Below are 57,671 nucleotides of genomic sequence, written 5' to 3' on the forward strand. Positions count from 1 at the left end.
TCAGCCCACAGGGAGAGGGAACAAACCCTAAAAACGGCAACGAAGTTGCCGTTTTGCTTTTATTTTGCCATCGCCTTCTCGTTCTTCGCGCGCAGCTTCTTCGCCCGACTCTCCAGCACCAGATAACAGATCGTTGCCAGCGCCAGCGGCAGGAAGTAGTAGATCATGCGGTACGCGAGCAGGGCAGCGATAATCGTCCCGTGAGACACATGCTCCCCCGCAAGCAGCGCGATAAACACCGCTTCCAGCACGCCGATCCCCGCCGGAATATGCACAATTACCCCGGCAATACTGCTTACCAGCAGCACGCCCAGCACGAAGAAGTAATTCACATCTTCGCCAATCAACAGCCAGATAATGGCTCCCATCGCCATCCAGTTGGCGCTGGAAACCACCATTTGCAGGACGGCAAACTTCCATGACGGCAGCACCAGCTTCTGTCCTTTAATGGTCATATGACGACGTTTGGCAAAGGCGCAGGCCCAAAGGTAGGCGGCGATGATCAGCAGCAGTACGATGCCCAGAATGCGCAGGGTGGCCTCATCGATGTACCAGTGCGCAGGCAGCTGCACCACGCCAATGGTGAAAATCACCCCGCCGAGCAGGATATACCCCAGCCAGTTGGTGGTGATACTCAGCGAGAAAATACGCGTGATGGTGCCGCCCGGTAAGCCAAGGCGGGAGTACAGGCGATAGCGCATACCAATCCCGCCCACCCAGGTGCTCAGCGTCAGGTTAAAGGCGTAGCAGATGAATGACACCAGCATAACCTGCCGTTTGGCAAGCTTATGCCCGCAGTAGGCGCGTCCCAACAGGTCATAGCAGCCGTACATCAGGTAGCTCACAATCACCAGGCCAACCGCCCCCAGCAGGACTGTCCGGTTGTAGTTGCGAATAACCTTCCACACCTCTTCCCAGTCGACCTTTTGGGCATACACCACCAGCAGGACCGCGACGGCAATGAAGAACAGCCAGGTCAGGATTTTTTTCGCCAGCCGCCAGCGAGGATGAGATTTCGACATCAGGTTTTCCCTCCATCTTCCGCCTCTACGCGGTCCTGGGTTTCCATTTCGGGTTGCACTGGCGGATCCACCAGCGCCAGTTTCGGCGTATGCGCGGGCAGCCAGCCCACCATGGCCGGGAAGTGGCGCAGGAAGTGGAACACCACCACACCGATGCCAACGTTCCACCAGCTGCGTTTCGGCACCATGGACTCATCCACACGCACGCAGTCTTTATTGATCAGACCCTGAAGGTTATCGCGCAGGGTCTGATTAAACTGGCGATCGTGGATGATCAGGTTCGCTTCCAGATTGAGCGATAAGCTCAGCGGATCGAGGTTGCTTGAGCCAACGGTCGCCCAGTGGTCATCCATCACGGCCACTTTGCCGTGCAGCGGGCGGCGGCGATATTCATAGATCTGCACGCCGCTTTTGACCAGATAGCGATAGAGCAGACGCGCGCCCACCTTCACAATCGGCATATCGGGCTCACCCTGGACGATGAGCTTCACGCTCACGCCGCGTCGGGCCGCGTTGCGCATGGCGTGCAAAATCCGGTAACCGGGGAAGAAATAGGCGTTGGCGATAATCACCTCGCGCTTCGCGTTCGCCAGCATCTTCAGGTAGTGACGTTCGATATCGTCCCGGTGCTCCTCGTTATCCCGCCAGACGAACAGCGCCTGCGCCTCGCCGGGCTTGCGGTTCTCTTCCGGGCGATGGCGGCGTCGCCACCAGCGGCGAGCGGCCTCTTTGCCGGGTAAGTTTTCCAGCACGAACAGCTGGATGTCCTGAACCACCGGCCCTTCGATACGGATCGCGTAGTCCTGTTTCGCTTCGGGACCATAATCCGACATATGCTCGGCGGAGTAGTTAATGCCGCCCACGAAGGCCACCGTTTCGTCCACCACCACAATTTTGCGGTGCATTCGGCGGAACAGGTTGGTGCGCATCCCGAACAGACGCGGGCCGGGATCGTAATAGCGGAATACCACCCCTGCGGCGGTGAGCTCGTTAACAAATTCGTCGCTGAGATCCGGCGAACCATATCCGTCGAGCAGGACCTCGATTTTTATACCGCGACGAGCGGCTTGCAGCAGCGCGCTGTGCAACTGCCTGCCCACGTCGTCTTCAAACCAGATAAACGTTTCCAGAAAGACTTTCTGCTGTGCGTGGCTAATCGCCTCAAAGACTGCCGGATAAAAGTTATCGCCATTTTCCAGCAGCGTAATACGGTTACCTTCCTGCCATGTGCATTTCATAAGTGGATCTCCGCGCTGAGTGGGGCATGGTCGGAGAGATGTCGCCAGTTGAGTAAAGCCAGCGCCGTCGGGCTGCTGGCGTGGGCATTTTTTACGTAGATGCGGTCAAGGCGCAGCAGGGGGAAGCGCACCGGAAACGTCCGCGCGGGACGACCGCGTGAGCGGGTAAAAATCTCCTCCAGCCCCGCATTCACCTTCAGAGGATGGTTGGCCCGCTGTCGCCAGTCGTTAAAATCACCGGCCACCACCACGGGCTCGCCCTCCGGCAGCGCATTGGTCCAGTCTGCCAGCATCTGTAGCTGAGCCTGACGGTGGGCCTCACGCAGGCCAAGATGAACGCAGCCCACATGAATGGGAAAATCGAGCGCCGGTGGCGTGATGCGGCAGTATAACAACCCGCGTTTTTCGCTCTCGCCAACGGAGACGTCCCGGTTCTCATAATGCTCGATAGGAAAACGCGACAGCACTGCGTTACCGTGATGCCCCTCCGGGTAGACCGCATTGCGCCCGTAGGCGTAATCGCTCCACATGGTATCCGCCAGAAACTCGTAATGGGGCGTGTCGGGCCAGTTTTCGAAATGCATCGGGTGCACTTCGTGCGCGCCCATGACCTCCTGGAGGCAGACAATATCGGCGCTGACGGTGCGTACCGCGTCGCGCAGCTCCGGTAAAATGAAGCGGCGGTTAAATGCTGTGAAGCCCTTATGAATATTTATCGTCAGCACCTTAAGCGAGAAATGCTGCGTTCTTTTGCTCATAAACACCTTCCTGGGTGACTATCCCGATGAAAATAAAGTGTAGTAGGCGTCACAAAAAGATGCGGCGTTACGGAATTTTCCGTAAAGTGCGGTAGTCTGAATTAGCAGAGAAAAATCCTTCAGGAGAGAAGCCATGAAGTGGCAACAACGCGTTCGTGTCGCAACCGGTTTGAGTTGCTGGCAGATAATGTTGCATTTACTGGTCGTGGCCGTACTGGTGATGGGCTGGATGAGCGGCACGCTGGTGCGTGTCGGCTTAGGGTTATGTGTGGTTTACGGCGTGACCGTGCTGTCGATGCTGTTTTTACAGCGTCACCACGACGCGCGCTGGCGTGAAGTGGGTGATGTGCTCGAAGAGCTCACCACCACCTGGTATTTTGGTGCGGCAATGATCGTCCTGTGGCTGTTGTCACGCGTGCTGCAAAACAACCTGCTGCTGGCCCTGGCGGGTCTGGCTATCCTCGCAGGGCCTGCGGTGGTGTCGTTGCTCACCAAAGAGAAAAAGCTACGCGATGTTTCGTCTAAACATCGCATAGGCCACTGAGCCCGTTGTGGCCGCGATGACCAGTAGCGGCCACAAACTTCCCCACACAATATCCAGACTCGCATCCTTCAGATAGATTTGCTTGGTGATATCCGTGAAGTGACGAATCGGGTTTATCCATGTCAGATCCTGTAACCACACCGGCATGTTCTCCACTGGCGACACGTACCCTGAAAGCAAAATCGCCGGCATCATAAAGACAAACACCCCGATAAACGCCTGCTGCTGCGTTGAGCAGAGCGCGGAAATCAGCAGCCCAAACCCCACCAGCGCCAGGCCGTAAATCACCATCGTGAAGTAAAACAGCGCCAGCGATCCGGCAAACGGGATCTGGTACGCCCATATTCCCACCCCCAGCACGATGGTGGCCTGGAACGTCGCGACAATCAGTGCCGGCACCGCCTTGCCGACAAATATCTGCCAGGTGGCGAGCGGCGAGACCAGCAGCTGATCCAGCGTACCTTGCTCACGTTCGCGTGCCACGGACAGCGAGGTGACAATCATCACGCCAATAGTGGTGATCATGGCGATTAACGACGGCACCACAAACCACTTGTAGTCCAGATTCGGGTTGTACCAGTTGCGCACCACCAGCTCGCTGTTGTTGGGTTTGGGTTTGCCCGCCATCAGCTCCTGCTGGTAGTCCTTCACTACCTGCTGCAAATAGTTCGCCGCTATCTGGGCGCTGTTGGAGTTACGTCCGTCGAGGATCAGCTGCATCGGCGCGGTCTGGAAGGTGTCCAGATTGCGGGAGAAATCCGCCGGGAAGCGCACCAGCAATAATGCTTTCTGCGTGTCGATGGTGGGCTGGATCGCCTGCGGGCTTTGCAGCAGCAGGACATGGGTAAAGGCTTTGGCGCGGGCGAAACGCTGTGTCAGCTCGACGGAATGCTTGCCATTGTCTTCGTTGTAAATGGCGATGGTGGCGTTGGTGACCTCCAGCGTGGCGGCAAACGGAAACAGTACAACCTGAAGCAGCACCGGCAGCACCAGGATGGCTCGGGTCTGCGGCTCGCGCAGCAAGGATTGCAGCTCTTTGCGGATCAATGTCCATAAACGGTGAAACATCGCGTCGTCCTCCTGTCGGGTGGCGCTTGCGCTTACCCGACCTACAAAATCCGATGGCTAATCTAATCTTCTTTTCGTTTTCATCCACGTCAGCCCGATAAACATCACCGCCGACGCCAGCAAAAACAGGGTGTTGATAATCAGCACTACCGGGATGTTCCCCGCCAGAAACAGGCTTTGCAGGGTGCTCACAAAGTAGCGTGCCGGAATGATGTACGTCACGGCGCGGATCACCGCCGGCATACTGTCAATCTGGAAGATAAAGCCGGAGAGCATAATCGACGGCAGGAAGGCGGCATTAAGCGCCACCTGCGCGGCGTTAAACTGGTTGCGGGTGATGGTGGAGATCAGCAGCCCCATTCCCAGCGTGCTGAGTAAAAACAGGCTGGTAATAAAGAACAGCACCACCAGCGAACCGCGGTACGGCACGCCAAGAATAAATACCGAGACCAGCATACAGAGCAGCATCGCCAGCATGCCGAGGAAGTAGTAGGGGATCAGCTTGCAGAGCAAAAGCTCGACGCGCGTCACTTCGGTGGAGAGCAGCGCCTCCATGGTGCCGCGCTCCCATTCGCGGGCGATCACCAGCGAGGTGAGGACCGCGCCAATCACCGTCATGATGATAGTGACTGCACCCGGGATAATAAAATGCTGGCTGATGGCGGCGGGGTTAAACCAGTAGCGCGTCTGCACGTCAATCAGCGGTTCAAACTTCTCCCCCCGGTCTTCGGCGCGCTGCATCTGCCAGAGCTGCCAGATCCCCTCCGCATAGCCCTGCACGAAGTTGGCGGTGTTCGGTTCGCTGCCGTCGGTGATCACCTGAATTGGCGCATCGGCGCCCGGGCGTGCCATGTTGGCGGCGAAATCGACCGGGATGACGATCAGACCGCGAATTTTACCGGCCTGCATTTTCTGGATCAGTTCCTGCCGGTTGTCGCTGATGGTGGCATCGATGTAGGGCGAGCCGGTCATGGCGTGGGTGAAGTCCAGCGCCTCTTCACTCTGCTGCTCCAGCAGGATCCCGACCCGCAGCTTGCTGGAATCGAGGTTAATCCCGTAGCCAAAAATAAACAGCAGCAGCAGGGGGATCACCACCGCAATCAGCCAGCTGCTGGGGTCACGCACAATCTGCCGCGTCTCTTTGACGCACAGGGCGCGCACCCGGCGCCAGGAGAGGGCGTTACTGCGCATGAGGATTCTCCTTATCCCAGTCGTGGATGAGGGTGATAAACGCCTGCTCCATGGTCGGGTCCGGCTGTGCGTCGTCGGCGGCCTGCGCTTTCAGGTCGTCCGGCGTGCCGTGGGCAATCAGCTTGCCGCGATAGACCAGCCCGATGCGGTCGCAGTACTCTGCCTCGTCCATAAAGTGGGTGGTGACCATCACGGTCACGCCTTTTTCCACCATGCTATTGATATGCAACCAGAATTCACGGCGGGTGAGGGGGTCCACGCCTGACGTAGGTTCATCAAGAAAGAGGATATCGGGCTCGTGCATCAACGAACAGGCCAGCGCCAGCCGCTGTTTGAAGCCAAGCGGCAGCGCGTCGGTAGCGTGTGAGGCGATATCGGTCAGGCCAAAGGCGTCGCACATGCGGCCGATTTTCTCGTTCTGCGCCCGTCCCCGCAGGCCGTAGACGCCGGAGAAAAATCGCAGATTTTGCTCCACCGTCAGGTTGCCGTAGAGCGAAAACTTCTGCGCCATATAGCCCAGATGCTGGCGCGCCTTGCCGGAGCTGACTTTGAGATCCATGTTCAGCACCAGCGCTTTGCCGGAGGTCGGTACCAGCAGGCCGCACATCATTTTAAAGGTGGTGGATTTCCCTGCACCGTTCGGCCCGAGCAGGCCAAATATCTCGCCGCGCTTCACGGCAAAATTGACGTTATCGGTGGCGGCGAAATCGCCAAATTTTTTGGTGAGCGATTTCGCTTCAATGACCGTTTCGCCCGGCGTGCCTACCACCGTGTGCAGAATGGCGCCAAGCGGTGATTCTGAGGTTCCCGCCCCGCCCAGCAGATCGATAAACGCATCTTCAAAGCGCGGCGCGGTCTCTGTCATGTCGATTTCAGGCATCCCCTGCGCACGCCGGATATCGTCGGCGGTGGCCTCTTTTTTGAGGATCACGCGCACCGAACGGCCCTGAATCATCCCGTCGCTCACCTGGGGCAGCTTCAGCACCCGTTGCAGCAGCTTGCGGTTGGATTCCTGCGCGCTGTGTAGCAGAAAACTGCGCCCGGCCATGGTTTGCGTCAGCTCGGTGGGCTCGCCCTGATAGAGCAGTTCGCCTTCGTTCATCAGCAGCACGTCACGGCACTGCTCTGCTTCATCAAGGTAAGAGGTACTCCAGAGGATCAGCATGCCGTCACCCGCCAGCTCGTGCACCATCTGCCACAGCTCGCGGCGGGAAATCGGGTCCACGCCGACGCCGGGTTCATCCAGCAACAGCACCTTCGGTTCGCCCACCAGCGTGCAGGCCAGCCCCAGCTTCTGCTTCATCCCGCCGGAAAGTTTGCCCGCCAGCCGATCGGTGAACGGGCCGAGGGAGGTAAACGCCAGCAGACGCTCGAAGGTTTTCTGCCGGGTTTCGCCGGTAACGCTGCGCAGATCGGCATACAGGTTGAGGTTTTCCATTACCGTCAGATCTTCATACAGACCAAACTTCTGCGGCATATAGCCGAGTATGCCGTGGAGCGCCGCGCCGTCTTTGATGGGATCGAGGCCAAGCACGCTGGCGCTGCCTTCATCCGGCTTCAGCAATCCCGCCAGCATCCGCATCAGCGTGGTTTTACCCGCGCCGTCCGGCCCCACCAGCCCGGTCACATAGCCTTTTTGAATCGTACAGTTCAGCGGCGCGACCGCCGGTTTAGCCATTCCCGGGAAGCGTTTGACCAGATTATTGAGCTGGATAACCGCATCATTCATGTTGTTCCCCGTCGTTTAAGGTCACGGTAACAGGCATGCCCTGACGCAGCGCGTCGTCCGCATCGGTGACGATGATGCGCAGGCGATACACCAGGTCGGTACGCAGATCCGGGGTTTCAACGGTTTTTGGCGTGAACTCGGCCGTTGGGGAGATGAAGCCCACTTTGCCGTGATACGGCTTGTCCGGGCGACCATCGGTGTAGAGCAGCAGTTCGCGGCCCGGCTGCATCTGGCCAAGATTCGGCTCATCAATGTAAGCGCGCACCCACACCGGACGGGTTAAGGAGAGCGTTAACACGGTGCTGCCCGCGCTGAGCATGCTGCCCGGCTCCACGGCGCGGGTCATCAGCGTACCGTCAGACGGGGCGATTAACGTGGTATCGTGCAGATCCAGCTCCGCCTGGGCTAACTGCGCCTGCGCCTGCTCAAGGCTGGCCTTCGCCTGGGCAATGTCCTGCGCGCGGTTACCGGTGCGGTACTGGCTTAACTTATCCTGGGCAGATTTCAGCGTCGCCTGCGCCTGGTCGCGGGATGAGCGCGCGTTTTCCAGGTCGTTGGCGGAAATAGTGCGGCTTTTCCATAAGCCTTGCTGACGGTTATAGAAATTCTGCGCATAGTCATAGGCGGCTTTTGCCTGCTTAACGGCAGCGGCCGCCTGGGCGATCTCTTCATCACGATAGCCCGCCAGCATCAGGTCGTACTGCGCCTGTGCGACGGCGACGCCCGCTTTTGCCTGCATCAACGCGTTTTCAAACGGGGCTTTGTCCAGCATCCCCAGCGTCTGCCCGGTTTTGATGGCATCGCCTTCGTCAACGCTCAGCGAGGCCAGCCGTCCGCCGACGCGGAAGCTCATGTTCACGGTGCGGATATCCACGTTGCCGTACAGCGTCAGGCCACGATCCTGCTGGCTCTGATACCACAGCCAGCCGCCTGTTCCCGCAGCAAGCAAGACAACAACCACCAGAATGATGGCGACAGGTTTTTTCATGACTTCTGGCTCCTTTGCGTTAAGCCTTGCAGGATCAGATCAACGTGACAGGTAATGACCTGGCTAATTTGCGCGGCTTTATCCTCATCGAATTGTGTCCAGCCCGTACGTAACAGGATGGTCTCACGCCCCAGACGGAAGGCGAGCACTTCGCCCAGCAGGGCGTGGGTATGCAAAATGGTGTCCGTATCGCTGGCGTCCCGTCCGGTATAGGCGGCAATAAGCCGGGTCAGATGGCTATGCATCGGGGCGATCACCTGATCGTGTACCAGCTGGTACGCGGCAGTGGGGGAGAGCTGCTCGCGGGAGATAAATTTGCTCAGGTTCAGCGTATCGTCGTGCGTCAGCAGGCGGATCATGTTGTGACAGGCGTTAAGGATCAGCTGGCGGATGGCAACCCGGTCCGGTTCTGGCTGGCTGAACAGCGCGGTGGCTTCTTCCACGTGCGGGCGAAAGCTGGTGCCGATAAAATCCGCGATCCACTGGGCGCAGGCGAGGTATAGATCCTCTTTTGAGCCAAAATAGTAGGTAATGGCCGCAATATTCTGCCCGGCCTGCGCGGCGATATCCCGCGTGGTGGCATGCAGACCATACTCGCCAAACTGCGCCAGCGCGACGGCGATAAGCTGACTTTTCGCCTGCTCGCCTTTGGTTGTCGTTGGGGTTGTATTCATAGCAGCATTAAAAATTAATCAATCGATTGATTAAGATTATGCCTGATTTGCGCAAACGTCGAGTCATCGCCGGGGATATTTTATGCGCCACGTCACAAAAGCTGCTACACTCCGCTCCTTCGCGACATTGTGGTTTTTGTCCTTCTATTCGTTATATCTCCCTGAAAACTACACCTGTGATGGTCGGGGCGGTTCGGAGTTTTTATGTCTTTTGATTCCCTTGGTCTGAACCCGGAAATTCTGCGCGCCATCGCAGAGCAGGGCTACGTTGAGCCAACCCCTATTCAGCAGCAGGCTATCCCGGCCGTTTTGCAGGGCCGTGACCTGATGGCAAGCGCGCAGACCGGTACCGGTAAGACCGCGGGCTTTACCCTTCCGCTGCTGGAGCTGCTGGTAAAAAACCAGCCACACGCCAAAGGCCGTCGTCCGGTGCGTGCGCTGATCCTCACCCCAACCCGCGAGCTGGCGGCCCAGATTGGTGAGAACGTGCGTGAATACAGCCGCTATCTCAACATTCGTTCGCTGGTAGTTTTCGGCGGGGTAAGCATTAACCCGCAGATGATGAAGCTGCGCGGCGGCGTGGACGTGCTGGTGGCAACGCCGGGGCGTCTGCTGGATCTCGAACACCAGAACGCGGTGAAGCTCGATAACATCGAAATTCTGGTGCTGGACGAAGCCGACCGTATGCTGGACATGGGCTTCATCCACGACATTCGCCGCGTGCTGGCGAAGCTGCCGACGCGTCGTCAGAACCTGCTCTTCTCCGCGACCTTCTCCGACGAGATCAAGGCGCTGGCGGAAAAGCTGCTGCATAACCCGCTGGAAGTGGAAGTCGCGCGCCGCAACACCGCCTCCGAGCAGGTGACGCAGCACGTGCACTTTGTAGATAAGAAGCGCAAGCGGGAACTGCTCTCCCAGATGATCGGCCAGGGCAACTGGCAGCAGGTGCTGGTGTTTACCCGCACCAAGCACGGCGCCAATCACCTGGCGGAACAGCTGAATAAAGATGGCATCCGCAGCGCGGCCATTCACGGCAACAAGAGCCAGGGCGCGCGTACCCGCGCGCTGGCAGACTTCAAGTCCGGCGACATACGCGTGCTGGTGGCAACCGACATCGCCGCACGCGGTCTGGATATCGAAGAGCTGCCGCACGTGGTGAACTACGAGCTGCCAAACGTGCCGGAAGATTACGTTCACCGTATCGGCCGTACCGGACGCGCGGCGGCAACCGGGGAAGCGCTCTCTCTGGTTTGCGTGGATGAGCACAAGCTGCTGCGCGACATCGAACGCCTGCTGAAGAAAGAGATCCCGCGCATTGAAACCCCGGGCTATGAAGTTGACCCGTCAATCAAAGCCGAGCCAATTCAGAACGGTCGTCAGGGTGGCGGGCGCGGTCAGGGCGGCGGTGGTCGCGGTCAGCAGCCGCGTCGTGCCGAAGGCGGCGCGCCGAAATCTTCGGGCAAACCGCCGCGTCGTAATAACGACAGCAAACCGGCCGGTGAAAACCCATGGCGTAGCGGCGAAGGTAAACCGGCAGGCGAGGGACAGCGCCGACGCCGCCCGCGTAAGCCTGCTAACCCGCAGTAATCTGGAAGCCCGGTCGTAAAGCCGGGCTTTTCTTTTTGCGGCAGCGGAGAGAAAGTGCCACAATAGTGGCTGTTTATACAGTATTTCAGGTTTTCCGATGGCTTTAACCGCTGCGCTCAAGGCGCAAATTGGCGCATGGTATAAGGCGCTACAACAGCAGATCCCCGATTTTATCCCCCGAGCCCCGCAGCGGCAGATGATTGCCGACGTGGCAAAAACGCTCGCCGGGGACGACGGGCGACATCTGGCGATTGAAGCCCCGACCGGCGTCGGGAAAACCCTGTCGTATCTTATTCCCGGCATTGCCATCGCGCGGGAAGAAGATAAAACGCTGGTGGTCAGTACCGCTAACGTGGCCTTGCAGGATCAGATCTTCAGCAAAGATTTGCCGCTGCTGCGCAAAATTATCCCCGATTTACGGTTTACCGCCGCCTTTGGTCGCGGGCGCTACGTCTGTCCGCGCAATCTGGCGGCACTGGCCAGCAGTGAACCCTCCCAACAGGATCTGCTCGCGTTTCTTGATGACGAGCTGACGCCAAACAACAAGGCGGAGCAGGAGCAGTGCGCAAAGCTGAAGGCCGATCTCGACGGCTACAAGTGGGACGGCCTGCGGGATCACACCAACCAGGCGATCGGCGACGACCTGTGGCGCAGGCTCAGCACCGATAAAGCAAGCTGCCTGAACCGTAACTGTCACTACTATCGCGAGTGCCCGTTCTTTGTCGCCCGGCGTGAGATTCAGGAAGCGGAGGTGGTTGTCGCCAACCACGCGCTGGTCATGGCTGCACTGGAGAGTGAAGCGGTCCTGCCGGAGCCCAAAAACCTGCTGCTGGTGCTCGATGAAGGCCATCATCTGCCCGACGTGGCGCGAGATGCGCTGGAGATGAGCGCGGAAATTACCGCCCCGTGGTTTCGCCTGCAACTGGATCTGTTCTGCAAACTGGTGGCAACCTGCATGGAGCAGTTCCGTCCGAAAACCACGCCGCCGCTGGCGGTTCCGGAGCGGTTGAGCGAGCACTGTGAAGAGGTGTACAGCCTCATCGCCTCGCTGAATAATATTCTTAACCTGTATCTCCCCGCCACCCAGGAGGCGGAACACCGCTTTGCGATGGGTGAGTTGCCGCAGGAAGTGATGGAGATTTGCCAGCAGCTGGCGAAGCACCTGGAAAAGCTGCGCGGGCTGGCGGAGATGTTCTTAAACGATCTCAGCGAGAAAACCGGTACTCACGACGTGGTGCGTTTGCACCGCATTCTGCTGCAAATGAATCGTGCGCTGGGGATGTTTGAAGCGCAGAGCAAACTCTGGCGGCTGGCTTCGATGGCGCAGGCGTCCGGCGCGCCGGTGACTAAGTGGGCCACCCGCGAAGTACGAGACGGGCAGGGACATCTCTTCTTCCACTGCGTGGGCATCCGCGTGGCCGATCAGCTGGAAAAGCTGATCTGGCGCAGCGTGCCGCACGTGGTAGTGACGTCAGCGACTCTGCGTTCCCTGAACAGCTTTTCAAGGTTGCAGGAGATGAGCGGCCTGAAAGAGAAAGCGGGCGACCGTTTTGTGGCCCTGGACTCGCCGTTCAACCACTGTGAGCAGGGCAAGCTGGTCATTCCGCGCATGAATTATGAGCCGCTTATCGATAACGAAGAGCAGCATATTGCGGAAATGGCGGCCTACTTCCGCGAGCAGGTTGAGAGTAAAAAATACCCCGGTATGCTGGTGCTGTTTGCCAGCGGTCGGGCGATGCAACGCTTCCTGGAGCACGTCACCGATCTGCGCTTACTCCTGCTGGTGCAGGGCGATCAGCCGCGCTATCGGCTGGTGGAAACCCACCGTAAACGCATTGATAACGGCGAGCGCAGCGTGCTGGTGGGGTTACAGTCCTTTGCGGAAGGGCTTGATTTGAAAGGCGACTACCTGACGCAGGTGCATATCCATAAAATCGCCTTCCCGCCCATCGACAGCCCGGTGGTGATCACCGAAGGCGAATGGCTGAAAAGCCTTAACCGTTATCCGTTTGAAGTACAAAGCCTGCCTGCAGCGTCGTTTAACCTGATTCAGCAGGTCGGGCGCTTGATCCGTAGCCATGGCTGCTGGGGCGAGGTGGTGATTTATGACAAACGACTGCTCACCAAAAACTACGGCCAGCGGCTGCTGAATGCGCTGCCGATCTTCCCGATTGAGCAGCCGGACGTGCCGGAAGTAAAAAAACGCCCGACAAAACTGGCTGCCGGGCGTCGAAAAAGCTTCCGTGCTAAGGGGCGCGGTCCTACTGGTAAGTGAAGGTCACCTGGATCACGCTGCTGAACGTGCCGGCAGAGATGGGCATCGAGGTGGCGTAATAGCGTGCGGCCAGCGGGAACGTGGCCGTGTGGTCTGACGGGTTTATGGCAGCGTTAAAGGCGGCCTGCGGGGCAATCAGTATCTTGTCCTGACGATCTGCCAGCTCCAGTGCCAGCCCCTTTGCGCTACCGAGATTGGCAAATTTGGTGGGATGGGTGCTGTCGGCCTGACCGTAGAAAAAGGCGGTGGCAAGCGCCAGCGTGGCCGGGCAGTGCGACACCGAAAGGGAAAAGTCCTTCCACTCGCCGGTATCGCCCACGTCTTTAAAACTACCCGATGCCGCCTGGCCTAAGTCCACCGTCAGGTTGCGGCTGGCACTGTCAATGACGCACGTGTTGGCGTAAATGTTACCCGTCATCTGGATCTGTATATCATCGGCGTGGGCCTGGGCGATCAGCCCCAGCGCGAGAATCAATGCGGTTTTTTTCATGACGTTCACTTATAAGCGAGGGTGATGGTTGCCACAGTATTGGCTGGCCCGGGGGTGACTACATTGCTGACCTGCTCGTAGCGAACCTCAAACGGGATCACCAGCGTTTCGTTGGCTACGGCCTGATTTTGGGTACTTACATAGGTACCGAAGGTGGCGAGATGGTCATCAAATAGCATTCTTACTCCGACGCCTGTAGCCATGCCGGTCTGCTGCGTGAGTTTGATCACCCCCTCAAATGCTGTGTCATATCCATTCGCGCTGGTGATTTTTAGCTCAGGCTGTACGGTTGTGTCACAGTTGACGGTGATATTAAATTTTTGAGCAGGGCTGGATAAAAAACCTACGCTGATGAAATCACTGACGGGAAAATCGCCCAAATTAACGGTGAGATTTTTCGGTAAAACGGAGCAGGTGACCTGATGAAGAATAACATTACCTGCATAGGCGATGTGGTTAGGGTTGCCGATCCCTTCATGGCCGAAAACGCCAATGCCAAATTCGGTTTGAGACTGCACCAGCGTACCGGATGTCACGGTGTCACTCGTTTTAACCAGCTCAAGCGTTATTTCAAAGCTAAAAGTCTGTGTTCCATCGGTAGAGACGTAGCCAACAGGCGTTCCACGTGAATCGCACTGCACGCCGCCAGCGCCGCTAATTCGCTGCCCGTGATCATTCATCAATGCTACGCCAATCCCCGGCACGCCGGATTCGTATACCCCCCTGAGCCCTGGCATTTCCGCTCCGGTGCCGTAGTAGCAGGAGACAATCTCCAGGCCGCTGTCGGTACTCTGATCGCAATGCCCGGCAACATGAACGCTCTGCTCTGTACCCGGGATAGTTGCGCCAACTGCCAGCGTCGTCGGGACAGAAATGGATGCCACGTTGATCATTTTGGGGAGATCCGGCGTGGTGCAGGTCGCCTTCGCATGCGGCATGAATAACGCAGCGGTTCCCAGAATCAGTAAGAAAAAGCACTGTTTAATCATTTGCATAATGTTTTGCCTTTAGGGGAGATCAGTGACACTGCGCGGCAGCGTTAATGATGCTGGTTTTCGCTTTCTCATCCGTGAGCACATAGTCAGCGACGCAATGCTCGTTTGCCTCCTGTCCCCAGGAAACGCGGAGATGCCCTTGCTGTGGCAGACCCGAGAGATAGGTCTGGCCATCATTCCCGACGATAAATTCGCTGTCCTTGTCCTCGGTGGTAACCGTTGCGCCGAACGGCAGCGGTTTACCGTTTTGCGTGAGCGTCATCAGGACGCGATTGCCCACGCGCGTCGTGAAGCTGGCGCGCACAATGGCTCCGCGGGTTGGCGTCACAATTTGTGCCGCATGGGTGACGTCGGCGTCCTCCGGCAGCGTTTCCGTATCCAGCGCAATAGTGTTGTGGCGATACGCGGTGACGAACGGTACGACGGTGTAGCCGCGGAAGTCGGTTTCAACGCCGGTCTGGTTAGTGATATGCGTGCCGTGCGTACCCGGGGCTTTCACGAGCGCAATGGTCTCACCGAGCGGCTGGCTTAGCGTGATGCCGTTTGCATGGGCAATCACGCCTCCCTGCAAGCCGACGTTCAGTGTTTGCTGATATTTATCCTGACTGACGCCACCGCTCACTTCACCGTATGTCGCTTTGTAGTCGGCGTTAACGCTGGTGGAGTTACCGCTGCCGGTGCTGCTCAGCCCCTCCTGGAGATTCCAGTTCAGGTTGTCTTCTTTCAGGGCCGTACCGTTCAGGCCGATGTTCTGCGTGGTGCCATCTTTCGTGTTGTTCAGGTTGTACGTGGCCCAGGTGTTATGCATCCAGCGCTCCAGCGGAACCGAAACGCTCAGCGAGAACTGGTTGTCGTTCGTCACCGCATTACCGTCCAGATCGCTGTCGTGGGTGTTTTTGTTCATGCTGTAGCTAAGGCTGTAGCTAACGCCGTGCCAGCTGTTGTTGTAGCTGACGCTCATGGAGGTCATGTCCTGGTTCTGGCTCCAGTAGGTTTCCTTCACCATGCTCAGCGTGACCGATCCCCAGCCTTCTGGTAGCGTCTGGTCGATGGTGGCTTCGGTACGGGCGCGGCGCTGCTGTGGCGCAGACCAGTTGTCGGCGCGGGTATACGACTCCATGGTGTCGTCCAGGGTGTAAAACCCCTTGCTGTTGTAGCGATAGCCCGCAAGCGAAAAGTTGGTGCCTGAACCGGCGAAATCTTTGCTGTAGCGTACGCGCCACGATTTGCCTGTGCTGGACTGCTGTTTTTTCAGCAGGGCTCTGGCGCGAGTCACGTCAATGGAGAACGCCCCTAAATCACCCATGTTTTTCCCGGCGCCTATCGCCTGCGACTGATAATGACTGCTCTGCTGTACGCCGCCGTAGGCCGTGAAGCCGTGGGGTAAACCATAGATGGCGCTCCCCTGAGCAAACGGGGTCTTTTCAACATCTTTATCATAAGAACGATAACGCCCGGCAGTTACGCTGTAGCGCAGGTTTTTTTCACGCTGCAATACCGGAACGGAGGCAAACGGCACCACGAAATGGCTTTCGCTGCCGTCAGTTTCTTTCACCGTGACCTGGAGGTCGCCGCTGCTGCCGGTGGGGTAGAGATCGTTAATTTCGAAGGCCCCCGGCGCGACCGTGTTCTGATAAATCACGTACCCGTTCTGGCGCACCATCACCAGCGCGTTGCTGTGGGCGGTGCCACGAATAATAGGCGAATAGCCTTTTTCGCTGTCGGGAAGCATGTCGTTATCGGATTTCAGCTCCACGCCGGTGTAAGGGACACTGTCAAAAACATCAGCAGGTGATGAGCTCTGGCCAACGGTGATATCGCTTTTCATCGCCACAATATCGCGTTGCGCATAGGTATAAACGGAGGTGAATTTCTGTTCCTCCTCATTGCCTGTGGTGCTGCGATTCCAGGTGGAATAGTTGCGAAGGCGCCATGCGCCAACGTTTAAACCCGGACGCAGGTTCACGTACTGGCTACTGCTATCCTCTTCACCCTGCTGGCGCGCATGGCTCTGGCTGGCGTTGACGCTGTAATTAAGCAGGCCCGCGTTGATCCCTTCGTCAAACTCTTTCGGGTCGATGTAACCGCGTGGCACCTGTCCGAGCGCCTTTTGCGGTATGCTCAGCAGCAGCTGCTGGTTGCGAACGTGAAAGATTGCAGATGAAGCAGGGATGACACCTAGATCGGCACACTGGCCTTTGGCCATGAGCTGAGGAAACTTTTGGGTCTTGATACCGAGGCTTTTTAATTCACCCATGCTAAAGCAAGGTTGTAACGTGTCGTTACCCTGCGAATCTTTCTCAAGCGTAAAGGTCACGTTGCGGGTATCAATTTTATTATTATTGATAAACACCGCGACCTCATATTTCCCCGGTGCCTGGCCGGGACCTTTTTCATAGACGGACAGATCGGTTTTACCCTGCTGGGGATTATCAATATCCAGCAAGGCGGGGTTAAAATAATCATCAGCCATAACCTGCTGCGCAAAGATGGCTATTGCCAGGCCACAGAGAATGACCAGCAATGAAGACATTCGGCAGGTGAACGGCTTTTTGTGGCTGTACATGATTATTTTATTACCGGAACAATTAATGAACGGATTTCGACCAGGAATGGCTGATGCTGCCGTAATCATTAATAATGGAATACGTCACGTTTGAGCCCCCGACATTACCCGGTATAGCAAAATGTGTTTCTGATTTCGGAACAGCCCAGGTCGCTTTTGTGACTTTCTGACCGTTAAGCGTGACGGTCTGGAAATTCATATAGAAAGGCGTAGGGTTATTCACCACCAGGTCGTTACCTTCGCGATGCCATTCAAGCTTATCCGCCACATCTTCTGGTCGGCCTTTTACCGAGGACGGGCGATACAGCAATTTAATGCGGGTATTAATGGCAATTTGCAGCGTATTTACTCCCTCAACGTGTTTTGAGGAAGGGATCGCTTTGATATTCAACCAGTACAGAGATTCCCTGTCTTCCGGTAAATTTCCGCCCGTGCGTACCACGCGCAGAACGTTATCTTCTTTTGCATCCAGACGGAAAAGCGGCGGGGTGATCAGGAATGGGGCTTTGGCCGGGTTTTTACCGCCAGAATCGACCCAGGACTGTACCAGATAATCCGTCGTATCCGGGTTTGACAGGCCAAGAGATGATTCCTTTTTATCTCCTTGATAGACCAGCCGGGTACCATTAATCACGACGCCCGCATGTGCAGAGGCTGATATCAGTAAAAGAGTGCTCAGTAAATAACCGTGGCGCATAAAGATTTCTCAATAAATAGAAGAGATATTAATGCCCGCAAAAGCATTAATATCTCAGGATTGATAAGATCAGTTATAAATAACGGTGAAAGTCGATACAGAGTTGGCAGGGCCTGCGGTAATGGCGGCCTGAGTTTGAATATAACGCGCACCGAATTCCAGGTCGTTAACTGCCGTGCCGGAGGCTAAAGGATATTGCTGCGAAGGCGTATACAGAGTGACAGGCTGCCCGGAAGCATCCATCAACTGAATGGCTACACCGGTTGCCGCATCGGTATCTGGCGTTAATGCCAGCGCGGCATTATTATCCGCATCCGGCGTACCGCCGAAGTTAATCGCAGCCGAGGTCACTGTTTCCGGACAATTGGTTAACTTAATATCAAACTTCGTTGATGTGCTGGTAGAGCCTGCGCCGGTAAATACCGTTTTAGACACCTTACCCAACTGAACGTTTAATGGATTACTTAATCCATTCACGACCTGGCAAGCAGAATCGATAATTTCACCGGTGAAATTAATCTGGCCTTCACCGTTAGTTGCCGCAAATGCGGATGCAGAACATCCCACCGTTGCGGCGATAAAAAAAACTAATGCAACCTTGTTCATAGTTAATCCTGATGTGATTCTGGTAAAAGCGTTGCCTGGACGTTTTTACCGTTGACCCTTAATGATTTTTCGATGTTTATTTAATCAAAAAAAGGGTCGCTGCGGATCTTTTGTCCCAATCACAAATAATGTAAATAGTGCTTGAGTTTAATTTTTTTATATGAAAACAGCAGGTTGATAATGATCACAAAACACTATCGGGTCTGTGTTCATCGGGCTATATTGTTAACAAGATAATGCAGTCAGGAGAAATGTCGTGGATTACCGCAAAATTATCAAAGAGGTAGGGCGTGGGAAAAACCACGCTCGCGATCTGGACCAGGAAACAGCCCGCGCGTTGTACACGCATATGCTGAATGGCGACGTGCCGGAACTGGAAATGGGCGGCATTTTGATTGCGCTGCGTATTAAAGGGGAAGGTGAGGCGGAGATGCGCGGCTTTTATGAGGCCATGCAGTCGCAGACCATGCGCTTAACCCCGCCCGTCACGAAGCCGATGCCAATTGTGATCCCGACCTACAACGGCGCGCGTAAGCAGGCAAACCTCACGCCGCTGCTGGCTATTCTGTTGCAGAAACTCGGTTTCCCGGTAGTAGTGCATGGCGTGAGCGAAGATCCGACGCGCGTGCTGACAGAAACCATCCTGGCGTTGTTAGGTATTGAACCGACCCTCCATGCCGGTCAGGCACAGGCAAAGCTGGAGGGGAATCAGCCGGTCTATATCCCCGTTAGCGCGCTCTGCCCACCGCTGGAAAAGCAGCTGGACATGCGCTGGCGCATGGGCGTACGTAACAGCGCTCACACCCTGGCGAAGCTGGCGACGCCGTTTGCCGAAGACGCCGCGCTGCGTCTTTCCAGCGTCTCCCATCCGGAATACGTGACGCGAGTCGGGCAATTCTTTGCCGAAATCGGTGGACGCGCGCTGCTGATGCACGGGACAGAAGGCGAGGTTTACGCCAACCCGCAGCGTTGTCCACAGCTGATGCTGATTGAGCCCGCCGGGACGCGGGTCGTTGTCGAACGTGGGGAAGAGAACAGAGATGCGATCCTGCCTGAGTCGAAAGATCCGCAGGTCACCGCGCGCTGGATTGTGCAGTGTCTGGCCGGGAAGGTGCCGGTTCCGCAGTCAATCAAGCTGCAAATGGCCTGCTGCCTGCTGGCTGCAGGGGAAGTCGAGTCCGTGGAAGCCGGGTTGCAGCGCGTGGCGCAGTCATTTTAAGCAAAAAAAAGCCCGTCCAGTGGCGGACGGGCAAACAAGGGTAACAACAACAGGGTCAATGAGGGTTGGAGCATCTCACCAGAGGGTATGGCGAGGGTGGAGCATAATTTGTTCGATTACTTGTAGATAACCGCAGTACCGCTCAGTTTGTTATTACCGTTAGTGGAAGTGATGGTGTATCCACTTGCGCCCGCGGCGGCAGCTTTTTCAGCCAGTTTTGCTTCCAGACCGTCCAGCGTGGTCGCGCCTTCAGCACTCACCACACCGATTTTGTTCAGATCCTGTGCCTGAGTAGAGGAGACTGGCTCTACGGCGAAAGCGCCGAAAGACAGAGCGGACAGGGCAACAGCGGCAACAGCATATTTGATGGTTTTCATAGGTCAATTCTCGCAGGTTATTCTGTTAAGGGGACGATGTTCCGTCGATGTGATAAGTATCACGCTTTTTAGTGGAAGATAAAATCGAAGAGAATTGACGTGGTTGGTCAAAAAAATTGAATGACAAATAACTTATTGATTATTATTAAAATCAGAAGCGCAATTGACACTTCTTGCGGATACGCTTTACAGACACAATCAGAAGGGCACGTTTTGCTACGCGCTTCGCTGAAAGTCGTGAGCGTAAAGTAAACTGTTGGTGCGGTTAACTACGGTAAAGGAAAGTCAACGTAACTGGCTGTCTTTCGATCCTCTACGATTATATCCTGAATGTGAAGCATTTTTTGAATCTTTCTCCTGCTGACAGGTGATGCAAAGCCGTACTCCGGGAATGGCTTTACGTCGTGCCTCAGGAATGGGATCCCCGCACTCTTCGCATTCCGTCAAACTTTCGCCGCGCGGAATTTCACCGCGAGCACGCGCAACCGCATCTTCAATGGTACTGTTGATCTGTTCGTTAACGGCGTCGTCATTCGCCCAGCCGGAAGCCATGATGTTCTCCTGAAAGGATCAAGTCATGCATTTTAATATGGGGTGAAAAAACGCACAGTCAAGGCGCAGACAGAGAGAACTGCATCTGCCGGACAGATGCAGTTTGGAAGGCGGTAAGTTATTTATAGATAGTCGCGGTACCGTACATATGGTTATCGCCACCGGCGGCGTTCACCACGAAGCCTTTAGCGCCTTCCTGACGGGCTTTTTCGGCCAGCTTGTCCTGAAGGTCATCAAGGTTGCTTGCCCGGCTGACAGAGACCGTCCCAGCCGCGCGTAGCTGGCTGGTGTCGGTACTGTCGGTCAGAGGTTGAACGGACAAGGCAGAGAATGATGCGCCTGCCAGCGCACCCGCAATAATAAAGGTCAGATACTTTTTCATAATCACATCCTCAGGGGAAACAACAGGTGATTCCTGTTAAGTTTAGAAGCCTGATGCGTGTGATTTAGCGCAAAAATTTGATGATGATCTGCTTATTTTTTGAACGATAAATTCTGACAATTTGTTGACAGATCATAGACATACAGGTTGCTGATTTTTGTCGTGTTTTTGTGCGACTCAGACAGATATTTACCCCCGCGCCGTCACAGGGTATCTTACGCGGCTGTTTAAAGGAGAATGCCATGACTTCCCACAAGCCGGGATTGCACCCGCGTAACCGCCACCGTAGCCGCTACGATATGAAAGCCCTGTGTCTGAGCTGCCCTGAATTGCAAGGTTTTATCGTTCAGACACCAGCCGGTGAAACGTCGGTAAACTTTGCCGATCCGCTGGCGGTTAAAACGCTGAACAAAGCGCTGCTGGCCCATTTTTATGGTGTGACGCACTGGGACATCCCTGATGGCTTTCTCTGCCCGCCGGTCCCGGGCCGTGCGGATTACGTCCATCATCTTGCCGATCTGCTGGCGGATGACCACGATGGCGTAGTGCCGAAACAGGCTACCGTCCTTGATATCGGTACGGGCGCGAACCTGATCTACCCCCTGATAGGCGCACATGAGTACCAGTGGCGATTTACCGGCAGCGAGATCGGTGATGAGGCCTTCGCCAGCGCGCAGGCCATTATCAACGCTAACCCGGGGTTAAGCCGGGCCATACGTCTGCGTCGTCAGAAGGATGCCGCTGCTATTTTCACCGGCATAATTCATAAGAACGAACAATATGATGCCACCCTGTGCAACCCGCCATTCCACGACTCCGCCGCCTCCGCGCGTGCGGGAAGTGAACGCAAGCGGCGTAACCTGGGCCAGGCCGAAGATGGCGCGCTGAACTTTGGCGGCCAGCAGCAGGAGCTGTGGTGCGAGGGCGGGGAAGTAGCCTTTATTCTGCGCATGATTGCCGAGAGTAAAGGCTTCGGTCGTCAGGTGAAATGGTTTACCACGCTGGTCTCTCGTGGCGATAACCTGCCGCCGCTTTACCGCGCGCTGACCGAAGCCGGCGCGGTGAAGGTGGTCAAAAAAGAGATGGCGCAGGGTCAGAAGCAGAGCCGCTTTATTGCCTGGTCCTTTATGGACGATAACAAACGTCGCAAATAGCACCCCATCGTTGGCCGGGTAAGGCGAAGCCGCCACCCGGCTCGGTTACAGCGTCGGCTCCTGCGGAGGGAGCGGCGAAGCGGGCGGCGACAATACCTGATACGTCTGCACCGGCGCTCTCACGTTCGCCAGATCGAAGTGTTTTTTCACCATGCTGTCGAGAGCAAAGCGCACCGTCCACTGTTTCAGCGGCTGGGTGGTGAACGACACGCGCAGGGTAAAGGCAGTGTTCGTCAGCCCGACGATGCCCGCAAACGACGGCTCACCAATTACCAGCCCGCGAATATCCTCCATCTCCATCAGTTCGCTCACCGCATCCCGCAGCGCCTGTTTCGCCTTATCTGCATCTTCGTGACGATCGACATCATAATTCGCCACCACCGAACCAATGCCGCGCACAAAGTTGGCAAAGGTGGTGATCGATGACCACGGAATAATGTGGTACGCCCCGGTATCCTGACGTACGCCGACGGAGCGAATGGACATCCTCTCCACCGTGCCGGTGAGCGGTCCAATGGTCACAAGATCCCCGGTGTTCATCCCGTTCTCAAACTGGATAAAAATGCCGGTGATAATATCCTTCACCAGCGTCTGCGAACCAAAGGAGATCGCCAGTCCCAGGGCACCGGCACCCGCCAGCAGTGGGGCGATATTTACGCCGATTTCCGACAACACAATCATGATGGTAATGGTGCTAATGATCACCGCCAGCGCGTTGCGGAACAGCGTCAGCAGCGTGCGGGCGCGGGCGCTCGGCAGCGGCCTGCCGTGGACATCCGACACCAGACGGTTTTCGATAAGGCTTGCCAGCAGCGTCCAGCCGACGGCGGAGAAGAACAGGATCAGCGCGATACGAATAAGAATATCGACGGTCTTTTCCCCGGCGCCGTTATGCAGCCAGTTCCAGAAATCAAACAGTCCCCACGCATTCAGCAGCAGCATAATTGCCACGCAGACCGTCAAAATACGCGCCACCTTCAGCGACACCGATGTCCAGCCATTTACCCGTTTTTGCAGCTCGGGGTAATTACGCTGAACCTGCGGCGACAGGGTGATCGTCTTCGACAGCCAGCGGGAGAGCAGGCCAGAAACAAAGGCCGCGATGCCGATAATCGCCAGGCTTTTGAACGTCGCCCCCATCATAAATTTCAGGCTGTTGCCCGGATCGAACAGCGAGAAGAAACACAGCACAATAAAATAGGCGCTGGCCAGCCAGTGCCACACCAGCGCAAAGGCGCGTATAAAGAGGCTGAAAAAGGAGAGGGAGCGATCGGCCAGGTGAAGCAGACTGTCGGTGATCGCTTTTTTATTGTGGAAGATGAGGTACAGCGCCCAGACGGTAATACAGAGCATGATCAGCACGTTCGCCAGGGCCCCGAACTGCACGTTAACCTGGTTGGAAATAATCGGGACGGCGACCAGCAGGCCATAGCCGATCAACCCGCTCAGCACGCTGAGCCGAACCGCCCAGTATTTGGCGCTCCGATCCGAAATGGCGAACGGGCGAAGTTCCGGCACGCGCGGACAGAATATTAACCGCAGGAGCGCCTTAAAGAACTCGATCAGGGCAAAGGCGTTCAGGAACAGCCCCTGCTGAAAGGCGATGGTTTTGTTCCCGGTATTAAGACGGTCGGCCAGCATCTGGCCGACAAACAGCGTCAGCGCCAGCAGCAGCAAATCGATGATAAAGGCCCCGGTAATCATTGCCGGAAGATGCAGCCAGCTGCTTTTATGCTGATTCTTTTTACGTCCCCAGTGGCCCATCTTCCGGTAAAGCGGCCAGACAGACAGGCGCAACAGCCAGTAAAAAATGAATACCGCGGCGGCCAGAATAGAAAACTGGGTCGCGGCTGCAGAAAAGGTGTGGGGATTAAAAGGCTTATGCGAGGTGCCAACAAGGTTGCGATAGAGCTGGGCAAAACGCGACGACAGGGCTTCCCCGTAGCGGCGACTGATATCGGTGACGTTTTCCAGTACCGTCTTTTCGTCTTCGACTTCCGGCGGCGCGATAGTCGGAACCGGATCCTGAGGCGGTGTGGCGGCCACTTTCCTCAACTGATCGATAAGCTCCTGCCGGGACGTGTCGTTCTCAAGCACGTCGGCAAGTGCGCTGTAAGCGGCTTTTTTCTTTTCAGCGTCGGGTTCTGGCGGCGCATTTTGCTGGGTGGCGGTGGCTCCGGTGGTGACGCCGGGAATGGTTACAGCAAGTGATGGCGCGCTAAACAGGGTAAACAGTAGCAACAGGATCCACGGCACGGCGTCCTCCGACAAAAATATCGTGCAAAATGATAAGTATAGAGCGCGCGGAGCGGAGGGGAGTTTTTGGGAACAATCCGGCATAAAAAAGCCGGGCATGCCCGGCTCTGTGTATGGCTATCAGGAGACGTGTTGCAGGAACTCCTGGAGGCGCTGGCTAGGTGGGTTCGCAATCAGCGCCTGCGGATTACCGTCTTCCGCGATGCGGCCCTTATCAATGAAGATCAGACGGGACGCCACTTTTTCGGCAAAGCCGATTTCGTGGGTAACGATCACCATCGTCATGCCTTCTTCTGCCAGATCCTGCATCACTTTCAGCACCTCGTGACGCAGCTCCGGGTCGAGTGCGGAGGTTGGCTCATCAAACAGCATCATCTTTGGCTTCACCGCCAGCGCACGGGCAATGGCCACGCGCTGCTGCTGGCCACCGGACAGCTCGGAAGGATAGTGGTGGGCACGCTCCGCCAGACCCACTTTCGCCAGCAGATCTTTTGCCAGCGTTTCTGCCGCCGCTTTGCTGGCCCCACGCACGCGCAAAGGACCGAACATCACGTTTTCCAGCGCCGTCAGGTGCGGGAACAGGTAGAACTGCTGGAACACCATGCCCGCTTCCTGGCGGATCAGGCGCTCGTCCACTTTCGGATCGTTCACCTTCAGACCATCGACGATCAAATCGCCGCTGGTGATCTCCTCGAGCTTGTTAATACAGCGCAGCAGGGTGGATTTTCCGGAACCCGACGGCCCGATGATCACCACCACTTCACCCTGCCTGATGTTCAAATCGATATTGTGCAGCACCTGGGTTGGACCAAAGTGCTTGGAAACATTTTTAAATTCAATCACAGGATTTTCATCCTTCTTTCAAGACGACGCAGAACAAAGCTCAGGACAAGCGTGATAATCAGGTAGACAACGGCGACCGCACTCCAGATTTCCAGGGCGCGGAAGTTACCCGCGATGATCTCCTGGCCCTGACGGGTCAGCTCGGCCACGCCGATAACAATAAACAGCGAGGTGTCTTTAATGCTGATGATCCACTGGTTGCCCAGCGGCGGCAGCATGCGGCGCAGCGCCAGCGGCAGGATCACGTGACGGATCGTTTCGCGACGGGAAAGACCTAACGCCAGGCCAGCTTCGCTGAAGCCTTTATGAATCGACAGCACCGCACCGCGGGTGATTTCCGCAATGTAGGCGCCGGAGTTAATCATAATGGTGACGACAGCTGCGCTGAACGGGTCAATGCGCAGATCGTTGAAGGCCATCGGCAGGGCGAAGTAGATAAACATGACCTGCACCACAATGGGGGTGCCACGGATCACTTCGATGAAAACCAGTGCGATGTGGTTTGCAATCCAGCCGCCGTAGGTGCGGGCGAAACCGGCCACCAGACCGATAATTAACCCGCCAACCAGACCGAGGACCGAAATCCACAAGGTCATTTTAGCGCCTTCAAGCAAGAGAGGAATGGCAGGCCAGATGGCGCTCCAGTCAAACTGCATGATGTATTCCTGTATACCGTGGTGAAAAACGAAAAACGTAGGCCCGGTAAGCGGTAGCGCCACCGGGCGTTACAAACCTGAAGTCAGGTGAAATTATTTAGGCTCGGTACCGAACCATTTTTTGTAGATTTCGTTATAGGTGCCGTTCTCTTTCAGGGTTTTCAGCGCGCCGTTAACTTTATTACGCAGGTCGTCGCTGCCTTTCGGGAACGCAATACCGTACTGCTGAGCTTCCAGGGAATCACCTACCGCTTTGAACTTGCCGTTACCGGCGGTTTTGATGAAGTAAAGGATGTTAGGCGTGTCGTGCAGCACCGCGTCTGCGCGGTTGGTGCCCAGTTCCATGTAAGCGTTGTCGATGTTCGGGAACTGACGCAGGTCTTTGGTTTTGATATTGGCTTTCGCGTAATCAACGGAACCGGTGCCGCTCTTCACGGCGACCACTTTACCGTCGAGATCTTTCACGCTTTTCACGTCGTTGTTATCCGCTTTCACCATCACCAGCAGGCCGCTTTTGTAGTAGCCATCAGAGAAATCGATAGCTTTTTTACGTTCTTCGGTAATGGTGATGCCCGCCAGCGCCAGGTCAACGTTTTTGGTTTGCAGTGCCGGGATAATGCCGCTGAAATCCATTGGCTTCAGGGTGTAATCCAGTTTGAGTTCTTTTGCGACAGCGGCCCACAGATCAACGTCAAAACCAACGTATTTATCACCCTGTTTGAATTCAAACGGTACGAACGCCGTGTCAGTCGCCACAACCAGTTTGTCGGCAGCCTGCGAGGACACCGCAAACGCCAGGGTAAGTGCAGCCAGTGAAACTTTTAATACAGACTTCATAGCATTTCCTTTTATATCCACGGGGCGATCCCCTGCGAGAACCTCATGCACAATGAAAAAATCGTGCCAGTTTTACAAGCTGTTGTTTTGCAAAGGGGATAATGTCACGCATTGCACAAAAAGCGTGGCAATTCTGTCAGGTTGCACCAGAATGGAGCACCGTTTTGGTGCGCTTCGTTAAGGTCTTCTGACAGGGGGATATTTAGCGCAGAATCTGACGAAAAAACAATCTTCCGTTAACGGTTGTGTGAGGTGATTATTACATTTTATTCACTTTTGCGGCCGTTGCGGACAAAAGTGTGCACCATAAATGTGCAAAACCCCCGCCAGGGGCGAGGGTTATTCAGACAATCCGCAGGGATTATTCGATGTTTGACTCAATGAACCACAGGAACTGATCCAGGTCGCGTGACGCGGCAGTGAAGATATCAGCGGTGTCTTCATCTTTTGCTTCGCCAATCGCTTTACGAACATCGTTAGCGACAATCGCATAACGGTCTGCCAGCTCTTTCAGGTGATCCTGAACGGTATGGATATCCAGCGGATAGCTTTTCAGTGGCGTTTTGCTGTTGATCACCTGCGTGGTACCCAGAGCCACACCGCCCAGCTGTACGGCGCGTTCGGCCATGGTATCCAGATGAGTCACCAGTGCTGTGCGGAAGCCATCCAGCATTTCATGAACGGCAATAAAGTTTGCACCGCGCATATTCCAGTGGGCCTGTTTGGTGATCAGCGAAAGATCGATGAACTGGACCACCTGGCGATTCAGCAGCTCAATGGTCGCTTTTTTATCGCTATCCGATACATCGTTACGGGTATAAAGCAGATTAGACGCTTTCGTTTTCACCAGTTTAGCGGTACTCATAATCTCATATCCTCTTGATGTTTGTGTCCCAGGTAATTACGGGATTAAGTATAGCACCGGATTTTTTCTCTGCGGTTTGGCGCTGCCTATCGGTTTAATAGCGAAAGGATGGTTGAAGTTTTAACTTAATGATTTTAAAGTTTTTTATATAAATTGATGCAGATCAATCTTAATTCGTTAAGTGACAAGGTGGGCAGGTGAAATATTTTGGCAATATAAGAGAGTTTGTAAGAAATTATTTGAAGGGCTGACGAGGCCTATATTCTGCATGGCCGGTAAGCCATGCAGAATTTAAGGGCTAGTTGAGGTCAATCTTATGTACTTTTGGTTCCGGGCGCATGGTCAATGTAGAGCCCATTGACGCCGCGATAATGGAACAGAGCGCCAGCGTCTGCACCAGTGTCAGGGTTTCGCCGAGGAACATCATTCCAGAGATGGCAGCCAGCGCGGGCTCCATGCTCATGAGCGTACCAAAAATTCGCGTAGGCAGACGCGTCAGGGCGATCATCTCCAGAGAGTAGGGCAGCGCCGTGGAAAGAATGGCGACCGCCAGCCCAACCGGCAGGATTGACCACTGCCATATTGAGTCCGTTGCTTGTGCCATGCCGATCGGGACAAAGATAACCGCGGCAATCAGCGAGCCTAAGGCGACCGTCGCGGGGCCGTGCTCTTCGCCCGCACGCTGACCAGTGAGAATATACACCGCCCAGCACGCCCCTGCGCCCAGCGCCAGAGCGGCCCCTGTCAAATCGATTTGTGAAACGCTTTGGCCGAGCGGCAGCAGGAACCATAGCCCCAGCACGGCCAGTATGACCCAGATAAAGTCTACCGGGCGACGAGAAGAAAAGAGGGCAACCGCCAGCGGGCCGGTAAATTCAAGCGCGACCGCGATCCCCAGCGGGATAGTCTGAATAGAGAGGTAGAACATGTAGTTCATCCCTCCCAGCGCCAGCCCATAAAAAAGCAGAGGCAGTCGCTGCTCCTTTTTAAACCGTAGCCGCCAGGGTTTAAAGACAACCACGAGGATCAGGGTGCCTAATGCGATACGCAGCGCCGTGACGCCGGGCGCACCAATCAGCGGAAACAGCGATTTTGCCAGCGACGCGCCGCTTTGTATGGACATCATCGCGATAAGTATGACTGCCACCGGCATCCAGACCGACGATTTACGAGGTAAACCTGGCATCCTTTCTCCTGTCAATTTTTGTCAAAAGAGGTAAAAGTCGCAGTGTAATGGAAATAACCTGCAACGGTTGAGCTACTGTTGAAAAAAAATCCAGGGAAAATCCGTAAAATGAGAAAACGTTGCTGATTTTATCGCCTGAAAGATTAGGAATAATCTGGATGAACTAAATGGCGATGACGCGCACTATTAGCATTTACAGGTGAAAATCTGGAGTTATTTGAACGAGATAGCTGGTGCTGGAAATGTTCTGTTACAGGAAAGGTCGCATTAGACATCGTGAATGACAAAGAGTTTCACAGATTTTTTTGATATATTTAAAACTTACGGACTTACTTGAAGCACATTTGAGGTGGTTATGAAAAAAATTGCATGTCTTTCAGCACTGGCAGCTGTTCTGGCTGTTTCCGCAGGTACCGCTGTAGCGGCAACTTCTACTGTAACTGGTGGTTACGCTCAGAGCGATATGCAGGGCGTGATGAACAAAACCAACGGTTTCAACTTGAAGTACCGTTACGAGCAAGACAACAACCCGCTGGGTGTGATCGGTTCTTTCACTTACACCGAGAAAGATCGTACTGAAAATGGCTCTTACAATAAAGGTCAGTACTACGGCATCACCGCGGGTCCTGCTTACCGCCTGAATGACTGGGCAAGCATCTACGGTGTTGTAGGTGTTGGCTACGGTAAATTCCAGCAGACCGAAAACCAGGGTCTGAACCGTACTGCAAGCAACAGCGACTACGGTTTCTCCTATGGCGCAGGTATGCAGTTCAACCCGATCGAAAACGTTGCTCTGGACTTCTCCTATGAGCAGAGCCGTATCCGCAACGTTGACGTTGGCACCTGGATCGCGGGCGTAGGTTACCGCTTCTAATCACTTCGGTGAGCCAGTAAAAAATCCGCCCAATGTGGCGGATTTTTTTTGTTTGTACCCTCTCCCCGTGGGAGAGGGCCAGGGTGAAAGCATCAGCCTGCACGAGACGGCAGAGATCACTTACTCTTAATATCGAAAATATCCGTCCCCAGATGGTTATAGTCAACTTTCTGTAACCTGAAGTTGGTAATGTAAACTGGCGGGCCCTTCTTCCCGGAGATAAACGGGTAATCATTTTTTATCTCTTTCGTCTTAATCCCCGTCCACTGTGAGAAGAATTTCAGGAAATCGTTCGCGGAACGGCGCGCTTTGATGATGCGATGCGTTTTGTCATCACTCGACAGCACCATAAACGGTACCTGGAAGTTCTGCTGAAACTTGTCATCGTGGGCCAGATACTGCACCTCTTTACCGCGCTCCTTAAACGCCAGACCGTGGTCAGAGAAATAGACCATCGAGAAGCTATCGCCGCTGTTGCGCAGCTGCGCGTACAGCTTGCTGAGCAGATCGTCGGTTTGCGTCATGGTGTACAGATAACACGAGGTCTCTTTGGATTGCACAAACTCCGCATATTTTCCCCCGGTACGATCGCATGCCTGCGGGTGTGACCCCATCAGGTGCAGGACGATCAGCTGCGGCTGGGTGCGCTGAGTGGCAAAGACCTGCGCGGTCATTTTTAGCAACGCTTCATCTTTTGTGTTTTTATCGGCTTCGAAATCACCGCTTTTCAGGAACTGTACCTCGTCGGCACGCTTCGCGATGCTGGCAATGGCGGTATCATACTCGCCGATCTGCCCCTGGTTGGAGAACCACCACGTCTGAAAACCTGCCCGGTTGGCCAGGGTGACAAAATTATCCTGAAACTGCGGTTTTCCATCCACGACACGGTTGAGCGTCAGACCGAGAGATTTCTGCGTCGAGCCGCTGGCCGCCACGTAATCGGTAAACAGCGTACCGTTGACGGAGCTGGCAAACGGCGTGTTATCCCAGTGACCGCCAAACGCGCCGAGCGCATCGCGACGCGCGCTTTCACCGATCACCACCACATAGGTGTGATACTTCGGTTTCACCGCCAGCACGTTCCAGGTATCTTTCATGGTGGAAAGCTCGGCCATACGCGCCTGCTCGTCGAGCACTTCCTCGTTATTCACTACCACGTCTTTAACGAAGCGAAACACCGGATACCCGGTATCTTTAAGCTTAAACACGCCGCCCCAGGCCAGATTTTGTACCGGCGCAACAAAAAACGTCACTACGCTAAAGGCCAGGCACAGGCTTTCAATTTTACCCCATGTTTTTTTCCCGACCTGCTTACGGCGAACCGCAATCACGCCGAGAGCAAAAATGAAAAGGCCAACCACGTAGTTGTACCACGGGAAGATCGTCAGGATCTCTGTAGACTCTTCCATATTGGTGGAGTGGAGCGCCAGCAGGGTATTAAAGTTCGGCGCGCCATAGGCCTGGCCGAACGGGAAATAGGCGGCAGCCACCAGAGAACAGATCCCGATAAGCACTTTCTGCATGCGCGGTGCGCTTCGCCATAGCAGGTGAAGAATGCAGGTGAACCCGACGGCATAAAGCAGGCTAAAGGGGTAGCCAAGAGCAAAGTTAATCAACAGCGATTGCAAAAAATAAAATCCCGTCCACGGGCTTAGGGCCCGGCTGCGGGTAACAAGTGTATCAATCAGGGTTACGTTCATAGATCACTATCACGAAAACGCCATGTGCTCACCCTGGCGTCAAGGGTCAAAGCCTGCCGGACAGTGCGTGGAAAGGGAATGGAGGTCCGCTTCAGCGAGCCGCAAATTGTGCAGGGCTGCAAGAAGATAGTGCGAGCGTGAATCAAGGTCAACACTTGCTAAACAGATGTTTTGCGAAGGGGGCTGCAAATCCGCAAAAATAATCAGGAAAAAGCGAGTTTACAACGAAAGTGTGACAGGAAAATGAAGCGGCGTGCCGCGACGCCGCTTAGTGAGAAGATTTGTCGTCCTGATGCGGTTTGGCGTTAAACATATCGCACAGCATGTTCAACAGCATTAGACGCACTTTAAAAGGAGAGTGAGTAAACACGTTCATACACCTCTTGAATTCATTCATAAGACCTCCTGATTCATGATCCCTTCGATCCGTGAAGGGTGACTGCATTACATACAGATATAGCACAGGCTATATTGTATAGCTATGGCTAATTCGTTAATTTTTTGTGCTTGTAGAGCTATGGTTTACAATGTGCGCTCCGTTACAGGGCGCTGGAAGCGTCAACCCATTGAGGAAGCACAATGAACCGTCGCGCAGGTAAGCCAACTACAAAAAAAACGACGCAACTGGTGAACGTTGAAGAGCATGTGGAAGGCTTCCGTCAGGTGCGTGAGGCGCACCGCCGGGAGCTGATTGATGATTATGTCGAACTGATCTCCGATCTGATTCGTGAAGTTGGAGAAGCGCGCCAGGTGGACATGGCCGCACGCCTGGGGGTGTCGCAGCCAACCGTTGCCAAAATGTTAAAACGTCTGGCGTCGGTCGGGCTGATCGAGATGATCCCCTGGCGCGGGGTGTTTCTCACCGCTGAAGGCGAAAAGCTGGCGCAGGAGAGCCGCGAGCGCCATCAGATCGTCGAGAATTTTTTACTGGTGCTGGGCGTCAGCCCGGAAATTGCCCGTCGGGATGCCGAAGGTATGGAACACCACGTCAGCGAAGAGACGCTGGTGAAGTTCCGCGAATTTACGCTCAAATATGGCCCCGCCGCTGAATGAACATCCCCGGCTTGCAGGCCCTGAAACGCGATCGTTTTTTCCATCTTTTACTTATCACTGGCGTTGGGCTCAGCGTCTTTGTGCCCTTCACGCCGCACACCTGGCCGGCGGCCATAGACTGGCGCACCATTATTACCCTGAGCGGTTTGATGATGCTCACCAAAGGCGTGGAGCTGAGCGGCTATTTTGACGTGCTGGGGCGCAAAATGGTGCGCCGCTTCGCCACCGAGCGCAAGCTGGCTCTGTTCATGGTCTTTTCGGCGGCGCTGCTGTCGACGTTCCTCACTAATGACGTAGCGCTGTTTATCGTGGTGCCGCTTACGCTCACGCTGCGTAAGCTGTGCGAAATACCGGTTACCCGTCTGATTATCTTTGAAGCGCTGGCCGTCAATGCAGGCTCGCTGCTCACGCCGATCGGTAACCCGCAGAACATTCTGCTGTGGGGACGCTCCGGCCTGTCGTTTACCGCATTTACATGGCAGATGGCGCCGCTGGCGCTGGCGATCGTGGCGACGCTGCTGGTGGTGGGCTGGTTTGCTTTCCCGAATAAATCGTTGCAGTACCACAGCGGTACCACCGGCCCCCAGTGGCAGCCGCGTCTCGTCTGGAGCTGCCTGGGACTGTATATCGTTTTCATTACCGCGCTGGAGTTAAACCAGGCGCTGGCGGGCGCGCTGCTGGTGGCGTGTGGCTTCCTGTTCCTCGCCCGGCGGGTGCTGGTGAGTGTTGACTGGACGCTGCTGCTGGTGTTTATGGCGATGTTTATTGACGTGCATCTGCTGGTCCAGCTCCCGGTATTGCAGACCGTTCTTCATAGCGTCAGCGGTCTGTCGCAGCCGGGATTATGGCTGACGGCGATTGGTCTCTCGCAGGTGATCAGTAACGTGCCGTCTACCATTTTGCTGCTTAACTATGTTCCCCCAACGGTACTGCTGGCGTGGGCGGTCAACGTCGGCGGCTTTGGGCTGCTGCCCGGCTCGCTGGCCAACCTCATCGCCCTGCGGATGGCCAACGATCGCCGCATCTGGTGGCGCTTCCATTTATGGTCAATCCCGATGCTGCTCTGGTCTGCGGCGGTCGGTTTCGGACTATTCCTTCTCATATAGTGCGCAATTTGTCAGTTTTTCCTGGCAAATGTATAGCAACGTCCTAGCTTTAGTGAACGGCATAGTGTGATGCCGCTCACTGACAGGACCGTTGCTGAACTATGGCAGAAGATCAAAATCCACCTGCTGACGAGCAGGATCAAAACAATAACGAGCGCAAGCGCCCGGGCAAAAAACCGTTAATTATCCTTGGCATCGTGGTCATCGTGATGGTGATCGTGGCGCTGGTCTGGTGGTTTTTAACCCGTAACGAAGAGACCACCGACGACGCCTTCACCGACGGCGACGTAGTGACCATTGCCCCAAAAACGGCAGGCTACGTTACCGAACTTCGCGTGCGGGATAACCAGCGTGTAAAGAAAGGGGATGTGCTGGTGGTGATCGATCCGCGTGATACCACCGCCCAGCGCGATCAGGCTCAGGCCCAGCTTGGGCTGGCGGTTGCGCAGTTGCATCAGGCGCAGGCGCAGCTGGCGCTCTCGAAGGTGCAATATCCCGCCCAGCGCGATGAAGCCAAAGCCCAGGTACTGAAAGCCCAGGCGGATATGGCCAACGCTCAGGCGGAGTACCGCCGTCAGCGCGGCGTTGACCCCCGCGCGACCACACAACAAAGCATCGATGCCGCGAACGCTCAACTGCGGAGTGCCCAGGCGGGTCTGGCCAGCGCGCAGGCGCAGCTGGAGGTGGCGGAGCAGGTCCAGCTGCAAATCCGCCAGCAGGAGACTAACGTCGAAGCCCGCGAACGGCAGGTCGATCAGGCCAGAGCGCAGTTGGAAACCGCCAACCTGAACCTCTCTTATACCGAAGTCCGCGCCCCGTTCGACGGTTTTGTCACCAAACGCAACGTCCAGCCTGGTACGCTGGTGCAGGCAGGCACGGCACTGTTCTCGCTGGTTTCCCCGAACGTGTGGGTGGTGGCGAACTTCAAGGAGTCGCAGCTTGAACGTATGAAGCCGGGCGACAAAGTGACCGTGTCCGTCGATGCCTGGCCGGATATGGCGCTCGAAGGCCATATTGACAGCATCCAGCAGGGCAGCGGCTCGCGCTTCTCCGCCTTCCCGTCGGAAAACGCCACCGGTAACTTTGTGAAGATCGTTCAGCGCGTGCCGGTGAAAATCGTCATTGATAAGGGGCTGGATCCGAACAAACCGCTGCCGCTGGGGCTGTCGGTTGAACCGAAGGTCACCGTGGAATGACGGACAGCAGCCACGAAAACTGGAAGCCCGCCAGTAACCCGTGGGCGGTGGCGATTGTGGTCACCCTGGCGGTGTTTATGGAAATTCTGGACACCACCATCGTCAACGTGGCGCTGCCCCACGTCGCGGGGTCGCTCTCGGCCAGCTATGACGAATCTACCTGGGTGCTCACCAGCTACCTGGTGGCGAACGGCATCGTGCTGCCGATCTCGGCCTTCCTGAGCCGGCTGTTTGGCCGCAAGCAGTTCTTCCTGATCTGCATTGTGATGTTCACCATCTGCTCGTTCCTGTGCGGCATCGCCACCGAGCTTTGGCAAATCATCCTGTTCCGTGTGATGCAGGGTTTTTTTGGCGGCGGGTTGCAGCCCACGCAGCAATCGGTGCTGCTCGATTACTTCAAGCCGGAGGACAGGGGCAAAGCCTTTGGCCTTTCATCCATTGCCATTATCGTCGCGCCAGTACTTGGCCCGACGCTGGGAGGCTGGATCACCGATAACTACTCCTGGCGCTGGGTGTTCTTTATCAATATTCCGGTAGGGATTGTGACGGTGCTGGCCATCTATCAGCTGCTGGAAGATCCGCCGTGGGAGAAAAAGTCGGAAGAGAAGCTCACCGTCGACTGGACGGGGATCGGCCTGATCGCTCTCGGACTTGGCTGTTTGCAGGTGATGCTCGACCGGGGCGAAGATGATGACTGGTTCTATTCGAACTTTATCCGCACCTTCGCGGTACTGACGCTGGTCGGCATTATCGGCGCGATCTACTGGCTGATGTATGCCAAAAAGCCGGTGGTGGATCTGCACTGTATGAAGGATCGCAACTTTGCGATCTCCAGCCTGCTGATGGCGGGGATGGCGATGATCCTCTACGGCAGTTCGGTGGTTATTCCGCAACTGGCGCAGCAGGATTTGGGCTATACCGCCACCTGGTCCGGGCTGGTGCTGTCGCCCGGGGCGGTGCTGATTGTGCTGACTATTCCGCTGGTACTGAAGCTGATGCCGGTGGTGCAGACGCGCTGGATCATCGCCTTCGGCTTTACCTGCCTGGCGGTGTCCTTCTTCTGGTCCCGGACGCTGACACCGGATATCGATTTCGAAACGCTGGTGCTGTTCCGCAGCGCCCAGTCGATTGGACTCGGGTTCCTGTTTGTGCCCCTCACCACCATCGCCTTTATCTCGATCCCGAGGCGGCTTAACGCCGACGCGGCGGCGCTGTTTACCATGTTCCGCAACGTGGCCGGCTCGATTGGGATTTCGCTCTCGACGGCGGCGATCACCGAGCGCTCGCAGGCGCACAGCGCGCATCTGGCTTACCACGCTTCGCCGTTTAATGAGCAGTTCCAGCTGGCGATACGCGAAAGCGCCCAGGCGATCCAGAACTTCACCACTCAGGTGGGCGATCCGACCGGCATTGCCACCGGGCAGATGTACCAGACCATGATCGAGCAGTCGCGCTTTCTGGCCTACATCGACGTCTTCACCATTCTGAGCGCGGTGGCCTTCTTACTGATTCCGTTTTGTTTGTTGCTCTCGCCGGTTAAGAGCGAGGGGAGTGCAGGAGCACACTGATGATACACAGACGTTTACACCCCCTGATGATAATGATGCTGCTGGTGGGCTGCGCCGTCGGGCCGGACTACCAACAGCCTGCACCGCCCGCCACCACGCACTGGAACGATAAGGGCGACGGCGCGGTGAAATCGCAAACGTCCTCCGCCGCCACCAACCCGCGCTGGTGGAAAACCTTCGGCTCGCCGCAGCTCGACAGCCTGATTGAACGCGCCATCGCCGGAAATCTGACGCTACAGCAAACGGTATTGCGCATTGCCGGCGCGCGCGAACAGATTAACCAGGCCGGTGGGGCATTTTTCCCGTCGGTGAATGGCAATGTGCAGGCGACGCGCCAGCAGCTTGGGCTGGAAGGGGAGCTGAAATCCCACGGCGTGTATGACCAGTTGAATAATGTCGATCCGCAGCTGCGAAGCGCGTTAGGCCCGCTGACGCAGCCGATTAACCTCTATCAGGGCAGCTTCGACGCTCAGTGGGAAATCGACCTGTGGGGCAAGGTGCGCCGTCAGGTAGAAGCGGCCGAGGCGCAGCAGCGGGCGGCGATCGAGCAGCGTAACGATGCGCTGGTCTCGCTGGAAGCCGAAGTGGCGCGGGCGTGGCTACAGCTGCGAGGGGCGCAGAGCATCATTGCCACGCTTAATACGCAAATTGAAAGCGCGCAGCAGACGCTGGATCTGACCGAAAGCCGCCAGCGGGGCGGGCTGTCACCGCAGATGGACGTAGAAAACGCCCGGGCGCAGCTGGGCAATCTTGAAGCCCAATTGCCGCAGTATCAGGCGCAGGAACGCCAGGCGATGAACGGGCTGGCCATCCTGCTCGGCAAACCGCCGGGGGCGCTGGATGCCGAATTACAATCCGTGCAGCCGATGCCAGCGTTGCCGGATATTGTGCAAACCGGCATTCCGTCAACGCTGGCGCGTCGTCGCCCGGACGTGCGCGAAGCTGAGGCGAACCTCCATGCCGCTACGGCGCAAATTGGCGTCTCGGTAGCAGAACTGTTCCCAAGCTTCACCCTCTCCGGGCAGTTTGGCCTGCGTAACAGCGAATCCGGCTGGCTGACCGACTGGAGCAGCCACTTTTACAGCTTCGGTCCGCAGGTCTCCATCCCCATCTTCCAGGGCGGTCGGCTGGTCTCCAGCGTCAAGGTGGCCCGCGCACAGCAAGGGGCGGCGGTGCTGGACTATCGTCAGACGGTGCTGACGGCGCTCGGCGATGTTGAAAACGCGCTGGTGAGCTATCGCACTGACCAGCAGCGTGAGGCGGGCCTGGCGAAAACCATCGACGCGCTGCAAAACGCTTTTGATCTCGCCAGCGACAGCTACCGACAGGGGATCGCCAGTTTTATTGACGTGCTGGACGCCCAGCGTCAGCTCGCTCAGGCCGAACAGCAGCGGGCGCAGGCGCAGGTGCAGAGCGCGCTTGACCTGGTGGCGCTCTACAAAGCCCTCGGCGGCGGCTGGGAGCCGTATCAGCAGGTTCAGCTGCCAGACTACAGCGTCTTTGGCGATGCCCCGCGCGGATAGATTCAGAGGATTGGGCAAGAAACGGACAGGAACGCCACATTCGCGATGGCTGGGGGGCGGGTATAACTAACAGACACCCAATCGACATGCGAGGAAAGCGTTATGCGTTATCAAAAACTGGGCAATACCGGACTGTTTGTTTCTGAACTCTGCCTCGGCACCATGACCTTCGGCGGCGAGGGCGGCATGTGGGGCAAGATTGGCCAGCTAAGGCAAAACGAAGCCGAGCAGCTGGTGGGCCGCGCGCTGGACGCGGGCATCAACTTTATCGACACTGCCGACGTCTATTCGGAAGGACGCTCGGAGGAGATCCTCGGGCAGGCGCTGAAAAACCTGAACGTTCCACGTGAAAACGTGGTGGTCGCCACAAAGGTGTTTGGTGAAACGGGCACGGCGGGAGTGAACTCACGCGGCGGCTCGCGCTATCACATTATCGACAGCGTAAAGGAGAGCCTGCGCCGCCTGCAGCTCGATCATATCGATCTCTATCAGCTGCACGGTTTCGACCCCGCGACCCCCATTGAGGAGACGCTTTACGCACTGGATAACCTTGTACAGCACGGTCACGTGCGATACATCGGCGTCTCGAACTGGACTGCGTGGCAGATTGCCAAAGCGCTCGGTATTTCTGACCGTCTTGGGCTGGCGCGTTTCGCATCGTTGCAGGCGTATTACACCATTGCCGGACGTGACCTGGAGCGCGAGCTGGTGCCGATGATGCAGAGCGAAGGCGTCGGATTGATGGTCTGGAGCCCGCTGGCGGGCGGCCTGCTGAGCGGAAAATACGGTCGTGACGGGCAGAGCGAAACCGGAGGCCGCCGTCTGGAATTTGACTTCCCGCCGGTGAATAAAGATCGCGCCTTCGACTGCGTGGACGTAATGCGCGTCATTGCCGAGCGTAAGGGCGTCTCCGTGGCGCAAATCGCGCTGGCATGGCTGCTGCATCAAAAAGCGGTGACCAGCGTCATTATTGGTGCGAAACGCGTCGATCAGCTGGACGATAATATTGCCGCCACCGGGATCCGTTTAAGCGAAGATGAGCTTAAACAGCTTGATGCCGTCAGCGCGCTGCCGCGCGAATATCCAGGCTGGATGCTGGAGCGGCAGGGGGAATACCGTCGTAGTCAGCTCGCGCAGCAGTAACCTTCCTTTTCCCCGGTGGCGCTTCGCTTACCGGGGCTACTATCTCTGGTCTTTATTTCAACCCACCTCACAAAAAATGCTCCTTCTCTTTGCCTGATGTTTGATCTCGATCTATATGACTAGTCATGAAATTTAAATGACTAGTCATATAGGGAGCAATCATGAACAAATCACTGCCAGCCAACTTTTTATGGGGCAACTCGGTATCCAGCATGCAGACGGAAGGGGCATGGAATGAGGGCGGGAAGGGGATGTCGGTATATGACATTCGGGAAGCAGGAGAAAACATCTCCGACTGGAAAGTGGCGACCGACTCCTACCACCGCTACCGGGAAGATTTCGATCTGATGCAGGATCTGGGCATGAACTGCTACCGCTTCCAGATCTCCTGGAGCCGCGTCTGCCCGCAGGGTGACGGCGAGTTCAACGCCGAAGGTATCGCGTTTTACGACAGCTTTATTAACGATCTGCTCGCCCGCGGTATTGAGCCGATGGTCTGCCTCTACCACTTCGATATGCCGCTGGCGCTGGCGCAGGAGTACAACGGCTTCAACGACCGCCGGGTGATGGAGGCCTTTATCCGCTACGGCAAGAAGATGATCGACTGCTACGGCGATCGCGTGAAGTACTGGCTGACCTTCAACGAGCAGAACATTTTCCATATGCCGGAAGCTTTTCGCATTTCCGGTTACATGAAAGGCGAGCAAACCCTGCGCGAGCTGTATGAGCTTCAGCACCATGCGATGGTGGCGCACATGACTCTGACCGAATACCTGCACCAGACTAAGCCAGGCAAGCTGATGGGCGGCATGCTGGCGCACCAGTTGATTTATCCAGCCACCTGCAAACCGCGCGATATCTTCTGCGCCCAGCAGTACGACGAATTCCTCAACCAGAACCTGCTGCGCGTCTTCGCGGGACAGGGCTACAGCCCGGCGGTGATGGCGGTGGTGGAGCAGGAGGGCTTCGGTGATATCTACCGCGCAGACGATCTCGCGCTGTTTGCGCGCACGAAGAACGACTTTATGGCCTTCAGCTATTACGCCAGCAAAACGCTGGACAGCGATGCCATCCCTGAAGGCACGCCGGTGAACCATTACCTGCTGCATGGCGAGAAAAATAACCCGTACCTGAAAGCCACCGAGTGGAACTGGCAGATCGACCCGCTGGGCTTTCGCACCATCATCACCCGCTATGCCAACGACTGGCGGATGCCGGTATTCCCGATTGAAAACGGCATCGGCGTGATCGAGTCCTGGGACGGGGTAAACCCGATCGAGGACACCTACCGCATCGACTACCACCGGGCGCACATCGAGGCGATGAAAGCGGCAATATTCGAGGACGGGGCAGAGGTAATGGGCTACCTCGGCTGGGGCTTAATCGACATTCTCAGCTCGCAGGGTGACATGCGTAAGCGCTACGGCGTGGTCTACGTCAACCGTGAAAATCACGACCTGAAAGACCTTAAGCGTGTGCCGAAGAAGAGCTACGCGTGGTTAAAACAGGTTATCCATACTAACGGACGCGAGATGTAAGCCGTACGCTGCCGGGCCGTTTTTGTGACTGATTGATGGGAATACTCCGCTATGTCTGAAACAAAAATAACACCGCACATGCAGTCTTTTGTCGATAAATTTGTTGAGTTCTCGGCGCGCCTGGCAAACCAGGTACACCTGCGATCCCTGCGGGACGCTTTCGCCACGGTGATGCCGATTTTCATCCTCGCCGGTCTGGCGGTGCTGGTGAACAACGTCGTGTTTCCATGGGTGCTGGAAGGCGACACGCTCACGCAGTTTAAGGTGTGGGGCGAGGCGATTATCAACGGCACGCTGAACATCGCCGCGCTGCTGCTGGCACCGATGATCGCCTGGTCGCTGGCGCGCAACAAAGATTTCGACAATCCGGTCTCGGCAGTGGTTATCGCCGTCAGCAGCTTCATCATCATGATGCCGATGCGCTTACAGATTACGCCTGTCGGCAGCGACGCCACGGTGAACGTCACCCAGGTGCTGACGTTCGCCAATATCGGCTCCACCGGGATTTTCGCCGGGGTGCTGATTGGGCTGCTCTCAACCGAGCTGTTTATCGCCATTTCACGGCTGAAGGCGCTGCACATTTCGCTGGGGGAGAACGTGCCTCCGGCGGTGAGCAAATCCTTTACCGCGCTGATCCCGACAATCCTCACGCTCTCACTGTTTGCGGTGCTGGCGGCCATACTGGCGAACGTGCTGCATACGGATCTGATCCATCTCATTACGACATTCATTCAGCAGCCGCTGCGGCTGATCAACACCAGTCTGCCCGGGACGATCTTCATTTACAGCTTCGGTAACTTCCTGTTCACGCTCGGTATTCATCAGTCGGTAGTCAACAGCGTGGTGTTGGAGCCATTTCTGCTGATCAACACCAACGAGAACATGCTGGCCTTTGCCAACGGCCAGCCGATCCCACACATCATCAACAACATTTTTGTGCCGACCTTTGGCATGGTGGGCGGGACGGGCAGCACTATCTCATTGCTGATCGCTATCTTCATCTTCTCAAGACAGAAATCAGCGAAGCAGGTGGCGCGTCTGTCACTGGCGCCGGGTCTGTTCAACATCAACGAGCCGGTGATTTTCGGCCTGCCGATTGTCTTTAACCTGCCGCTGATGATCCCGTTTGTGCTGCTGCCCGCCATCGGGATTTACTTTGCGTGGCTCTGTACCACGCTGGGTCTGATGTCGCGCTGCGTGGTGATGATCCCGTGGACCACGCCGCCGATCCTCAGCGCCTGGCTGGCGACGGCGGGGGACTGGCGGGCGGTGGTGGTGCAGTTGGCAATCATCGTATTTGGTGTATTCTTCTACCTGCCTTTCCTCAAGGTGGCCGAGCGAGTGGCCTTGAAAAACAGCGGGACAGAAAACTAATTTAAGGAAGGAAGATGGCGGCGAAGTACATCACCATAGCGCGGGAAATTAAGAAACGCATTATTACCCAGCAGTACGCCGCCAATGAACCGTTGCCGGACCAGTTCGCGCTGGCGGCGGAATTCAGCACCAGCCGGATGACCATTCAGCAGGCGATGCGTCAGCTGATCGTAGAAGGGCTGGTCTATACCCGGCAGGGACAGGGCACGTTTATCCGCAAAAATTTCCTCCAGCTTTCTCAGTGGGATCTCTCCGGCAGCGACTACTTTGGGGCGACCAAAACCTGGGAACATTTAGGCACGGTGACGAGCCAGGTGGTGCACTTCGAACTTCGCTTCCCGAACGAGAAAGAGCAGGCCTCGCTGATGATAAATCCGGATACGCCGATCTATGACTTCATCCGTCTGCGTTTACTCAACGGTGAGCCAATGTCCCTGGACGCCACGGTGATGCCGCTCAATCTGGTGCCCGGGCTGAACAAAACCCATCTTGAAAGTTCGGTATTCCGGTATGTGCAGGAGATGCTGGGGCTGAAGATCATGGGATCGTATCGTGTGGTGCGGGCGCTGAAGCCCAGTGCGCTGGATATGCAGCATCTGGTCTGTGAGCCAACCGACCCGGTGCTGGAGGTGGAGCAGGTGATCTATCTGGAAGATGGTACGCCGCTGGAGTACGCCCATTGTCACTATCGCTATGACCATGGCGGCATCGTAATTGTGAATAACGGATAAAAAAAAGCGGGCCTCGAGGCCCGCTTTGTTCGTGCTCGCGATTAGTTCAAACGCACCGGCATACCGGAACGGTTCTGAATCGCCTGGTCAACGATGGTCGTGTCAACATCCGCCTGAGAGGTAACGGACTGCACCGCGCTGGTCAGCTTAATCGGTACGATTTCGTTGTTGTTGATCTGATCTTCGCTGGTGGACAGCGGGTTATGCACTTCAATGTAACGGCTGCCGTCCGGCTCTGACGTCGCTTTCACCGGTTCGTTAATGAACTGCACGCGCGTACCGACCGGCACGTTATCGAACAGGAATTTGATGTCTTCATTACGCAGACGTACGCAGCCGTGGCTTACGCGCAGGCCGATACCGAAGTTGGCGTTGGTACCGTGGATGGCATACAGACGACCAATGTACAGCGCGTACAGACCCATCGGGTTATCCGGGCCAGCAGGCACAACGGCCGGTAGCGGTTCACCGGCAGCAATGTACTCAGCGTGCATTTTGGCGGTCGGCGTCCAGGTTGGGCCCGCTTTCTTACGCTCCACTTTGGTGGTCCAGTTCAGCGGGGTGTCTTTACCCAGCTGACCGATACCGATAGGCAGCACGATCACGGTGTTGGTGCCTTTCGGGTAGTAATACAGACGCATTTCGGCGCTGTTAATCACGATACCTTCGTGCACGGTATCCGGCAGGATTAGCTGCTGTGGAATGTTGAGTACGGTACCCGCTTTCGGCAGATACGGGTCAACGCCCGGGTTCGCTTCCAGCATGTTAGACAGGCCGAGCTGATACTGCGCCGCGAAGTATTCCAGCGGCTGAGTGTTACCTTCCGGAACCGTCACCACCTGGTTTTCACCCACCAGACGGCTTCCGTCTGTCGGCAGGGGATACGTCACCGCAGACGCGGTCTTACAAAAACCTACTACGGCTAACGCCGCCGCAAAAAGCGTTGTTAATTTCATGTTCATGTTATGCGAGGTATCTAAGCCATTCTGGCGATGAGTTGAGAAGTCTGAATCTGTAATGGGAGCGCATTATATGTGCATTCCCGTTAACTGGGAATTCAGATGTGTACGAAATCACATTTTTTTCGATTTTGTTAAAGTTTAGTGGATTGCCGCAACACAGGATCTCAATTCGGAATTGTGGCATAATGCCGCGTTTATCACACTTTTCGCAGGAATCTCTCCGTGTTAGTTACCAGCAACGTCACTATGCAGTTTGGCAGTAAGCCGCTGTTCGAAAATATTTCCGTCAAATTTGGCGGCGGCAACCGTTACGGCCTGATTGGTGCCAACGGTAGCGGAAAATCCACCTTTATGAAGATCCTCGGCGGTGACCTGGAGCCGACGCTGGGCAACGTGTCGCTCGACCCGAACGAGCGTATCGGTAAGCTGCGTCAGGATCAGTTCGCCTTCGAAGAGTTCACCGTGCTCGACACCGTGATCATGGGGCATGCGGAGCTGTGGGAAGTGAAGCAGGAGCGCGATCGTATCTACGGTCTCGCTGAGATGAGCGAAGAAGACGGTTACAAAGTGGCCGACCTGGAAACGCAGTACGGCGAAATGGACGGTTATTCTGCGGAAGCGCGTGCGGGCGAACTGCTGCTGGGCGTCGGCATTCCTGTTGAACAGCATTATGGTCCGATGAGCGAAGTTGCGCCAGGCTGGAAGCTGCGTGTGCTGCTGGCGCAGGCGCTGTTCTCTAATCCAGACATCCTGCTGCTCGACGAACCGACCAACAACCTGGACATCGACACCATCCGCTGGCTGGAGCAGACGCTGAACGATCGCGACAGCACCATGATCATCATCTCGCACGACCGTCACTTCCTGAACATGGTGTGTACCCACATGGCGGATCTGGATTACGGCGAGCTGCGCGTTTATCCGGGCAACTACGATGAGTACATGACGGCGGCAACCCAGGCGCGTGAACGTCTGCTTGCCGACAACGCCAAGAAGAAAGCGCAGATTGCGGACCTGCAATCCTTCGTGAGCCGCTTCAGCGCCAACGCCTCTAAATCGCGCCAGGCAACGTCGCGTGCCCGTCAGATCGACAAAATCAAACTCGAAGAGGTAAAAGCCTCCAGCCGTCAGAACCCGTTCATCCGCTTCGAGCAGGACAAGAAGCTGTTCCGTAACGCGCTGGAAGTGGAAGCCCTCACCAAAGGCTTCGATGAAGGCCCGCTGTTCAAAAACTTCAACCTGCTGCTGGAAGTGGGCGAGAAGATTGCTATCCTGGGCGCCAACGGCGTGGGTAAATCTACCCTGCTGAAAACTCTGGTGGGCGAAATGCAACCGGATAACGGTACCGTGAAATGGTCTGAAAACGCGCAGATTGGTTACTACGCGCAGGACCATGAATATGAGTTCGAAAACGATCTGACCGTCTTCGACTGGATGAGCCAGTGGAAGCAGGAAGGCGACGACGAGCAGGCGGTACGCAGCATTCTGGGGCGTCTGCTGTTCAGCCAGGACGACATCAAAAAGCCCGCCAAAGTGCTCTCCGGTGGTGAAAAGGGCCGTATGCTGTTCGGCAAGCTGATGATGGAAAAACCGAATATCCTGGTGATGGACGAACCAACCAACCACCTGGATATGGAATCGATCGAATCCCTGAACATGGCGCTGGAGATGTATCAGGGCACCCTAATCTTCGTCTCTCACGACCGTGAGTTCGTCAGCTCCCTGGCGACCCGCGTGATCGAAATCACGCCAGAGCGCGTGGTGGACTTCACCGGTAACTACGAAGATTACCTGCGCAGTAAAGGTATCGAGAGTTAAAAAAATAGCCGGGTGGCGGCTTCGCCTTACCCGGCCTACGTTCTATCCCCTCTCCCTGTGGGAGAGGGTTAGGGTGAGGGCATCAGGCCGCACTAAACCACCCACTCGCCTCCTTCAACCCCGTTCACCCGCAGCGTACGTTTTTCCCCCGTCGGTAACGACACCTTCAGTGCCTTCCATGCCGGACGATAGTCGCCGCGCGCATTCACCTTCAGGTTGATACTTGCGCCGTCGCACACCATCTCCCATTCCACCCACAGCGCATTGCCGTTCAGGTAGCCCCAGCTTTCGCCGTCATCCTCAAACAGCAGCCCGGAGGTGGTGCCGACGCCTTTCACCGGGAACAGTTTTAGCTCGCGGGTATCGTCTTTATCGGCGCTCACGTGACGGATGCGTTCGCTGAGCGGCAAACCGGCCCCTGCGCGCACCAGAAGCGGCAGCTTTTCCAGCGGCGCATCAAGGACGATCGATTGCCCGCCCGCATACCACGCGTGGGTGTAAAAATCGTACCAGCCGGTTTCGTTATCCGGCAGCCAGACGCGGCGCTCGCGCTGCCCGGCTTCGACGACGCTGGCCACCAGCAGGTCACGGCCCAGCAGGAAGTCGTCGCACTCTTCAAAGGTCTGCGCATCGTGCTCATGATCGAGGAAGGTCGGGCGCAGCATCGGCTCGTCGTCGGCGTGCGCCTGCCAGAGCAGGGTGTAGAGGTACGGCAGCAGGCGATAGCGCAGTTCAATGGCGCTACGAATCGCAGGGGTCACGCCCGGGTACATCCACGGTTCGTTCACGGTGCGATCGTCATTCCACGAGTGGATGGTAAAGCGCGGATGCATCACGCCGTTCTGTACCCAGCGCACGAACAGCTCCGCATCCGGCTTGTCGCCGGAGAAACCGCCGACGTCGTGACCGACGTTGAACAGTCCGGACAGGCTCATGCCCAGGCCCATGCGGATGTTATAGCGCAGGGTGTCCCAGTTGGTACGGTTGTCGCCGCTCCAGGTCTGAACGTAGCGCTGCATTCCGGCACAGCCGGAGCGGGAGATCAGATACGGACGTTTATCCGGCGCAAAGCGCTGCTGTGCTTCCAGCGAGGCGCGCATCATCAGCAGCGGCATCACCGGGCGAATATGCTTGATGGCGATCTCCTGGCCGAAGCCATAGCAGCGCGCTTCCCCTTCCCACACTTCATACTCGTTGTTGTCGTTCCAGGTGGAGTCGATGCCCATCTCCAGCAGCTGCGTGGTCACGCCGTTCTGCCACCACTGCACCGTCTGCGGGTTGGTGAAGTCGAGATGCGATCCTTCGTCATCCCAGAAGCTGGAACGTTCAGGCGCATCGGTTTCTGAATCGCGAATGAACAGGCCGCGTTCCGCCACTTCGCCGTAGCGGGGATGATCCTGCAACAGACACGGCTTGATGTTTGCCGCAAGCCGCAGCCCCGCGTCGTGGAACGCCTGGCTCATCACCTTCGGCTGCGGCACTTTGTCGTAGTTCCAGTTAAAGACGTAGCGCTTGCCGTTAATCGAGGTATAGCCGGAGGAGAGCTGGAACGAGTCGCACGGAATGGCATGCTCATCGCACAGGCGGATGAAGTTCATCAGCTGGTCCTGCGCGTCCGGCGCGTCGGTGTAGTGCATGGTTGAGCCGCTGTAGCCCAGGCTCCACTTCGGTCCGAACAGCGTTTTCCCCGTCAGGCGCACGAAGGCTTTCGTCACGTCCAGCACGCGCTTGCCGGTGAAGAGGTAGTAGTCAATATCGCCCGCTTCCGCCTGCCAGCGGCGGTAGGCGGTGTGATAGTTGTCGATCTCGTTACCCAGATCCAGCCAGCAGCTGCTCAGGTTATCGTAGAACAGGCCGTAGCTCACGTCATCGCGACGGGTGAGGGTGAACGGGATGTGCTTGTACAGCGGATCGGTGCTGGCGGCGTTATAGCCCATCGCGTCCAGGTTACGCATCTCATAGCGTTTGCCGTTGCGCTGTAAATCCCCCGCTTTCTCACCCAGACCGTAAAAACGTTCATCATTGCGACGGCTGAGATAGTGCGCCACGCCGTCACCGTGGGCGTTCAGCAGGTAGGCGCTGGTCGGGCGGTCATTGACCAACGGCTGCCACTCGCCCGCCTCATTGCGGTAGTGCCACTCCAGCCACAGGGGCTGGTGGACGGTGACGCGCAGTTGTTCGGTCGCTACGGTTAACGCATCGCCCTGCTGCGTCAGTGTCCAGGCCGGGCAGGTGAAGCCGCTGACATCGTCGCGACGGCGGCCTTCCCACGGTACGTCTTGTTCCGGCGCGATGCTCCAGGTGCGGTCCAGCGCCAGCTGGCCTTTACGCTTGATCAGCACGCGGAACAGATTCTCTTCCAGCACATACAGGCACAGACGGTGCTGGTTATCCACCAGCAGTTCCAGATGATTCGCTGACTGCGTATCGATGGTCCAGTTTTTCAGGGTTTTCATATGCAATACATCCACTATCAGGCGCGCTTGGCGCGACGTTCAGCAATAAATGCCACCAGGAAGAAAGCGCCAATCAGGTCAAAGAAGCCCATGGCGATAAAGAGCGGGTTGAAGCCGATTTTGTCGGCGGTCACCCCAATCAAAAGGGAGAACAGGAAGCTGGCGATCCACGCCGCCGAGCCGCGCATGCCGTTAACCGTCGCCATCTGGCCCTTGTCGAACGACTCCACGACCAGCGCGCTCAGCATGCAGGAGATGATCTGGTGGCCGAAACCGCCGATGGAGATCAGCACGATGGTGATATACGGGTCGCGGGTCACGGCCACAACGGCCAGAGAAATCATCAAAAACGCGCCGGTCACTGAACTTGCCACCACCGAGTTGACGCGGGTGCAGCCGAACCAGCGGGTATAAAGCCGGGTGAGGTAGCCGCTCGCCACGCTGCCGAGGTCGGCGGCGAGGAACGGCAGCCAGGCGAACATCGCGATCTGTTTCAAATCCATGCCGTGCTCTTTGGCGAGGTAAAGCGGCACCCAGAAGCTCAGCACCGCCCAGGCGGGTTCCGCCATAAAGGCCGGAATGGCGATACCGTAGAACCGTTTGTTCTTCGAGACGGTTTTCAGCGCGGTCAGAAAGGGCAGCCTGACCGGTGCGGGTTCGTTATCCTGTTTGATAAACGCCAGCTCGTCGCGGCTCAGGTTCGGGTGCTGCTCCGGGTTGTGATAGAAGATCCACCACAGGATCACCCACAGCAGCGCCAGCACGCCGGTAAACATAAACGCACCCTGCCAGCCGAACGACGCATGAGCGAAGTAAATGATTGGCGGAGCCAGCATCGCACCGATGGAGAAGCCCACGCCCGCCCAACCGGCGGCAACAGGACGCTCTGATTTCGGGAACCATTCACCGATGGTTTTGGCGTTCGCTGGCGTGGCGGCGGCTTCGGACGCGCCCATAAAGAAGCGCAGGATCGCGAGATGCAGCCAGCTCCCGGCACCTGCGTGGAAGATACACATCAGCGCCCAAATCCCGGCGCAGACCATAAAGCCAATCTTGAGGCCGATAACGTCAATCAGCCAGCCGCAAAGGGGCTGGAAAATGGTATAGGCGATCTGGAACGCGCCGACGATCCACGAGTATTGCTCGGTGGTGATACCAAGGCTCTCTTTCAGCTCGGGGGCGAGAATACCTAACGAGTTACGGGTAATGTAGTTTACGGTCACGCCAAGAAGAAACAGCACCAGTACGTACCAGCGCAGATTCTTAATGACGCGACGGGTTTTGCTTGTCGCAACGGTGTTGTTGATGTCCTGACTCATTTTCTTCTCCACAAGACGGACGGTAAGGGACAAAGGTTCAGGTGTCACACAGCGTCAGGCGTTTGAAAGTTATCTGTTTTAGAGTGCTAAGCTGCTATACAACTAGTATGGAAGTTGTGTGACAGGTTCACCTTAAGAGAGAAATTGAGCAGGAAATAGTGGATTTTGTGCAAACTTTCTCATAACAGAGGTTTAATTTTCGGCATTATGGCCTTCTCGCAAGTTATTACCTGATAAAGATGTTGTGAAAATTTTTTCATTTCACATCCGGAGCCAGATCACAAAATGGATAAAAGGCTTAAAATCACCGAAATCGCCGCCCGTACCCGGCTCTCCATCAGCACCGTTTCCCGCGTGCTGGCGGGAAAGGCAAACACCAGCGAAAAAGCACGGGCAACGGTGCTGGCATGCGCGCGGGAGCTGGGGGTAATGGAGGGCATGGCGGCGGGGCGTCTGTTGCTTAACAGCCTGATGGTGTTTGCCCCGCAGCGGGCGTTTGACGAGCGGTCTGACATCTTTTACTACCGCGTCATCCAGAGCGTGAGCAAAGGACTGGCTTCGCACGAGGTTCGCCTGCGCTATTGTGCGCTGGAGGAGAACGACAGCGATGCCCAGCTGTTTCTGGCCCGCATGAACGAAGCGGACACCCAGGCGGCGATCCTCCTCGGTATCGACGATCAGCATATCCACGATCTGGCGGTAGACGTGGGCAAACCCTGCATGCTGATTAACTGCCGGGACCGCCACATGCGCCTGCCCGCCGTCGCGCCGGATCACCGCGCCATTGGCGAGCGGGCGGCGGAGTACCTGTTCGAGATGGGGCACCGGGAGGTGATGAATGTGCTGTGTCTGCGTCGCTATACCATGGAGCTGCGCCTGGCGGGGATCCGCGACGCGTGGCACGGCCATAACCTCAGGTTCAGCGACCGGCGCGATCTGCTGATGGTGCCAAGCTTCAGCGCCAAAGAGACGGAGCAACTGGTGAGTGAGTGGCTTCACCAGCAAAAAGGGAAAGATCTGCCGACGGCGTTCCTGGTGGGCGGCGACTTTATGGCGGCGGGGACCATCAGCGCCCTGCAAAAACACGGTCTGCGCGTGCCGCAGGATGTCTCGGTGATGAGCATCGACGGCTTTAATCTCGCGGCGATTCAGGATGTGCCTCTGACGGCGGTGCATGTCCCGCGCGATGAGCTGGGAACAGAAGCGGTATATATGCTCCAGCAGCGGCTGATGCGCCCGGACGCGCCGGTCGGAACATTGCTGCTAAACGGCACGCTGGCCGTGCGGGAATCGGTACGGCGGATACGTCAGGGAAAACGACGCACCGCCGTTGAGCGGGAAGGGCTTTACGACAGTTAAGCCATGCCCAGCGCGCGCTTGCCGTGGATGTTCAGATCGTTCACGGTGAAACGGTCCTGCCAGCTTTTCTCATAATCCTCGCGCGGGAAATCTCCCGGTGACGCGCCGGTTTCCAGCGCTTCCTTAATCTTTTTCGCGTAGGCGAGGTTTTTCTCGCACATCGGCGCGGCAGGAATATACATCACGTTGCCCCAGCCCTGTTGGTTTTCCACCGGCGCGACCGAGTGGATCACATCGCAGTGCCACCAGACAGAATCACCGGCTTCCAGCGCGGGAATGCTGGTCAACGATTCGATGAGCAGCGGATGCCACTTCTCAGAAATCGGCAGCACGCGCCCCGGCGCCACGCCGCACAGTTCGTCTTCCGGCACGTCGTCCAGCAGCGGACGCAGCAGAATGTAAGCCATCGCTTCCGGGATCGGCACCACGTGCAGCAGCCCCTGGCCGGGGATCATGTCCGACAGTGCCGTCCAGCCCTGGAAGGTGCGGAACACGGAGCATTTGGTGGTGTTATCCACCGTGTACTCTTCCACCTCGGTACGGTGCGCAGCATTCCACGGATCGTATTTCTCAACGTTGCCGTCAAACACGCGGGCAAAGACCTGCTGATAAGCGGGCAGCAGCCAGCGCTCCAGCGCGCCGGAATCGGTGTGTGCGCCAAGTCCTTTCGAGGTTGTTCCTGGTGGGCGGCGGCGAATACGGTCCGGATAAATTACGCTCACGTCCGGGTCGAACCACTGCTTACCGTTGCTCTCAAATGTCCATAAACGATTCAGGAACGACTGTACCTGTGCCATCTCTTCACTCTGGCGCGCCTGCATTTGCGCCTGAGACCAGTAGATCGGATAAATCTCCGGGCGAGAGGCCGTTAAGGTGCCGAAGAAGTTATCGCCGGGTCCTTTGTAAACCTCGTCAAACTTATTCAGATCGAGGTAGTCGAGCATCGATTGATCCCATGCCAGCGCCTGCTCGCGCGGGAAGTGGCTTTTGATCACCGCGCAGCCGCGACGTTTAACCGCTTCGCGCTGTTCGGCGGTGATCGTACCGTTTTTCACATCCGTAAAGGGGATTACCGGCCATACGGATTCACCTTTATATTTAAGGGCATTAATTTCCGCCACGCGGGCGGCGATTTTGTCGCTAAGCCGGTCGAACACTGCCTGCACGTCACCGATCTGGGCCCGTAGCGCGCGTTTCATCTGACGAATTGCCGCTTTGTGGTCCGCTGGCAACGTTTCGCTGGTAAAGGTCATAACTGCCTCGTATCTTTCATTCGAAAGTAAAAGTGTCTACAAGTGATACTTTAAGTTAAAAATAAGTTAATGCAAGTTTAAAACCTTGACGGGCGCCACAGGATGGAAAAAGAGTGAAGGGGCCGGAGTGAGGCTCCGGCAGGTAGGGGATCAGACGTCGAACGGGGAGTGGGCGTCGAGCACGGCCTGAATCACATTCAGCGCGCCCTGATGGTTGTTATCGTCAGTAGTGTAACGGCTGACCGCTTGAATGCTTTCCGCCGCATTGCCCATCGCAAATGAATATTTCACCAGCTTCAGCATTTCCGCATCGTTGCCGCTGTCGCCAATGCCCACGCACGCCTGCGGGGAGACTTTCCAGCGTTTCAGCAGACGACTGATGCCGTTGGCTTTGTGCAGGCCCGGGATAATCAAATCGACAAAACCGAAGCCGCTGGTAACCGGCTTCATGATGCCGTCCAGGGAGACATGCAGTTTATCGACCAGATTCGGGATATCGCTGTCCGGCAGGTTCAGGGAGAATTTAAACAGCACGTCTTCAATGTCGCGGTAATCGCTGATGGGTTTTAAGCGATGGTAGTGTTTCGACATCAGCTTCACGAACGCTTCTGGAGCCTTATCGCTGACGTACGCGCTCTCCAGCCCGCAGGCCACAAAGTTCAGCCCTTTGTCTTTCAGCAACTCGCCAATGACGATCTGCGACTCATGACGCGTTAGCTCACCGTGGAAAATCTGTTCGCCGTGGTCGAACACCAGCGCGCCGTTTTCCGCGACGAAGGAGATCTGATCTTTCAGCTCCGGGAAAAAGGAGATGAGCTGGTAATACTGGTTGCCGCTGGCGACAACAAATTCGATGTTACGGGCTTTAAGCTGCTCAAACTGTGCCTGGAAGCGGTCACGATCGTACTGCTTGGCATCATCAAGGAAAGTTCCGTCCATATCGGTGACGATAACTTTTACGGTCATACTGTGCTCCTGGGTCACTGCGTTTTGAAACATTCTAATAACAAGGTGACGGGGAGCACAAATTTAATTTCGAATGAAAGTCAGAAAGCCGGGTGGCGGCTTCGCCTTACCCGGCCTACGGGGAGACAATGTAGGCCCGGTAAGCGAAGCGCCACCGGGCGTTTTTTTACAGTGTATGCTCGGTACGGGCAATAATATCGTCCTGCGCATCCGGTGACAGGGCGGTGAAGAACGCCGAGTAACCCGCGACGCGCACCACCAGGTCACGATACTGATCAGGGTGTTTCTTCGCTTCCAGCAGCGTTTCGCGCGAGACAATGTTGTACTGAATATGCCAGCCTTTATGCACCTCGAAGAAGGTGCGCAGCAGCACCATCAGCTTCTGGCGATCGCTGTCGTTTTCCAGCGTCGACGGGTTCAGCTTCTGGTTAAGCAGCACGCCGCCGAGGATCGCTTCCGTCGGCAGTTTACCCACGGAGCCAATCACCGCCGTCGGGCCGAGGTGGTCGGTACCGGAGGCCGGGCTTGCCCCTTCCGCCAGCGGGGTGTGCGCTTTACGTCCGTCCGGCGTCGCCATGGTTGCTGCGCCAAACGGCACGTTTGCGGAGATAGACGACGTGCCCGCGTAGTAGTTACCCCCAATTGGGCCACGGCCGTAGCGTGGGTTGTGATACTGCTTCAGTTCTTTAATGTAGGTTTCGTAGGCACGGGTCAGCAGCAGGTCCACGCTGTCGTCGTCGTTGCCGTACTTCGGCGCGCCGTTGATCAGGCGCTGGCGCAGCTGCTCGTGGGTCAGCCCCTCGAAGTCATCCGCCAGCGCCGCCGCCAGCTGTTGCTGACCGATAACGCCCTGGTCAAACACCAGCTTCTTCACCGCGGCCAGGCTGTTACCGAGGTTGGCGATCCCCACCTGAAGGCCGGAAACCCAGTCGTACTTCGCGCCGCCCTGCTTAATGCTTTTCGCGCGTTCGATGCAGTCGTCCACCAGCGCCGAGCAGAGAATGTCGTGGACGTTCTCTTCCAGCATGGTGTCCACCACGTACTCGATCTCAATGGATTTGCGGGTGTAGTAGCGGATCTGGTTATCCCACGCCGCCATCACTTCGTCGAAATTGCCGAAATTACCGGCCGAAAGCGCTTTTTCCTGCGGCAGGAATACCTGGCCGCTGGTGGCATCGCGACCGCCTTCCAGCGCTGCCAGCATCACGCGAGCGAAGTTGATAAAGCTCATGCCGGTGCAGCGATAGCCCCACTTTCCGCCGACGGCGGTTTCGATGCAGCCAATCGCCGCATAGTCATAGGCATCGTCCCGTTCCACGCCGAGCTTGATAAATTCCGGGATGACGATTTCATCGTTGTTAAACGCCGGCATCCCGAAGCCGCAGCGGATCACCTGCACGCAGGCGTCGAGGAAGTCGTTGCTCATGCCAGCGTGGTAGCGCACGCTCAGGTTTGGCTGGGTGGAGCGCAGACGGCCGCAGGATTCCAGAATTGCGTAGGAGAGCGGGTTGACCGCGTCCATTGGCTCGCCGTTGACCAGCTTCTGGCCGCCAATGGTGACGTTCTGATACAGCGGGCTGCCCGCAGAGGCTTTGGAGTGCGAGCCGGAGCGGATTTTGTTCACCTCCAGCAGCTTCAGCCAGCAGCTGTGCAGCAGCTCGATGGCGTGCTCGCGATCCAGGCTCTGGTCCAGCTCCACGTCGCGGCGATAGTACGGGTAAAGGTACTGGTCCATACGGGCAAAGGAGACGGAGTGACCGTTGGACTCAATTTGCAGGATCAGCTGAATGAAGTAGCACAGCTGTAGCGCCTGCCAGAAGGTTTTTGGCGGCTGGTGGGCGATGATGTCGCAGTTTTCCGCCATCGCCAGCAGCTCGTCGCGGCGGCTGTCGCGGGTTTCGCTGGCGGCCATCTCACGAGCCAGATCGGCGAAGCGCCTGATGTGCAGGCTTACGGCTTCCAGCACGATATCAATGGCTTTCAGGAACTGATCGCCGTGCAGATCGTCCAGTACCGTCAGGTTGATGCGCGAGCGGCGCTCGGCTACTTTCGCGCGCAGGCCGTTGAGCCCTTTCTCCAGCACCAGCGGAAAATTCACCGCCAGGTGTGCGTCACCGGAGGTCATGTTACCTTCCGCTTTGATGATGCCGGTTTCCAGCAGGCCCTTCTGCTCGTCGGTAAACATACCGTAGCAGCGATCCTGTACCGTCTGGCCGCGCCACCACGGGCAGATTTCATGCAGAACGCGTTTATTCTCTTCGCTCACCGCAAAGCCTGCACCTGGACGGTCCGCCAGATCGTCAATCTCTTTCTCAATCCAGGAGACGGTATATTCTGGGAAGATCGGCGCGGCACGCACTTCGCTGGCCTGGTTACCGATAATCAGCTCGTCGTGCTTGATCCAGATGGTACGTTTTGCCAGGTGGTGGGCGAGGGCCAGCGCGCGACGTACCGGGATCGGCTTGTCCAGATGCTGCTGATACATTTCGGTATAGTGCTGCGCGCGTTCGGTACAGACCGGCGGCTTAACGATATGCACCAGAGCCGTTTTGTGCGCCTTGATGCGCTCGCTGAGGGTGTTGAGATTCAGGGTGGTCATAAGTTTATCCTCGTAAGGTCGCGGTTAACCCTTTCTGGCAGGCATACTGCTGCGCGAAGTCCAGCAGGGCAGGGTTATCCAGCGGTTTGTCAGGGGCAGAGTAGGGTTGGCCGAGCAGGGTGTATTTGTTCATGCCCAGCGTGTGATACGGCAGAAAATGAATATCATCGACGCCGAGTTCATCGGCGGCGAAGTTGGTAATGGCGGTAACCGACGCTTCATCGGCGTTAAAGCCCTGGATCAGCGGCACGCGGATGGTGATCTTCTTCCCGACGGTAGCCAGGCGCTTCAGGTTGTCCAGGATCCGCTTAGCAGAGCCATCGGTCCACTGCTTGAACACCTCGCCGTCGACATGTTTCAGGTCCGCCAGGAACAGATCGACATACGGCAGTGAAGGCTCGATATAATGCCAGGGCACGTGAAGGCAGGTTTCAACCGCGGTATGAATGCCTTGTTCATGGCTGGCTTTAAACAGGGCGTGCGCCAGGTCAGGATTCATAAACGGCTCGCCGCCGGAAAGGGTGATCCCGCCGCCGCTGCGGTCGTAGAAGGGCTTGTCGCGCAGCACGGTGGCCATAATCTCCTCCACCTGCTTCTCTTCACCGCAGACGGTAAGCGCCTGCGTCGGGCAGCAGTCGGTGAGGGCAGTGAGCGTCTTTTCACTTAATTTTTCACGATGGATGATCAACCCGTTCAGCGCACGTTCAACACACCCTGGCGCGGCCTGCTGACACAGGTCACAGCCGTCCAGACACAGACGGGCGTCAAACAGGACGTCCCGCGTGCGGGAGCGGCTTTCCGGGTTCTGGCACCAGCGACAGCCCAGCGAGCAGCCTTTCAGGAACACCACGGTTCGAATACCGGGGCCGTCGTGGGTGGAGTAACGCTGTATGTTGAAGATCATTTTTTTGCCCTCTGATTACATATGAAGATTAAAATACTTTCGAATGAAAGTTATCTTGATGTGGGTCAATTCATGAGCAGGTTTTCTCGTGATAGGGTAAATGCAGGCTAATTTTGAGGGTGACATCATGGAACTTTATCTCGACACATCTGACGTTGCGGCAGTCAAAAAGCTGGCGCGTATCTTCCCGCTGGCGGGCGTGACCACTAACCCAAGCATTGTGGCGGCGGGTAAAACCCCCCTGGAAGAGTTGCTGCCCGCGCTGCACGACGCGCTGGGCGGCAAGGGCCGGCTGTTCGCCCAGGTGATGGCGAAGACCGCCGAGGGGATGGTGGAAGACGCACGTAAGCTGCGCGCGATAATCAATGACCTGGTGGTGAAAGTGCCCGTGACCGCTGAAGGGCTGGCGGCGATCAAAATGCTGAAAGCAGAAGGGATCCCGACCCTGGGTACCGCGGTATACGGCGCAGCGCAGGGGATGCTCTCCGCGCTGGCGGGTGCTGAGTATGTAGCCCCTTACGTGAACCGCGTGGACGCGCAGGGCGGGGACGGGATCCAGACCGTGATTGAACTGCAACAATTGCTGACGCTGCACGCACCGCAGTCAAAAGTGCTCGCCGCGAGCTTTAAAACGCCGCGCCAGGCGCTGGACTGCCTGCTGGCAGGGTGCGAGTCCATCACGCTGCCGCTGGACGTGGCGCAGCAGTTTATTACCTCTCCGGCAGTAGATGCGGCAATTGTGAAGTTTGAGCAGGACTGGCAGGGGGCGTTTGGGCGGACGTCTATTTGATGCTGTTGCCGGGTGGCGCTAGCGCTTACCCGGCCTACGATTTTCTCCCTCTCCCTGTGGGAGAGGGCCGGGGTGAGGGCATCAGGCCGCAGCAGGGTTTAACCTCCGCACACCTCACACCCCGGATTACGCATCAGCTTCATCTCGCGGAACTGACAGGTCATCGCGTCATACATCACGATTTTGCCCGCGGCGGGCGTGCCGTAATGCGCCAGCACCTTAATCGCCTCCATCGCCTGCAAGGAACCAATCACCCCAACCAGCGGCGCCATCACGCCCGCCTCGACGCAGGTCAGCGCATTCTCGCCAAACAGACGGCTCAGGCAGCGGTAGCAGGGCTCTCCCTCAGCGTAGGTGAAAACGCTGATTTGCCCCTCCATGCGGATGGCCGCGCCGGAAATTAGCGGCGTTTTATGGGCAAAGCAGCCCGCATTGAGCTGGTTACGAATGGCGACGTTATCGGTGCAGTCCAGCACCAGGTCATGCCGAGCAATCTGCGCAAACAGCGCGTCGTCATCCAGCATCGCGTCAATCAGGGTGAACTGAACGTTGGGGTTAATTCGCGCCAGCGCCGTGCGCGCAGATTCCACTTTCGGCTGACCAACCGTCGCGTCGCTGTGTAGCGTCTGGCGTTGCAGGTTCGACACCGACACGGTATCGAAATCCAGTAACGTCATGCGGCCG

Annotated in this window: 50 protein-coding genes (1 of these 50 running past the window's edge); 18 read left to right on the forward strand and 32 right to left on the reverse strand. The window is 56.6% G+C overall.

Features of this window, described 5'->3' with window-relative positions; genetic code table 11:
• Positions 1–59: 59 nt before the first annotated feature.
• From IPZ49_RS14625 to IPZ49_RS14635, 3 genes are read right to left on the reverse strand one after another with little or no spacing between them, the layout of a single operon-like run.
• Positions 60–1,022: a YbhN family protein gene (locus tag IPZ49_RS14625; RefSeq protein ID WP_023299637.1), complete on the reverse strand. Its 963-nt coding sequence runs from the start codon at positions 1,020–1,022 to the stop codon at positions 60–62.
• Positions 1,022–2,260, reverse strand: a complete 1,239-nt coding sequence (gene clsB / locus IPZ49_RS14630) for a cardiolipin synthase ClsB (RefSeq protein ID WP_022647504.1) — start codon at positions 2,258–2,260, stop codon at positions 1,022–1,024. The genes IPZ49_RS14625 and clsB overlap by 1 nt, the downstream gene beginning before the upstream one ends.
• A complete protein-coding gene (locus tag IPZ49_RS14635; RefSeq protein WP_022647505.1) occupies positions 2,257–3,018 on the reverse strand; it encodes an endonuclease/exonuclease/phosphatase family protein in 762 nt (253 codons plus the stop codon). Before IPZ49_RS14635 ends, clsB begins: the two co-directional genes overlap by 4 nt.
• 133 nt (positions 3,019–3,151) lie before the next feature.
• On the opposite strand from IPZ49_RS14635, the gene IPZ49_RS14640 reads away from it, so the two are divergent.
• Positions 3,152–3,562: a YbhQ family protein gene (locus IPZ49_RS14640; RefSeq protein WP_003858499.1), complete on the forward strand. Its 411-nt coding sequence runs from the start codon at positions 3,152–3,154 to the stop codon at positions 3,560–3,562.
• On the opposite strand, the gene IPZ49_RS14645 is transcribed toward IPZ49_RS14640, so the two are convergent.
• Genes IPZ49_RS14645 through cecR form a run of 5 tightly spaced genes read right to left on the reverse strand, consistent with a single transcriptional unit; the run spans position 3,524 to position 9,212 of the window.
• Entirely contained in the window at positions 3,524–4,630 is a 1,107-nt protein-coding gene (locus IPZ49_RS14645; protein ID WP_193762852.1) for an ABC transporter permease, read from the reverse strand. The genes IPZ49_RS14640 and IPZ49_RS14645 overlap by 39 nt on opposite strands.
• 57 nt (positions 4,631–4,687) lie before the next feature.
• Positions 4,688–5,821, reverse strand: a complete 1,134-nt coding sequence (locus IPZ49_RS14650; protein WP_063146200.1) for an ABC transporter permease — start codon at positions 5,819–5,821, stop codon at positions 4,688–4,690.
• Positions 5,811–7,550, reverse strand: a complete 1,740-nt coding sequence (locus IPZ49_RS14655) for an ATP-binding cassette domain-containing protein (RefSeq protein WP_063146199.1) — start codon at positions 7,548–7,550, stop codon at positions 5,811–5,813. The genes IPZ49_RS14650 and IPZ49_RS14655 overlap by 11 nt, the downstream gene beginning before the upstream one ends.
• A complete protein-coding gene (hlyD, locus tag IPZ49_RS14660) occupies positions 7,543–8,538 on the reverse strand; it encodes a secretion protein HlyD (protein WP_063146198.1) in 996 nt (331 codons plus the stop codon). Before hlyD ends, IPZ49_RS14655 begins: the two co-directional genes overlap by 8 nt.
• Positions 8,535–9,212: a transcriptional regulator CecR gene (gene cecR / locus IPZ49_RS14665; protein WP_063146197.1), complete on the reverse strand. Its 678-nt coding sequence runs from the start codon at positions 9,210–9,212 to the stop codon at positions 8,535–8,537. Before cecR ends, hlyD begins: the two co-directional genes overlap by 4 nt.
• A 204-nt stretch (positions 9,213–9,416) precedes the next feature.
• On the opposite strand from cecR, the gene rhlE reads away from it, so the two are divergent.
• Together rhlE and dinG are read left to right on the forward strand one after the other, a co-directional pair.
• The gene (rhlE, locus tag IPZ49_RS14670; RefSeq protein WP_017693771.1) at positions 9,417–10,799 is read left to right on the forward strand and encodes an ATP-dependent RNA helicase RhlE; all 1,383 of its coding nucleotides are present in this window, start codon (positions 9,417–9,419) and stop codon (positions 10,797–10,799) included.
• Positions 10,800–10,896: 97 nt separating this feature from the next.
• Positions 10,897–13,074 carry an ATP-dependent DNA helicase DinG gene (gene dinG, locus IPZ49_RS14675; RefSeq protein ID WP_038415719.1) on the forward strand — a complete coding sequence of 726 codons (2,178 nt, stop codon included), beginning with the start codon at positions 10,897–10,899 and terminating at the stop codon, positions 13,072–13,074.
• Here dinG and IPZ49_RS14680 read toward each other — a convergent pair.
• The 5 genes from IPZ49_RS14680 to IPZ49_RS14700 form a co-directional block, all read right to left on the reverse strand.
• Complete coding sequence (locus IPZ49_RS14680) at positions 13,061–13,564, reverse strand: fimbrial protein (RefSeq protein ID WP_023299643.1); 504 nt, start codon at positions 13,562–13,564, stop codon at positions 13,061–13,063. The genes dinG and IPZ49_RS14680 overlap by 14 nt on opposite strands.
• 5 nt (positions 13,565–13,569) lie before the next feature.
• Positions 13,570–14,559 carry a fimbrial protein gene (locus IPZ49_RS14685; protein ID WP_022647513.1) on the reverse strand — a complete coding sequence of 330 codons (990 nt, stop codon included), beginning with the start codon at positions 14,557–14,559 and terminating at the stop codon, positions 13,570–13,572.
• A 22-nt stretch (positions 14,560–14,581) separates the two neighbouring features.
• On the reverse strand, positions 14,582–17,125 hold the full coding sequence (locus tag IPZ49_RS14690) for a fimbria/pilus outer membrane usher protein (protein ID WP_139153881.1): 2,544 nt from the start codon (positions 17,123–17,125) through the stop codon (positions 14,582–14,584).
• Between the two features lie 22 nt (positions 17,126–17,147).
• Entirely contained in the window at positions 17,148–17,822 is a 675-nt protein-coding gene (locus IPZ49_RS14695; protein WP_063146196.1) for a molecular chaperone, read from the reverse strand.
• A 69-nt stretch (positions 17,823–17,891) separates the two neighbouring features.
• The gene (locus IPZ49_RS14700; RefSeq protein WP_063146195.1) at positions 17,892–18,428 is read right to left on the reverse strand and encodes a fimbrial protein; all 537 of its coding nucleotides are present in this window, start codon (positions 18,426–18,428) and stop codon (positions 17,892–17,894) included.
• 256 nt (positions 18,429–18,684) lie between these two features.
• On the opposite strand from IPZ49_RS14700, the gene ybiB reads away from it, so the two are divergent.
• Complete coding sequence (gene ybiB / locus IPZ49_RS14705; RefSeq protein WP_022647517.1) at positions 18,685–19,647, forward strand: DNA-binding protein YbiB; 963 nt, start codon at positions 18,685–18,687, stop codon at positions 19,645–19,647.
• Positions 19,648–19,763: 116 nt separating this feature from the next.
• Here ybiB and ybiJ read toward each other — a convergent pair whose 3' ends face one another.
• The 3 genes from ybiJ to mcbA form a co-directional block, all read right to left on the reverse strand.
• Positions 19,764–20,024: a DUF1471 family protein YbiJ gene (gene ybiJ, locus IPZ49_RS14710; protein WP_003858474.1), complete on the reverse strand. Its 261-nt coding sequence runs from the start codon at positions 20,022–20,024 to the stop codon at positions 19,764–19,766.
• 285 nt (positions 20,025–20,309) lie between these two features.
• Entirely contained in the window at positions 20,310–20,576 is a 267-nt protein-coding gene (locus IPZ49_RS14715; protein WP_022647518.1) for a DksA/TraR family C4-type zinc finger protein, read from the reverse strand.
• A 118-nt stretch (positions 20,577–20,694) separates the two neighbouring features.
• Positions 20,695–20,958, reverse strand: coding sequence for a DUF1471 family periplasmic protein McbA (gene mcbA / locus IPZ49_RS14720; RefSeq protein WP_022647519.1), 264 nt, complete (start codon positions 20,956–20,958; stop codon positions 20,695–20,697).
• Positions 20,959–21,200: 242 nt separating this feature from the next.
• Between mcbA and rlmF the strand changes: the two genes are divergently transcribed.
• Positions 21,201–22,112, forward strand: a complete 912-nt coding sequence (rlmF, locus tag IPZ49_RS14725; RefSeq protein WP_063146193.1) for a 23S rRNA (adenine(1618)-N(6))-methyltransferase RlmF — start codon at positions 21,201–21,203, stop codon at positions 22,110–22,112.
• 45 nt (positions 22,113–22,157) lie between these two features.
• Here rlmF and ybiO read toward each other — a convergent pair whose 3' ends face one another.
• From ybiO to rhtA, 6 genes are all read right to left on the reverse strand, one after another.
• Positions 22,158–24,368 (reverse strand): mechanosensitive channel protein, encoded by a 2,211-nt coding sequence (gene ybiO / locus IPZ49_RS14730; RefSeq protein ID WP_022647521.1) that lies wholly within the window; start codon positions 24,366–24,368, stop codon positions 22,158–22,160.
• Positions 24,369–24,488: 120 nt separating this feature from the next.
• Complete coding sequence (glnQ, locus tag IPZ49_RS14735) at positions 24,489–25,211, reverse strand: glutamine ABC transporter ATP-binding protein GlnQ (protein WP_022647522.1); 723 nt, start codon at positions 25,209–25,211, stop codon at positions 24,489–24,491.
• Complete coding sequence (gene glnP, locus IPZ49_RS14740) at positions 25,208–25,867, reverse strand: glutamine ABC transporter permease GlnP (protein ID WP_010428919.1); 660 nt, start codon at positions 25,865–25,867, stop codon at positions 25,208–25,210. Before glnP ends, glnQ begins: the two co-directional genes overlap by 4 nt.
• A gap of 93 nt (positions 25,868–25,960) precedes the next feature.
• The gene (glnH, locus tag IPZ49_RS14745; protein ID WP_003858455.1) at positions 25,961–26,704 is read right to left on the reverse strand and encodes a glutamine ABC transporter substrate-binding protein GlnH; all 744 of its coding nucleotides are present in this window, start codon (positions 26,702–26,704) and stop codon (positions 25,961–25,963) included.
• Positions 26,705–27,065: 361 nt separating this feature from the next.
• Entirely contained in the window at positions 27,066–27,569 is a 504-nt protein-coding gene (dps, locus tag IPZ49_RS14750; protein ID WP_000100801.1) for a DNA starvation/stationary phase protection protein Dps, read from the reverse strand.
• A gap of 298 nt (positions 27,570–27,867) precedes the next feature.
• On the reverse strand, positions 27,868–28,755 hold the full coding sequence (rhtA, locus tag IPZ49_RS14755; RefSeq protein WP_023305742.1) for a threonine/homoserine exporter RhtA: 888 nt from the start codon (positions 28,753–28,755) through the stop codon (positions 27,868–27,870).
• 355 nt (positions 28,756–29,110) lie between these two features.
• Between rhtA and ompX the strand changes: the two genes are divergently transcribed.
• Positions 29,111–29,629, forward strand: a complete 519-nt coding sequence (ompX, locus tag IPZ49_RS14760) for an outer membrane protein OmpX (RefSeq protein WP_003858450.1) — start codon at positions 29,111–29,113, stop codon at positions 29,627–29,629.
• 116 nt (positions 29,630–29,745) lie between these two features.
• On the opposite strand, the gene IPZ49_RS14765 is transcribed toward ompX, so the two are convergent.
• A complete protein-coding gene (locus IPZ49_RS14765) occupies positions 29,746–31,329 on the reverse strand; it encodes a phosphoethanolamine transferase (protein ID WP_063146192.1) in 1,584 nt (527 codons plus the stop codon).
• 268 nt (positions 31,330–31,597) lie between these two features.
• The gene (gene mntS / locus IPZ49_RS14770; RefSeq protein ID WP_022647525.1) at positions 31,598–31,726 is read right to left on the reverse strand and encodes a manganase accumulation protein MntS; all 129 of its coding nucleotides are present in this window, start codon (positions 31,724–31,726) and stop codon (positions 31,598–31,600) included.
• A gap of 182 nt (positions 31,727–31,908) precedes the next feature.
• Between mntS and mntR the strand changes: the two genes are divergently transcribed.
• The 9 genes from mntR (at position 31,909) to IPZ49_RS14815 (ending at position 42,561) form a co-directional block, all read left to right on the forward strand.
• A complete protein-coding gene (gene mntR, locus IPZ49_RS14775) occupies positions 31,909–32,382 on the forward strand; it encodes a manganese-binding transcriptional regulator MntR (RefSeq protein WP_022647526.1) in 474 nt (157 codons plus the stop codon).
• On the forward strand, positions 32,379–33,488 hold the full coding sequence (locus IPZ49_RS14780; RefSeq protein WP_045308536.1) for an anion transporter: 1,110 nt from the start codon (positions 32,379–32,381) through the stop codon (positions 33,486–33,488). Before mntR ends, IPZ49_RS14780 begins: the two co-directional genes overlap by 4 nt.
• 101 nt (positions 33,489–33,589) lie before the next feature.
• On the forward strand, positions 33,590–34,684 hold the full coding sequence (locus tag IPZ49_RS14785; protein WP_022647528.1) for an HlyD family secretion protein: 1,095 nt from the start codon (positions 33,590–33,592) through the stop codon (positions 34,682–34,684).
• Positions 34,681–36,252 carry a DHA2 family efflux MFS transporter permease subunit gene (locus IPZ49_RS14790; protein ID WP_063146191.1) on the forward strand — a complete coding sequence of 524 codons (1,572 nt, stop codon included), beginning with the start codon at positions 34,681–34,683 and terminating at the stop codon, positions 36,250–36,252. The genes IPZ49_RS14785 and IPZ49_RS14790 overlap by 4 nt, the downstream gene beginning before the upstream one ends.
• A complete protein-coding gene (locus tag IPZ49_RS14795) occupies positions 36,252–37,775 on the forward strand; it encodes an efflux transporter outer membrane subunit (protein ID WP_058646137.1) in 1,524 nt (507 codons plus the stop codon). Before IPZ49_RS14790 ends, IPZ49_RS14795 begins: the two co-directional genes overlap by 1 nt.
• A 102-nt stretch (positions 37,776–37,877) precedes the next feature.
• Complete coding sequence (locus IPZ49_RS14800) at positions 37,878–38,918, forward strand: aldo/keto reductase (RefSeq protein WP_063146190.1); 1,041 nt, start codon at positions 37,878–37,880, stop codon at positions 38,916–38,918.
• A 161-nt stretch (positions 38,919–39,079) separates the two neighbouring features.
• Entirely contained in the window at positions 39,080–40,456 is a 1,377-nt protein-coding gene (locus IPZ49_RS14805; RefSeq protein ID WP_063146189.1) for a glycoside hydrolase family 1 protein, read from the forward strand.
• Positions 40,457–40,507: 51 nt separating this feature from the next.
• Positions 40,508–41,830, forward strand: a complete 1,323-nt coding sequence (locus tag IPZ49_RS14810; protein WP_063146188.1) for a PTS sugar transporter subunit IIC — start codon at positions 40,508–40,510, stop codon at positions 41,828–41,830.
• A gap of 14 nt (positions 41,831–41,844) precedes the next feature.
• Positions 41,845–42,561 (forward strand): GntR family transcriptional regulator, encoded by a 717-nt coding sequence (locus tag IPZ49_RS14815; protein ID WP_058646141.1) that lies wholly within the window; start codon positions 41,845–41,847, stop codon positions 42,559–42,561.
• A 41-nt stretch (positions 42,562–42,602) separates the two neighbouring features.
• Here the strand turns inward: IPZ49_RS14815 and ldtB are convergent, their stop codons facing one another.
• A complete protein-coding gene (gene ldtB / locus IPZ49_RS14820) occupies positions 42,603–43,523 on the reverse strand; it encodes a L,D-transpeptidase (RefSeq protein ID WP_003858435.1) in 921 nt (306 codons plus the stop codon).
• A gap of 222 nt (positions 43,524–43,745) precedes the next feature.
• Between ldtB and IPZ49_RS14825 the strand changes: the two genes are divergently transcribed.
• Positions 43,746–45,341, forward strand: a complete 1,596-nt coding sequence (locus IPZ49_RS14825) for an ABC-F family ATPase (RefSeq protein WP_023299657.1) — start codon at positions 43,746–43,748, stop codon at positions 45,339–45,341.
• Positions 45,342–45,433: 92 nt separating this feature from the next.
• Here IPZ49_RS14825 and IPZ49_RS14830 read toward each other — a convergent pair whose 3' ends face one another.
• Entirely contained in the window at positions 45,434–47,797 is a 2,364-nt protein-coding gene (locus tag IPZ49_RS14830; RefSeq protein ID WP_063146187.1) for a TIM-barrel domain-containing protein, read from the reverse strand.
• A 17-nt stretch (positions 47,798–47,814) separates the two neighbouring features.
• Positions 47,815–49,116 (reverse strand): MFS transporter, encoded by a 1,302-nt coding sequence (locus IPZ49_RS14835; protein WP_023299659.1) that lies wholly within the window; start codon positions 49,114–49,116, stop codon positions 47,815–47,817.
• Between the two features lie 285 nt (positions 49,117–49,401).
• On the opposite strand from IPZ49_RS14835, the gene IPZ49_RS14840 reads away from it, so the two are divergent.
• A complete protein-coding gene (locus IPZ49_RS14840) occupies positions 49,402–50,475 on the forward strand; it encodes a LacI family DNA-binding transcriptional regulator (RefSeq protein ID WP_063146186.1) in 1,074 nt (357 codons plus the stop codon).
• On the opposite strand, the gene IPZ49_RS14845 is transcribed toward IPZ49_RS14840, so the two are convergent.
• The 4 genes from IPZ49_RS14845 to IPZ49_RS14860 form a co-directional block, all read right to left on the reverse strand.
• The gene (locus tag IPZ49_RS14845) at positions 50,472–51,728 is read right to left on the reverse strand and encodes a DUF1479 domain-containing protein (RefSeq protein WP_063146185.1); all 1,257 of its coding nucleotides are present in this window, start codon (positions 51,726–51,728) and stop codon (positions 50,472–50,474) included. The genes IPZ49_RS14840 and IPZ49_RS14845 overlap by 4 nt on opposite strands.
• A gap of 150 nt (positions 51,729–51,878) precedes the next feature.
• On the reverse strand, positions 51,879–52,694 hold the full coding sequence (locus IPZ49_RS14850) for a Cof-type HAD-IIB family hydrolase (protein WP_022647539.1): 816 nt from the start codon (positions 52,692–52,694) through the stop codon (positions 51,879–51,881).
• A 166-nt stretch (positions 52,695–52,860) separates the two neighbouring features.
• Positions 52,861–55,293, reverse strand: coding sequence for a formate C-acetyltransferase/glycerol dehydratase family glycyl radical enzyme (locus tag IPZ49_RS14855; protein WP_063146184.1), 2,433 nt, complete (start codon positions 55,291–55,293; stop codon positions 52,861–52,863).
• 4 nt (positions 55,294–55,297) lie between these two features.
• Entirely contained in the window at positions 55,298–56,197 is a 900-nt protein-coding gene (locus IPZ49_RS14860) for a glycyl-radical enzyme activating protein (RefSeq protein ID WP_023299664.1), read from the reverse strand.
• A 127-nt stretch (positions 56,198–56,324) separates the two neighbouring features.
• Between IPZ49_RS14860 and fsa the strand changes: the two genes are divergently transcribed.
• Positions 56,325–56,987: a fructose-6-phosphate aldolase gene (gene fsa, locus IPZ49_RS14865; RefSeq protein ID WP_032624911.1), complete on the forward strand. Its 663-nt coding sequence runs from the start codon at positions 56,325–56,327 to the stop codon at positions 56,985–56,987.
• 98 nt (positions 56,988–57,085) lie between these two features.
• Here fsa and moeB read toward each other — a convergent pair whose 3' ends face one another.
• On the reverse strand, positions 57,086–57,671 hold the 3' portion of the coding sequence (moeB, locus tag IPZ49_RS14870; RefSeq protein WP_038415730.1) for a molybdopterin-synthase adenylyltransferase MoeB. Its footprint extends 167 nt past the window's final position; 586 of the gene's 753 nt are visible here — the last part of the coding sequence; its start codon lies beyond the right edge, outside the window; its stop codon occupies positions 57,086–57,088.

Source organism: Enterobacter cloacae complex sp. S2 (genome assembly GCF_015159675.1).
Classification (GTDB): Bacteria; Pseudomonadota; Gammaproteobacteria; order Enterobacterales; family Enterobacteriaceae; genus Enterobacter; species Enterobacter intestinihominis.

What these genes read in the sequence shown, in the direction of transcription:
- ompX (WP_003858450.1), top strand. Translation starts at nt 29,111, where the DNA reads ATGAAAAAAATTGCATGTCTTTCAGCACTGGCAGCTGTTCTGGCTGTT.
- IPZ49_RS14845 (WP_063146185.1), bottom strand. Translation starts at nt 51,728, where the DNA reads ATGACCTTTACCAGCGAAACGTTGCCAGCGGACCACAAAGCGGCAATT.
- IPZ49_RS14640 (WP_003858499.1), top strand. Translation starts at nt 3,152, where the DNA reads ATGAAGTGGCAACAACGCGTTCGTGTCGCAACCGGTTTGAGTTGCTGG.
- mntR (WP_022647526.1), top strand. Translation starts at nt 31,909, where the DNA reads ATGAACCGTCGCGCAGGTAAGCCAACTACAAAAAAAACGACGCAACTG.
- IPZ49_RS14805 (WP_063146189.1), top strand. Translation starts at nt 39,080, where the DNA reads ATGAACAAATCACTGCCAGCCAACTTTTTATGGGGCAACTCGGTATCC.
- IPZ49_RS14800 (WP_063146190.1), top strand. Translation starts at nt 37,878, where the DNA reads ATGCGTTATCAAAAACTGGGCAATACCGGACTGTTTGTTTCTGAACTC.
- IPZ49_RS14810 (WP_063146188.1), top strand. Translation starts at nt 40,508, where the DNA reads ATGTCTGAAACAAAAATAACACCGCACATGCAGTCTTTTGTCGATAAA.
- IPZ49_RS14700 (WP_063146195.1), bottom strand. Translation starts at nt 18,428, where the DNA reads ATGAACAAGGTTGCATTAGTTTTTTTTATCGCCGCAACGGTGGGATGT.
- ybiJ (WP_003858474.1), bottom strand. Translation starts at nt 20,024, where the DNA reads ATGAAAACCATCAAATATGCTGTTGCCGCTGTTGCCCTGTCCGCTCTG.
- IPZ49_RS14765 (WP_063146192.1), bottom strand. Translation starts at nt 31,329, where the DNA reads ATGAACGTAACCCTGATTGATACACTTGTTACCCGCAGCCGGGCCCTA.
- IPZ49_RS14715 (WP_022647518.1), bottom strand. Translation starts at nt 20,576, where the DNA reads ATGGCTTCCGGCTGGGCGAATGACGACGCCGTTAACGAACAGATCAAC.
- mntS (WP_022647525.1), bottom strand. Translation starts at nt 31,726, where the DNA reads ATGAATGAATTCAAGAGGTGTATGAACGTGTTTACTCACTCTCCTTTT.
- rhlE (WP_017693771.1), top strand. Translation starts at nt 9,417, where the DNA reads ATGTCTTTTGATTCCCTTGGTCTGAACCCGGAAATTCTGCGCGCCATC.
- IPZ49_RS14860 (WP_023299664.1), bottom strand. Translation starts at nt 56,197, where the DNA reads ATGATCTTCAACATACAGCGTTACTCCACCCACGACGGCCCCGGTATT.
- IPZ49_RS14635 (WP_022647505.1), bottom strand. Translation starts at nt 3,018, where the DNA reads ATGAGCAAAAGAACGCAGCATTTCTCGCTTAAGGTGCTGACGATAAAT.
- IPZ49_RS14855 (WP_063146184.1), bottom strand. Translation starts at nt 55,293, where the DNA reads ATGACCACCCTGAATCTCAACACCCTCAGCGAGCGCATCAAGGCGCAC.
- ldtB (WP_003858435.1), bottom strand. Translation starts at nt 43,523, where the DNA reads ATGAACATGAAATTAACAACGCTTTTTGCGGCGGCGTTAGCCGTAGTA.
- IPZ49_RS14835 (WP_023299659.1), bottom strand. Translation starts at nt 49,116, where the DNA reads ATGAGTCAGGACATCAACAACACCGTTGCGACAAGCAAAACCCGTCGC.
- IPZ49_RS14690 (WP_139153881.1), bottom strand. Translation starts at nt 17,125, where the DNA reads ATGTACAGCCACAAAAAGCCGTTCACCTGCCGAATGTCTTCATTGCTG.
- glnH (WP_003858455.1), bottom strand. Translation starts at nt 26,704, where the DNA reads ATGAAGTCTGTATTAAAAGTTTCACTGGCTGCACTTACCCTGGCGTTT.
- IPZ49_RS14785 (WP_022647528.1), top strand. Translation starts at nt 33,590, where the DNA reads ATGGCAGAAGATCAAAATCCACCTGCTGACGAGCAGGATCAAAACAAT.
- mcbA (WP_022647519.1), bottom strand. Translation starts at nt 20,958, where the DNA reads ATGAAAAAGTATCTGACCTTTATTATTGCGGGTGCGCTGGCAGGCGCA.
- IPZ49_RS14780 (WP_045308536.1), top strand. Translation starts at nt 32,379, where the DNA reads ATGAACATCCCCGGCTTGCAGGCCCTGAAACGCGATCGTTTTTTCCAT.
- IPZ49_RS14850 (WP_022647539.1), bottom strand. Translation starts at nt 52,694, where the DNA reads ATGACCGTAAAAGTTATCGTCACCGATATGGACGGAACTTTCCTTGAT.
- glnP (WP_010428919.1), bottom strand. Translation starts at nt 25,867, where the DNA reads ATGCAGTTTGACTGGAGCGCCATCTGGCCTGCCATTCCTCTCTTGCTT.
- IPZ49_RS14650 (WP_063146200.1), bottom strand. Translation starts at nt 5,821, where the DNA reads ATGCGCAGTAACGCCCTCTCCTGGCGCCGGGTGCGCGCCCTGTGCGTC.
- IPZ49_RS14625 (WP_023299637.1), bottom strand. Translation starts at nt 1,022, where the DNA reads ATGTCGAAATCTCATCCTCGCTGGCGGCTGGCGAAAAAAATCCTGACC.
- hlyD (WP_063146198.1), bottom strand. Translation starts at nt 8,538, where the DNA reads ATGAAAAAACCTGTCGCCATCATTCTGGTGGTTGTTGTCTTGCTTGCT.
- IPZ49_RS14695 (WP_063146196.1), bottom strand. Translation starts at nt 17,822, where the DNA reads ATGCGCCACGGTTATTTACTGAGCACTCTTTTACTGATATCAGCCTCT.
- cecR (WP_063146197.1), bottom strand. Translation starts at nt 9,212, where the DNA reads ATGAATACAACCCCAACGACAACCAAAGGCGAGCAGGCGAAAAGTCAG.
- fsa (WP_032624911.1), top strand. Translation starts at nt 56,325, where the DNA reads ATGGAACTTTATCTCGACACATCTGACGTTGCGGCAGTCAAAAAGCTG.
- rlmF (WP_063146193.1), top strand. Translation starts at nt 21,201, where the DNA reads ATGACTTCCCACAAGCCGGGATTGCACCCGCGTAACCGCCACCGTAGC.
- IPZ49_RS14790 (WP_063146191.1), top strand. Translation starts at nt 34,681, where the DNA reads ATGACGGACAGCAGCCACGAAAACTGGAAGCCCGCCAGTAACCCGTGG.
- dinG (WP_038415719.1), top strand. Translation starts at nt 10,897, where the DNA reads ATGGCTTTAACCGCTGCGCTCAAGGCGCAAATTGGCGCATGGTATAAG.
- IPZ49_RS14815 (WP_058646141.1), top strand. Translation starts at nt 41,845, where the DNA reads ATGGCGGCGAAGTACATCACCATAGCGCGGGAAATTAAGAAACGCATT.
- IPZ49_RS14795 (WP_058646137.1), top strand. Translation starts at nt 36,252, where the DNA reads ATGATACACAGACGTTTACACCCCCTGATGATAATGATGCTGCTGGTG.
- dps (WP_000100801.1), bottom strand. Translation starts at nt 27,569, where the DNA reads ATGAGTACCGCTAAACTGGTGAAAACGAAAGCGTCTAATCTGCTTTAT.
- IPZ49_RS14655 (WP_063146199.1), bottom strand. Translation starts at nt 7,550, where the DNA reads ATGAATGATGCGGTTATCCAGCTCAATAATCTGGTCAAACGCTTCCCG.
- rhtA (WP_023305742.1), bottom strand. Translation starts at nt 28,755, where the DNA reads ATGCCAGGTTTACCTCGTAAATCGTCGGTCTGGATGCCGGTGGCAGTC.
- IPZ49_RS14830 (WP_063146187.1), bottom strand. Translation starts at nt 47,797, where the DNA reads ATGAAAACCCTGAAAAACTGGACCATCGATACGCAGTCAGCGAATCAT.
- IPZ49_RS14685 (WP_022647513.1), bottom strand. Translation starts at nt 14,559, where the DNA reads ATGCAAATGATTAAACAGTGCTTTTTCTTACTGATTCTGGGAACCGCT.
- IPZ49_RS14680 (WP_023299643.1), bottom strand. Translation starts at nt 13,564, where the DNA reads ATGAAAAAAACCGCATTGATTCTCGCGCTGGGGCTGATCGCCCAGGCC.
- IPZ49_RS14840 (WP_063146186.1), top strand. Translation starts at nt 49,402, where the DNA reads ATGGATAAAAGGCTTAAAATCACCGAAATCGCCGCCCGTACCCGGCTC.
- IPZ49_RS14645 (WP_193762852.1), bottom strand. Translation starts at nt 4,630, where the DNA reads ATGTTTCACCGTTTATGGACATTGATCCGCAAAGAGCTGCAATCCTTG.
- clsB (WP_022647504.1), bottom strand. Translation starts at nt 2,260, where the DNA reads ATGAAATGCACATGGCAGGAAGGTAACCGTATTACGCTGCTGGAAAAT.